This window comes from Vreelandella lionensis (assembly GCF_002087295.1).
Taxonomy (GTDB): Bacteria; Pseudomonadota; Gammaproteobacteria; order Pseudomonadales; family Halomonadaceae; genus Vreelandella; species Vreelandella lionensis.
In genome coordinates this window covers 1-49,285 of the sequence record NZ_MWVI01000087.1, presented here as the reverse complement: position 1 = coordinate 49,285, position 49,285 = coordinate 1, and the positions used below count along the sequence as shown (strand labels likewise).

Sequence of the window (49,285 nt, the reverse complement as noted above, 5' to 3'; positions counted from 1 at the left end):
CGGCGCCGGCTTCACGGATTCAGGAGTGAGATAATTTCCATTTCTCGGTTGGTTAAACCACAGGCAGGACGGAAAGCATTACTTTGATATTTACGATAAAAGAGGATTAGTCGGGCCATTAAATCCCGGGACATCCATAGTTCGCCTTCCAGCAATGCATGTATGCCTTTACATATAACTTCCAAGCTTTCATTCCGATAAAACACTCCTTTTAACTGAGCGCAGGAGAGAGCTTCTAAAGCATGGTCCATATCTCGGATGTTAAAGGCGGCAAGGGGGGTTTTTGTAATGGTTCGGGAAGCTTGTCTTGCCACTCGGGCAGAGCATCAATCCCGATGTGATCGCTATCAATCAAGATCAGGAGTTTGTCTGAGGTGGCAGTGGGTAAGGTACCACGGGGTGGGTGAATGCTAACCGCACATCCCGTGTGCTGATGTAAGTAGTCAGCAAACAGCTGCGATTGAGGGCTTTTTTCGGTGGACGATGTACACCAAGCCTTGAAGTTTTTCTTGTGACATTAGGTAGACCTCATGGAAATAAAGCGTGAGCAGGTGACTACTAGAGTGTTGCCCATAAGCCACATTTCGTAAAGTTTTGTTATCAAAATAATGGCAAAAGTAATTTTTATATAGTTATTCTATTTTGTAATATTTGATTATCGTTTTGTTTTTTAAAGATATTTTTTCTTATTCCTGATTTTTTGGCGCCAGTTTTTTAAGATACACTGAGTTACATTTTGTCTCCTTTAGCTGCGTTTCGGATAGGCGTAAACTGAGAACCTTCTGTGAGGAGGTAGCCCCAATGAATGCATCGAACACGCTTGTTTTAGCCAGCGGAAATGCCGGTAAATTAAGAGAATTCAATCAGTTGCTGTCGCCGCTAGGGTTGGACGTACGGCCTCAAGCAGAATTTGGTGTGCACGATGTGGAGGAGACAGGCCTCACGTTTGTCGAAAACGCTTTGTTAAAAGCGCGTGAAGCCAGCCGAGTAAGTGGGTTACCTGCGCTAGCAGATGACTCTGGGTTAGAAGTAGATGCGCTGCATGGGGCGCCAGGCATCTATTCCGCTCGCTATGCGGGTGAGCCTAAAAGTGACGAACGTAACAACGAGAAACTGTTGGCGGCGCTCAGTGAGTGCGCGGAAGGTCAGCGCACGGGCCGTTATTGGTGCGTTTTGGTCTATTTACGCCATGCAGAAGACCCGGTGCCCGTGATTGTGCAGCGTAGCTGGGAGGGAGAAATCCTTGCCCATCCTCGCGGCGAGGGTGGTTTTGGTTACGACCCGCTTTTTTGGTTACCCGACCAGGGCATGAGCGTCGCCGAACTACAAAGCGAGACCAAAAACCGCTTAAGCCATCGAGGGCGTGCGCTTCACGCCCTAGTAGATATTTTGAAGGTGGCGCATGGCTGATCAGCTGCCGCCACTATCGCTTTATATTCATACGCCTTGGTGTGTACGCAAGTGCCCCTATTGCGACTTTAACTCCCATGAACCTGATTCTAGCGAGCTACCCGAAGCGGCGTACTTGGCCGCTTTACTTAGCGACTTGGACGGTGATGTATCGTTGGCTTCTGGCCGAACCATTCAAACTATTTTTATTGGTGGTGGTACGCCTAGTCTTCTTTCTCCTGGCTTTTATCAACAGTTGTTTGAAGGTATCCGCCAGCGGCTGCCTTTTTCACCCACAATTGAAATCACGCTGGAAGCGAATCCAGGAACGACCGAGCAGCAGCGGTTTATCGGTTACCGGGAAGCAGGTATTAATCGGTTGTCTCTAGGCGTACAGAGTTTCCGCCCAACTCAGCTCAGCGCTCTAGGGCGAATTCACAGTGGCAACGAAGCGGTGACGGCGATTAGCGAGGCCAAGGCGGCGGGATTTGATAACCTCAATATTGATCTGATGCATGGGCTACCCCAGCAAACACCCGAGCAAGCCATGGAAGATATTGACCAGGCGCTTGCCCTCAATCCTGAACATCTTTCTTGGTATCAGTTAACCCTGGAGCCTAATACGGCGTTTTTCTCGCATCCGCCACCACTGCCAGAAGAGGAAGCGCTGTGGGATATTCAGGAAGCGGGGCACCAACGCTTGGAGCAGGCTGGATTAAACCGGTATGAGATCTCAGCCTATGCCCGCCCAGGATGTCAGAGCCGGCATAACCTGAACTACTGGCGATTTGGCGACTATTTGGGGATTGGCGCAGGCGCTCATGGAAAACTCACCCACATCGATTCCCAGGGGGAGTGGCAGATTGAGCGGCGCTGGAAAACCCGCCAACCCGATGCGTACTTACGTCGCGCTAACGACCCGCGTGGTTTTGTGGCAGGACAGCAGCTTATCGAACCCCAGGAACTGCCCCTTGAGTTTGCCATGAACGCGCTGCGTTTAACGGAAGGCGTGACGTTAGCGGATTGGTTTGCCCATACTGGCCAGCCAAACGCTCTGTTACTTAACCGTTTACAAAGCGCACAGGAAAAAGGACTTTTAATGGAAATGCCCGAAAAGCTGCGTGCATCGCCTCAAGGTCTATTATTCTTGAACGAGTTGCTGGCCTTAATCAGCGAAGAGTGATCAGTACAAGTGACCAGCGATCTATAAGGCAATAACCCAATCATAAGCAAGGAGTGAGTGATGCGTATTTCTCGACTACTGACCCCGTTAGCAGCGGCTATTTTATTGGCTGGCTGTGCGACTTCCGACCCTTACGGCGGTCAAACGCAGCGCTCTAGCACCGCGATGGGCACCGGCATTGGCGCGGCGATTGGCGCGGCTGCCGGCGCGCTTTCGGGCGATGGCAGCACCAGCCGCCGTGACCGTGCGCTAATTGGTGCCGCAGTAGGCGCGGCGGCCGGTGCTGGTGTGGGTGTGTACATGGACCGCCAAGAGCAGCAGTTGCGTGACAATCTGCAAGGCTCGCGTATTGAAATTGACCGCCGTGGCGATGATATTGTGCTTAACATGCCTAGCAGCGTCACGTTCGGGTTTGATTCGGCTGAGCTTACCGCCGACGCGCGCAGCGCCCTCAATGAAGTGGCCAACGTACTCACCGAATACACCGACACCCGCGTTAACATCGCAGGCCACACGGATAGCACCGGCGATGCCAGCTACAACCAGCGTCTCTCTGAGCGTCGTGCTCAGTCGGTTGGTAGCTACCTGAGCCAGAACGGTGTTTCCTCTATGCGCTTAAACACCATGGGTTACGGTGCCAATCAGCCGGTCGCTAGTAACGATAATGAACAGGGGCGTGCTCAAAACCGTCGGGTAGAAATTACTCTTACCCCTACCGGTAACGGCCAGTAACGTAATGCGTTAATCTCAGCATTGCTGTCTAGAGCCCGCTATGCTCACATAGCGGGCTTTTTTTGTTCAACTGCAAGCGAGCTGCCATGCTGTCGTATCAACACGCCTATCACGCCGGAAACTTTGCCGATGTCCAGAAGCATTTAACGCTTTATGCGGTGGCTGACTATTTATTACGTAAAAAATCAGCAATTACATATGTGGATAGTCATGCAGGGAGAGGCCTCTATCCGCTAGCCACCAAAGAGACCCAGCGGCTTCAAGAGTACCGGGAAGGCATCGCTCCGCTCTGGCAGGCCCGACAGCAGCTGAGCGACCCGTTGCTCAGTCGTTGGCTTACCTCTTTGAATTCAGCACAACCCAACGCTGATGCGCTATCTCACTACCCGGGTTCACCCTGGTGGCTTGCTCAGGCGCTACGTGACCATGACCAACTGCGTCTATTTGAGCTGCACCCGGGTGAGCATGAACATTTGAGTGGCCAGGCGCTGCCAAAGCAGGCACGTCGCGTATACGGCGATGGGTTGCAGGGGCTGAAACAGTTGGTGCCGGTGTCGACGCCACGAATGTGCGTGTTGGTAGACCCTAGCTACGAGCGCAAAGCGGAGTATCAAGAGGTTGTCGACGCGGTTGCTTATACCCTGGAAAAAGTGCGCCACGCCGTGGTGATGATTTGGTACCCGCTGCTGCCTGCTGGGCATCACGAAACGTTGCTCAGCGGCCTTGCAGCGAGTGGCATTCGCAAGATTTGGCACAGCGAGCTGCTGCTACGAGCCGCGGGGGAGAGTGCGCACGGGATGTACGGTAGCGGCATGGTGGTCATCAATCCGCCCTGGGGGCTGGATGAGCAGCTTGCTGCAGCGATGTCGCAGGTGACACCGCTGCTGGGGAGCGACAGCCACTACCGCGCCAAATGGCTGGTGGGCGAGTAGTGACGGATAGTCGTGGTGGATGATGTGTTACGAGTGGCTCGGTTACTTGCCAATACAGAAGCTGCCAAAAATTTCGCCAAGCAGATCATCGGCGCTAAATTCGCCGGTGATCTCTCCCAGCGCCTGCTGCGCATCCCTCAGGTCTTCGGCAAGCAGCTCACCTGCACCGTAGCGATCTAGCTGTGCTCGCCCTGTATCAAGTGCCGCCATGGCGCGGTCAAGGGCATCCAAATGGCGGCGGCGGGCGGAGAAGCGGCCCTCTGTCGTTGCAGAGAAGCCCATCACCTCTTTCAAATGCGTTTTCAAACTATCCACACCCTCTCCAGTTTTCGCTGATAGCCGAATAATCGGAGTGGCTGTGGATAATTCAATGCCCGGCGCTTCAGCACTGGCATCGATTTTATTACGCACCAGGGTAAGCCTGCTTTGATCGGGGAGGCGCTCCACGAACTCAGGCCAGATGCTCATCGGGTCGGTAGCCGCTGTGGTAGATGCATCCACCATAAGCAGTACGCGGTCGGCCTTTTCTATCTCTTCCCATGCCCGGGCAACACCGATTTTCTCTACTGCATCGGGCGTATCACGCAGCCCGGCAGTATCGATAATATGCAGCGGCATGCCGTCTAGGTGAATGTACTCCCGCAGTACGTCACGAGTGGTGCCCGCGATGTCTGTCACAATAGCCGTATCCTGCTCGGTCAGCGCGTTCAGTAGGCTCGATTTACCTGCATTGGGGCGTCCTGCAATCACCACGCTCATGCCCTCGCGTAGCAGAGCGCCTTGCCCAGCGGCCTTACGAACAGCAACCAGCGCCTGCTGAACACTCTCTAAGTGCGTGGCGACATGGCCATCGGCGAGAAAGTCGATTTCTTCCTCCGGAAAATCGATGGCAGCTTCAACGTAAACGCGCAGCTCAATCAGCCGTTGGACCAGCGCAGCAACCCGCTGTGAGAACTCGCCCTGAAGCGAGCGCACGGCGTTCTCAGCGGCGGAGCGGGAGGTGGCATCAATAAGGTCGGCAATTGCTTCCGCCTGTGCCAGATCCAGCTTGTCGTTAAGAAACGCCCGTTCAGAGAACTCTCCGGGCCGGGCCAGGCGAGCGCCTAGCTGCAGGCAGCGCTCAAGCAGCATATCCATAATGATGGGGCCGCCGTGGCCTTGCAGCTCCAGCACGTCTTCACCGGTGAAGGAGTGGGGGCCGTTAAACAGTAGCGCTATGCCTTCGTCAATGATGCCTTTAGCGCCTTGAAACGGGCCGTAGTGAGCGTAACGAGGAGCAGGGCAATCACCCAGTATTTCAGTGGCTATCGCGCGGCAAGCGGGGCCTGACACGCGAATAATACCAACGCCGCCACGGCCGGGTGGGGTTGCCAAGGCGGTAATGGTGTCTTGGGTATAGAGTCGATCGGCCATGACGCTTCCTAGTGGCTAATGAGATGAGTGTATCGTGATGGCGCTCATGATGAGCAGGTTAGGCCTAAAACGCCAGACCCCCGCAAAGGCGGGGGTCTGGGAGTAGCAGAGGGGAGCGATTACCTTGGTTCGCATCCCTTTGCCGACGCTTGGGTCATTCTCAATACTGCGCGTAATAAAGTACTGCTGCGCCACCGAGATGATGTTGTTGACTACCCAGTAGATGACCAAACCTGCCGGGAACCACAGGAAGAAGAAGGTGAAGATAATCGGCAGCATCTTCATGATCTTCGCCTGCATGGGGTCTGGCGGTGTCGTGTTCAGCATCTGCTGAACAAACATCGAGATACCCATCAGAATCGGTAGGATGAAGTAGGGGTCTTTCACCGAGAGATCCTGGATCCAGAACATGAACGGCGCGTGGCGCAGCTCAACGGATTCCAGCAGCATCCAGTACAGGGCGATAAATACCGGCATCTGTACCAGAATCGGCAAACAGCCACCTAGCGGATTGATCTTCTCTTTCTGGTAGAACTTCATCATCTCTTGAGACATTTTCTGGCGGTCGTCGCCATACATCTCTTTGAGACGCTGCATCTCTGGGCCCAGTTTGCGCATACGCGCCATGGACTTGTAGGCCTTGGCAGACAGCCGGGAAGAGCACCAGCTTCACCAGCACGGTAAGCAAAACGACCGACCAGCCCCAGTTACCGACGATGTCGTGGATCTTATCCAGCAGCCAGAACAGCGGGTTGGCAATGAACCAAAGCCAGCCGTAATCCACGGTGAGCTTAAGGTTCGGTGCGACTTGCTCAAGGTAGTCCTGAACCTTCGGACCCATGTAGAGCGTAGCACTCAGCGTAGCTTCGCCATCGGCGGCGACGCTGCTGGTGGGGCCAGCAAAGGCCACTACGTTACGATCACGAGAATCGGTCGTTACGTAGTAGAGGTTTTGCTGGTTTTGTGGCGGTGCCCAAGCGGAGAGGAAGTAGGGCTGGATCATCGCAACCCAACCACCCTGCCCTTCGCGGTTCTCGAAGCTACGGCTTTGAATAGTTTCAAAGTCGATCTTCTCGTAACGCGCTTCCGGCGTGGAATAGGCGGGCCCCAGGTAGGAGTTCATCCCCATGGCCACACCGCTAGACGGGTCCGGGCTATTGTCGCGAGCCAGCTGACCAATAAAGCGAGCACTCACCGGCGCATCGGTGTTATTGGCTAGATAGTAGCTCACGTTAACCGCATAGCTGCCGCGATCAAATGTCAGGCGCTTGATGACCTCAACACCGTTCACGTCGGCGGTAAGGTCAACGCTTAGCTGCTCTTCTTCGTCACCCAAGCGGTACTCGTTACGCTCAGGAGTGAAGGCAATGCGGCTTGCTTGGCCATCTAGCTGTAGCCCTGAGCGGGCCACGTAGCTACGCGTGGCGTTATCCGATAGCAGCACGTAATTGCGGTCGGAATCCAGCGTCAGCTTATGCTGCGGCAGGGCAGCGTAGACAATATCGCCACCAAAGGGGTCGATGCGTACGTCAAGTACGTCGGTGGGGACGGCAATAAAGTCGCGGCTGGCGGTGTCGCTTTCAGCATCACCGACGCATTCGCTGATGGCGTTTTGAGGAGCGGAAGTGCTAGGTACAGAGAGATCATCGCTACCGTTCTCGCTCGCAGGAGCCCCGTTTCCTGCTTTGGGTTATCTCAGGCGTTGAGTCGTAGGTGGTCTGCCCGTAATCCTGATTCCACTGTACAACCAAAAGGTAGGCAAGCACTGCCAGTGGAATCAGTAATAAAAGTCGTTTTACGTCCATGAGGGTTCTGCCCGATGGGTGGTGAACATGCTAATGGCGCAGTGTCATTTACTCGACCCATGACACACGAAAGCCTGCCAAGCGGCAGGCCGAGGTCGAGCGGCGAGGTATGTCGTCAAGCGTCACGTGTTACGCCATGAGGCGGGGGAGGTGCAGACACCGCCTGTGCGTCGCGATGAAGTCGTTTCCACATGCCGTGTAGCTGGCGAGTAAGCGTTTCGTTATCGATATCCTGCACGCCGCGCTTCGCCAATATCACGATATCCACAGAGGGTAAGTGATCCTGACGTAGACGAACGGATTCCCGGACGAGTCGCTTGAAGCGGTTACGATCAACAGCGAGCTTCACATTTTTTTTGCCTGACCACCAGTCCAATACGGGGATGCCCCCGGGTACTCATGCGCGCTAGCGCCATCATACCTTTGCCATGAACTTTCAGGTCGGCCTGTTCAAACACGTGACTAAAATCCCCGGCATTTAGCAAACGTAAGCACCGGGGAAAGCCTTGTTGCGACACACGCAATCCGAGATCAGGCGCTCAGACGCTTGCGGCCTTTGGCGCGGCGGCGTGCGATAACGGCACGGCCGTTTTTGGTTGGCATACGAGCACGGAAGCCATGCGCGCGCTTGCGCTTGAGAACGCTGGGTTGAAAAGTGCGTTTCATAACTCGTTATTCCCACGTGGTTTAGGACGGAAAGTGAATTCCAAAAGACCCGGTCCAGTGAGGAACTAGCCGGGGAGTTTCAATTCAAGACCGGAAATTGTAGAGACTTCCCGCGCCGGGTGCAATTTTTCCTTGCATAAAAAGAGTGAAAAAGGCAATAGCGCTGCCGCTTCCATCAGGTTTTGATTCAACCAAGGCCACACTACTATTACTAATGAAGTTATTTAAAACCTACTGTTATTAATAGTGGGGATACTATTTGTGGATAAGTGGTTTTAGCATAATTTTATCAACAGGTTAAAATAATAAAAAATCTGTGTATAAGTATCAAATAACCGGCCAATAAACTGTGAATTAGATGTGTTCAACGTAAGACAACTTACTCAAAAATACCCTTGTACCCATTTCATTACCGGGTTTTCCTTAGCCCTCACGCACAGTTGTCCACAGGCAAAACAGAGCCGCTAGCGCGAGTGGATAACCGCTTCGTTGGGCGCTACAATGGTCGGCCGTTTTCAACCGATGGTGAGATGAGTGTCGCTCGCGCTTTGGCAACAGTGCCTGGACTACCTGCAGGACGAACTGAATTCACAGCAGTTCAACACCTGGCTACGTCCGCTGCAGGCAGAAGAAGGAGACACCAATGAGCTACGCTTATTGGCGCCGAATCGCTTTGTGCGCGACTGGGTGAGTGATACGTCCGCTAAGCGTATTAGTGAGCTAATGCGTGAGCTCGCCCCTTCTAAACCTCCCAAGGTCAGCTTAACCGTCGGCAGCCGGCGGGCTGCAGCGGCTGCGCCGCAACCCAGAGAGGTGGGTAATCCGGTCTCGGCCGCACCAGCACAGCCGTCATCCCCCGCCGTTCATACTCCGCCGCGTGGTGATATTGGCGATGAGCGTGAGATTGACCAACTGCGTGAAGAGAATGCCCCTAGCCGTCGTGGCAATGAGCGCCAGGTTCAAGTCGACGGCAGCTTGAAGCACAGCAGTGGCTTAAACCCTAATTTCACCTTCGATACCTTTGTAGAAGGTAAATCGAACCAACTTGCCCGTGCAGCTTCCCGCCAGGTGTCGGAAAATCCTGGTGGCGCTTATAACCCGCTGTTTTTATACGGTGGTGTTGGCTTGGGCAAAACGCACTTGATGCATGCTGTGGGCAATGCATTGGCAGGCCGTCGTGAAAATGCACGCGTGGTCTACCTGCACTCCGAGCGTTTTGTTGCTGATATGGTGAAGGCGCTGCAGCTTAATGCGATTAACGACTTTAAGCGTTTCTATCGCAGCGTCGATGCCCTGCTGATTGACGATATTCAATTTTTTGCCGGTAAAGAGCGTTCTCAGGAAGAGTTTTTCCACACGTTCAACGCGCTGTTAGAGGGTGGTCAGCAGATGATTCTCACCTCTGACCGCTACCCTAAAGAGATTAGTGGCGTTGAAGAGCGTCTTAAGTCGCGCTTTGGCTGGGGGCTTACCGTGGCGATCGAGCCGCCGGAGCTTGAGACACGAGTGGCGATTTTGATGAAAAAAGCCGATCAAGCAAAAGTGGATTTGCCCCACGATGCGGCTTTCTTTATCGCTCAGAAGATTCGCTCAAACGTGCGTGAGCTGGAAGGCGCGCTGAAAAAAGTCATTGCCGACTCGCACTTTATGGGCAAAACCATTACTCAAGACTGTATCCGCGAGTCGCTGAAAGACCTACTGGCGCTGCAGGATAAGCAGGTGGGGGTGGATAATATTCAGCGCACGGTGGCTGAATATTACAAAATCAAGGTGGCGGATCTGCTCTCTAAGCGGCGCTCCCGTTCGGTAGCGCGCCCGCGACAGGTCGCTATGGCGCTGGCGAAAGAACTAACCAGCCATAGCCTGCCTGAGATTGGCGATGCATTTGGTGGCCGCGATCACACCACCGTGCTGCACGCCTGCCGAAAAGTAAAAGCACTGCAGGAAGAGAATGCGGATATCCGTGAGGATTACAAAAACCTCCTTCGTCTGCTAACCAGTTAACCTTTTTCGTTTACGCCTGCCATGGGCAGGCCTTTCAGGATAGAAAACCGGAGTTTCGATGAAATTTACCATGTCCCGAGAGGCGCTGCTTCGCCCGCTGACTCTGGTGGCGGGCGTAGTAGAACGGCGCCAAACGCTGCCTGTGCTCTCTAACGTACTGATTCAAGTTGAAGGCGTTCAGGTGTCCCTGAACGGTACGGATCTTGAAGTTGAGCTAGTAGGCCGCACGGGCGCCAGCCAAGTGGACCAAGCGGGCGCTGCTACGGTGCCGGCTAGAAAGCTGATGGATATTTGTAAATCGCTGCCCGATCAGTCCGACATTCAGTTAGCAGTTGAAGAGGGGCGCGCGGTATTACGTAGTGGTCGTTCGCGCTTTACACTTTCTACACTTCCTGTACCAGAATTTCCTAATATTGAAGATGCCGATGGCAGTCAGGAACTCAGCGTTCCGCGTGGCACGCTTAAGCATTTGATTGAGTCCACCTCCTTTGCCATGGCGCAGCAGGATGTGCGTTATTACCTAAACGGTATGCTGCTGGAAATTCAGAGCCATTTGCTGCGTACGGTCGCGACCGATGGACACCGTTTGGCGATGTGCTCGCGTCCCATTGACGTTGCAGTAAGCCAGTCTCAAAAGCTGATTGTGCCCCGCGTAAAGGTATCCTAGAGCTCTCTCGCCTGTTGGATGACAGCGATGAACCTGTCAGCCTTACCTTGGGATCAACGCATGTTCGTGCGCATACAGGTGACTTCACGTTTACCTCTAAGCTTATTGACGGCAAAGTCCCCGATTATGAGCGCGTAGTGCCGCGCAATGGCGATAAGGTGCTGATTGCTGAGCGTGCAGAGCTGCGTCAGGTGCTGTCGCGCACTGCGATTCTTTCAAATGAGAAGTACCGTGGTGTTCGGCTGTATCTTGAGGAAAATAACCTCAAAGTAATGGCCAACAACCGGGAGCAGGAAGAAGCGGAAGAGAACATTGCCGTGGAGTACAGCGGTAGCGCCATGGAAGTGGGCTTTAACGTTGGCTATCTGGTGGATGTGCTCTCTGTGCTTGATGAAGAGCGCGTACAAATTACCCTAGCCGACCCGAACAGCATCGCCCTGCTGGAAGAGCCTGGCGGTGGTGATGCGCTGTATGTTGTTATGCCGATGCGCTTATAACCGCATTGGCACTGAATGAAAACGGCGCTTCTACATTGTCAGAAGCGCCGTTTTCGCATTTGGCAACGGATAGCGCGTTTCATGGTCTTACTAGGTGGCATTCGCGGATGAGCGTGACACAACTCACTTTTCACGGACTGCGTAACTTGGCTCCGGTTACGATTCATCCGTCACCACGTATCAATGTTATCTATGGCGTGAACGGTAGCGGTAAGACCAGTCTTCTGGAAGGTATTCATATTCTGGGCATGGGACGCTCTTTTCGTACTCGTCAGCTGAAAAATGCCATTCAGTCAGAGGCGCCGTATATGACGCTGTACGGCCGCTTAGCAGGAGACCCTGAGGTGACGCTGGGGGTAAGGCGAATGCGGGCTCAGCGTGAGCTGGAGCTGCGTTTGCGTGGCGAAAAGGGTGTCCGATTGGCTGAGCTGGTCGAAGCTATGCCGCTCCAGCTTATTAATCCTGATGCTTTTCGTTTGCTGGAAGGGTCACCGCTGGTCGCCGTGAGTTCTTAGACTGGGGCGCGTTTCACGTGAAACATCACTTCCTAGACGCGTGGCAGCGGACTCGCCGGGCGGTGAAACATCGGAATGCACTCCTTAGGCGTGGTAGAATAGCGGCCAGTGAAATAGCGGTGTGGGAGCAGGAGCTCGCCCATTGGGGAGAGCAGATGGATAGGCTACGCCAAGCATGGTTTAGTGAGTTCTTGCCCGTATTTGATGAAACACTGAAAAAATTGCTGCCGCTGCCCGGGTTAACACTCCGCTATGCCAGAGGCTGGGATAAACAACGCTCGCTGGCAGATGTACTGCACGATAGTCGAGAAACCGACCAGCAGATGGGGTTTACGCAGCAGGGCCCACAGCGCGCCGATTTGCGTATTCGGTTGAACAAGCAGCCCGCAATTGAGGTGCTTTCCAGAGGCCAGCAGAAGCTGGTAGTGAGTGCATTAAAGCTCGCCCAAGGAAGGCTTCTGGAAAGTACCGCACAGCGGCACTGCATTTATTTGATAGATGATTTACCGGCAGAGCTGGACGAGCATCACCGCCGCCAGTTCTGCGCTTTGCTTGAAGAGATGCAGTGCCAAGCATTTATTACCAGCGTCGAGCCCACCGCGCTAAGCGATGTCTGGCAGCCCACTACTGCCGTTGAGTTGTTTCACGTGAAACACTCCGAGCAAGGGTTTAGCCAGTGCCAGCCAGATGGGTAGACGACACGGAACGAGACAGACTTCACGACGGAGTGGTCAATGAGCGAGCAGGCTTACGATTCATCAAGCATCAAGGTGCTCAAAGGGCTAGACGCAGTACGTAAGCGTCCAGGCATGTACATCGGTGATACCGACGACGGCACCGGGCTGCACCACATGGTTTTCGAGTTGGTGGATAACTCCATCGATGAAGCCTTGGCAGGCCACTGTAGCGAAATTCGAGTGGTCATCCACGCGGATGAATCGGTAACCGTGAGCGATAATGGCCGGGGTATTCCGACCGAGCTACACGAAGGCGAGGGCGTCTCTGCTGCCGAAGTTATTATGACGGTGCTCCACGCGGGCGGTAAGTTTGACGATAACTCTTATAAAGTATCGGGCGGCTTGCACGGCGTGGGTGTGTCGGTGGTGAACGCGCTCTCAGAAGAGCTGCGCCTGACGATTTGGCGTCAAGGCGAAGTGTTCGAACAAATGTACCACCATGGCGTGCCGCAAGCGCCGCTAGGCGTGGTAGGTAAAACGGAAAAGAGCGGTACCCGCGTTCACTTTCGTCCGTCACCGGCCACGTTTGCCAATATCGAATTCCACTACGATATTCTGGCGAAACGCCTGCGCGAGCTCTCTTTCCTCAACTCTGGTGTTGCCATTCGCCTGATGGATGAGCGCAGCGGCAAAGAGGAGCTGTTCCATTATGAAGGCGGTCTTAAAGCATTCGTCGACCACCTGAATAAGAACAAGACCGTCCTCAATCCGGTGTTTCACTTTAATGCGGTGCGTGAAGACGGTGTAGAGGTCGAAGTGGCGATGCAGTGGAGCGATGCCTTCACTGAGAACATTTTCTGCTACACCAACAACATTCCTCAGCGGGATGGTGGTACCCACTTAGCAGGTTTCCGCGCTGCGCTGACGCGTACGCTGAATCACTATATTGAAGCCCAGGGCCTGCTGAAAAAAGCCAAAGTGAATACCTCTGGTGATGATGCTCGGGAAGGCTTAACCGCCATTATTTCCGTGAAGGTTCCGGATCCCAAGTTCTCGTCGCAGACCAAAGATAAGCTTGTCTCTTCTGAAGTTAAAACGGCAGTAGAGCAGGAAATGGGTCGTCTGTTTGCAGACTACCTGATAGAAAAGCCCAACGAAGCCAAGTCCATCGTCAATAAGATGCTGGACGCCGCGCGTGCCCGTGAAGCAGCCCGTAAAGCGCGGGATATGACACGCCGTAAAGGGGCGCTGGATATTGGCAGGCCTGCCGGGCAAGCTTGCCGACTGCCAAGAGAAAGACCCAAGCCAATCAGAGCTTTACCTGGTGGAGGGCGACTCGGCGGGTGGTAGTGCCAAGCAAGGGCGTGACCGTCGTACCCAGGCCATTTTGCCGCTAAAAGGTAAAATCCTGAACGTCGAAAAAGCGCGCTTCGATAAAATGCTCTCCTCCGCTGAAGTGGGTACGCTGATCACGGCGCTGGGCTGTGGCATTGGTCGGGAAGAGTTTAATCCCGATAAGCTGCGCTACCACTCGGTCATTATCATGACCGACGCCGACGTAGACGGTTCGCACATTCGTACGCTGCTACTGACGTTTTTCTTCCGTCAAATGCCAGAGCTGATTGAGCGTGGGCATATCTTTATTGCCCAGCCGCCGCTTTATAAAATCAAACGTGGTAAGCAAGAGCTCTATCTGAAAGATGAGCAGGCCATGATTGATTACCTGACCACCACCGCGCTGGATGGGGCAGGGCTGCACGTTAATGCGGATGCGCCTGGCATTGCTGGCTCACAGTTGGAAGCGCTGGTGAATCAGTATCGCAACGTGATGAAGCGAATTGACCGTTTGGCGCGGGTTTACCCCATCGAAGTATTGAAGCAGGTAGTACATGCTACCGCGCTACAGGGTGAGCCAAGCTTGAAAGACCGCGTCACCATGGAGAACTGGATTGCCGAGCTGCAGAAAGCCATGGATGACATGGTGGCCTATGAGGGTGGCCCGCGCTATCAGTTCTACCTGCAAGAAGACACCGAGCGTGGCCTGCATCTACCGGCAGTTTCCTTGATCGCCCACGGCGTGACGACGGAGTATGTGTGGGGCCTAGACTTCTTTGAAAGCGCTGATTACCGCGCCATTGCCGGCTTAGGGGAAACCCTCAACGGCTTGCTGGATGAGGGTGCCTACATCGCCCGTGGTGAGCGTCAGAAGCCCGTTGCACATTTCTCCGAAGTGCTAACATGGCTGATGCAAGAAGGGCAGCGTGGCCTCTCTGTGCAGCGCTATAAAGGTCTAGGTGAGATGAACCCAGACCAGCTGTGGGAAACCACCATGGATCCGGATAGCCGTCGTATGCTGCGGGTTACTATTGAAGATGCGGTAGCGGCGGATATGATGTTCAACACCCTGATGGGTGATGAAGTTGAGCCGCGTCGCGACTTCATCGAGACCAACGCGCTCGTTGCTAACCTCGATATCTAAAAAGCCTCTTCAATGTGTTTCACGTGAAACATTGAAAAGCAAAAAACCGTAGGCGAAAACGCCTGCGGTTTTTTTATGGATGGTGGTGTTCAAGGCCAGCATGAAAATTGTGGAAAGGTTAGTCCAAGGCACCTGCGATTAAGTCGTCAACAAAGGCAGCTAAATCAGCGTAGACCAAGGCATGCTCTAGCCCGTCCCCTTTTGCGAGGGTCTTTTCCCCTTTACCCGTTTTCACGAGAACGCTACGGCACCCCACCGATTCACCCGCTTGCAGATCGCGTAGGCTATCGCCCACCATCCAACTGCCTTTCAGACTGGAAAGCGTTAGTTTGTCCTGTATCTCGGTAAATAACCCAGGAAGCGGTTTACGGCAGCCGCACTGATCATCGGGGCCGTGAGGGCAGTAAGCGATATGGGCAATTTGGCCGCCTTCCGCTTCCACCAGCCTATGTAAGCGCTCATTCATAGTGTTCAGCGCGGTTTCATCGTAGAAGCCACGGGCGATGCCGGATTGATTAGTAGCCACTGCCACGGTAAAGCCTGCCTGGGTAAGGCGGGCAATCGCGCTAATGGCAGAAGGGTAGGGGATCCATTCGGCAAGGGATTTGATATAAGCATCCGAGTCTTGATTAATCACGCCATCGCGATCCAGTATTACAAGCTGCTGAGCGGTAATCATGGGGCTCCTCTTATTGCGGTGGGCAAAAACGTCAACATTAGCGTAAGCCCTGAAGTGCGAATGAGCGAGTGTTTCACGTGAAACATTCGTGCGCTCAATAAAAAGCCCGGCTTATCAAAAGCCGGGCTATCGGTTGCGCCTTCAGAGCAGACGATCCTCTATAACACTCAACGTGTCACTGGGGTAGCTGAGAGATATCGGCCACTTCCAGGAACAGCGCCTGCAGGCTGGCAAGCAGGTCGAGGCGGTTACGGCGAATGGCATCGTCATCCGCCATGACCATTACTTGATCAAAGAAGGCATCGACCGGCTTGAGTAGCGTGGCGAGCGCGTCTAGCGCTTGCTGGTAATCACCTGCTGCGAACAGCGTGGCCACCTGCTGCTGGCTAGCCGTGACCGCTTCAAACAGGGCTTTTTCCGCCCCTTCTTGAAGAAGCGAGGCCTCTACCTGAATGCTGCCATCATGCTCCTGCTTGCTCAGGATGTTGGAAACACGCTTGTTGGCAGCGGCCAGGGCTGCGGCTTCTTCACGCTGGGCGAAAGCTTTGACGGCACGTAAGCGCCGCGCGAAATCCAGCGGCTTGGTGACCGGGCGGGGCGCACCGCGGGGTACATCTCTGCAGAGATACCCTCTTCCTGGCCCCAGGCGCGGAAGCGGTCGAGCATATACGTCAGTACGTCTTCTCCCCGACCGTCGGCTTTCGGCAGGTTCTGGTGCTGATCAGCCGCCACTTGCAGCAGTTCACGCAAGTCGAGGTTCAGCTCGCCTTTCACCAGAATGTTCAGCACGCCAATGGAGGCGCGGCGAAGGGCGAAGGGGTCTTTTGCGCCCGTGGGGCGTTGGCCTATACCGAAGATGCCCGCCAGGGTATCCAAGCGATCAGCTAGTGCTAGCGCTTGGCCGGTCAGGCTTTGCGGAATCGCATCGCTGGCAAAGCGGGGCAGATATTGCTCTTCTAACGCCTGGGCGCCTTCCGCAGGCTCGCCATCCTGCTCGGCGTAGTAACGACCCATGATGCCCTGCAGCTCAGGGAATTCGAGCACCATCTCGGTGACGAGGTCACATTTTGCCAGTGCCACGGCACGCTGCGCGTGGGCCACATCGCCGTGAAGACGCTCGGCGATAAAGGTGGCAATGGCCGTGCTACGGCGGGCTTTATCCGCCAGCGTGCCCAGCTGCTGCTGGAAGACCACGCTTTCTAATTGCGGAATGCGCGAGGCCAGCGTGTGCTTGCGGTCGGTGTCGTAGAAGAAGGCCGCATCCGCCAAGCGCGGACGAATAACCTTTTCATTGCCGGAGATCACCTGATCAGGGTCTTGGCTCTCGATGTTCGAGATAGTGATGAACAGCGGCTTCAGCTTGCCCTGGTCATCCAGCAGGTGGAAGTACTTCTGGTTGGCCTTCATGGAGGAGATCAGACACTCCGCGGGCACTTCCAAAAAGCGCTCGTCGAAGCTGCCGGTCAGTGCGACGGGCCACTCCACCAAACCGCTGACCTCTACCAGCAGGTCCTCGTCGATGACGGCGTTGGCTTCCTGAACTTCGGCCTCGGCGAGCACCTGTTCACGAATACGCTCCCGGCGACGCTGGCGGTCTGCCAATACGTAGGCGTTTTCCAGTGCTGCCAGATAGTCGTCGGCATGCTCAAGTTGAATTGCATCCGGCGCGTGGAAACGATGGCCGTAGGTGGTACGGCTGGCTTGAAGGCCAAGGGCTTCGGCGGCAACAACTTGGCTACCGTACAGTGCTACCAACCAGTGAACCGGGCGGGAGAACTCAACGCGGGACGCACCCCAGCGCATGTTCTTGGGTACCGGCAGCGACTGTAGTGTTTTACGTACCATCTCAGGCAGTAGCGCTTGAACGCTGTCACCCTGCTGCTGTTCGCGGTAGCCAAGCCAGGTGCCCTTATCGGTTTCCAGATGGATCAGATCATCCACGCTGACACCGCAGGAGCGGGCAAAGCCTTCTGCTGCTTTGGTGGGGGTGCCGTCTTTAAACGCGGCGGCCAGGGCGGGGCCACGGCGCTCTACTTCACGGTCTGGCTGCTTGTCGGAAAGCCCGGTGACTTGTACGGCTAAGCGGCGCGGCGTGGCGTAGGCGGTCACCGCTTGGAAGGGAATTTCGGCTTCCTGTAGGCCTTTTTCAATGCCGGCAGCAAACGCGTCTGAAAGCGCGTCCAGCGCGGTGGGTGGAAGCTCTTCTGCGCCCAGTTCTAATAAAAGCGTATCAACGGCCATTATGCGTCTCCCTGCTCAGCGAGCTCTTCTTGTAACAGTTCACGGCGTAATGCTTCCGGTGCCATGGGGAAGCCTGCTGCTTTACGAGACTCGAAGTAGGCGGTAGCGACATCACGCGCCATGGTGCGTACACGCAGGATGAAGCGCTGACGTGCCGTGACGGAGATCGCGTGGCGGGCATCCAGCAGGTTGAACGTATGGGAAGCTTTAAGCACCTGCTCGTAAGCGGGCAGCGGCAGGCTTGCGGCTAAGAGTTTGCTGCACTCTTTTTCCTGGTGATCAAACGCCGCGAAGAGCTGATCCACATCTGCGTGCTCAAAGTTATACGCTGACTGCTCACGCTCGTTTTGCAGGTAGACATCGCCGTAACTCACTTTGCTGCCGTCCGGCGCGATGGCCCATACTAGGTCGTAAACGCTATCGCCGTACTGCAGGTACATGGCGATACGCTCAAGCCCGTAGGTCAGCTCGCCGGTGACGGGGTAGCACTCGATGCCGCCCGCCTGCTGGAAATAAGTAAATTGGGTCACTTCCATGCCGTTGAGCCCTACTTCCCAGCCAAGGCCCCAGGCACCTAAGGTGGGGGATTCCCAGTTGTCTTCCACGAAGCGCACGTCGTGAATCAGCGGGTCGAGCCCTAAACGCTTCAACGAACCTAGGTAAAGATCCTGTAGGTTGCTGGGGGAGGGCTTCATCACCACCTGGAACTGGTAGTAGTGCTGCAGGCGGTTAGGGTTTTCGCCGTAGCGGCCGTCGGTTGGGCGGCGGGAAGGCTGAACGTAGGCAGCGTTCCAGGTTTCTGGGGCAAACGCCCGCAGGAAGGTGGCAGGTTGGAAGGGGCCCGCGCCGACTTCCATAGCGAGGGGCTGGAGGATGACGCAGCCCTGTTCTGCCCAGTACTGTTGCAGAGCAAGGATCAAGCCTTGAAAGGTCGACACATCGGGTGTCGATTGGTTTGTCGAAACACTCATCGCGGAAAGCACCGTTGGCCATGAATTCATAAGCCGTCAAGTATACAATCACAGGCAGATGGGTTATAGGCACGTTAGCCAAAGAGCCGCTTTTGGTAAGGAGAACGAGATGATCGTTGTAACAGGCGGTGCCGGGTTTATCGGAGCCAATATTGTCAAAGCGCTAAATGCTCGTGGCCGTGATGATGTAATGGTGGTCGACGACCTGCGTGATGGTACTAAGTTTGTCAATTTGGCGGACTGCACTCTCGCCGATTACCTGGATAAAGATGATTTTATTGCCCGCGTAAAAGCAGCGCTGCGCGGTGAAGCGGTGGATTTACCCACCATCGATGCGATTTTCCATGAAGGTGCTTGCTCGGATACGACCGAGTGGGATGGGCACTACATGATGGAAAATAACTTCGAGTACTCCAAAGTGCTGCTCAACTACTGTGAAAAACTGGGCATCCCTTTTCTGTACGCGTCGTCGGCGGCGACCTATGGCGGCAGTGAGGTGTTTAAGGAAGCGCCGGAGTATGAAAAGCCGCTCAACGTGTACGGCTACTCCAAGCTGCTGTTTGATCAGCACGTGCGCTCGCGCTGGAACGAGCTGACCACGCAGGTGGTGGGCTTCCGCTACTTCAACGTTTACGGGCCGCGAGAGCAGCATAAAGGCAAGATGGCCAGCGTGGCGTACCACAACCACCTGCAGATCCGTAACGGCGAAACGCTGAAGCTGTTCGGTGCTTACGGCGGCTATGAGGCGGGCATGCAGAGCCGCGATTTTGTCTACGTAGGCGATGTGGGCGATGTAAATCTCTGGGTCCTGGACAACCCCAGCGCCTCGGGCATCTTCAATTTGGGCACTGGGCGTGCGGAGCCGTTCAAGGCGATTGGCGAAGCGGTCATCGTCTTCTATGGCCAGGGCGAAATCGACTACATTCCCTTCCCCCTAGAGTTGAAAGGGCGCTACCAAAGCTACACGCGTGCCGATATTAGCCAACTGCGTGCGGCAGGTTGTGACGTGGAATTCAAAACTGTCGCCCAGGGCGTTAATGCGTACTTGGAGTGGCTAAATGGCTAACTCTGGCAAGCGACTGCTGGTAGTAGGCCCCTCCTGGGTAGGCGATATGGTCATGGCACAGAGCCTGTTTATGACCTTAAAAGCGCGCTACCCGGGTGCCACCCTTGGGGTGGTCGCCCCCGCTTGGTCTCAGCCGATTCTTGAGCGTATGCCAGAAGTAGATGAGTTGTTGCCATTGGCGGTGGGCCACGGTGTTTGGGCTGGCCAGCCGCCGCGAGCTGGCGGCCAGATTACGCGGCCGCTTTGACCGCGCCATCGTGCTGCCGCGCTCCTGGAAAGCAGCGCTGGTGCCCTTTATGGCGCGCATTCCCGAGCGGGTGGGTTTTTTAGGTGAGCACCGCTACGGGCTGTTAAAAGAGCGCCGCAAGCTAGACAAGCAGGTGCTGGACCAAACCGTTAAACGCTTTGTGTCACTAGGGCTGCCTTTGGAGGAGGCGCAAACCGGTCAGTTTGCGATCCCCAAACCACGGCTCCCATTGCTCGGGATAATTTGGTGAACCTGCGTCTTACCCACGCACTGTCATCACGCCCCGCCATAGGCATGATGCCGGGCGCAGAGTATGGCCCGGCCAAACAGTGGCCGCTTGAGTGCTTCCACCAGCTGGCAGCAAGGCTGATCAAAGAGGGCTTTGAAGTTCGGGTGCTGGGTGGAGCGAAGGATCATGCGGCGGGGCAGGCCATCGTGAAGGGCTGCCGCATGCGCATAATTTATGCGGAAAAACTAAGTTGGCCGATGCCGTGGATTTGCTAGCCGACTGCCGCCAAGTGGTCACTAACGATTCGGGCCTGATGCAGGTGGCAGCCGCCGTTGGCGTGCGTATCCATGCGCTTTACGGCTCCTCATCACCTGTCTACACGCCTCCGCTGACCAATAATGCGGCCATTCATTATCTCGGGCTCTCCTGTTCGCCGTGTTTTCAGCGAACCTGTCCTCCAGGTCACACGAACTGTTTAAATGAGTTAGATGTTGAGCGGGTCTATCAGGCGATGCGTGTTGATCGACACGACGCTAACGGCGTCATCGTCAGCGCATAATAGCCACCTCTGTGGCCTGATCAGCGGGTGTCTCGGTGACCTGCTCTGTGATGCTCTCTGCTGGTTCACGTCGTTGAGGTGCAAGCCCTTCCCAGAGGCGGTTCTGTAGAACGGTCTCTTCCCGCAGCCGCCCGCTCAGTGGCTCAAGCCCGTGGATCTCCACTAGGGTGGGCTGGCTACTGAGCAGTGATGCGCCTAACCCGGCGCGGTTATCATTCAGTGGCAGGCCCATGGCATCCAGAATCGTGGGAAACACATCTAGCATGGTGGCGCCTCTACGCACCCGCTGTGGTCGAATGCCATCACCTAGCATGATGAGCGTATTGTCGCGATCCAGCGCGGTGAGTTGATCCCATACCGATACGCGCATGGTGAGATGATCACTTAACACTACGACCAGCGTATGCGCCAGCAGCCCCTCTTGCTCTAACTGTTCGATAAAATCACGCGCTTGGCGCGCAGAGCACGCCACCGAGTAGAGAATATTCTGACCATCGAATTCGCCCTGGCGGTCCTGGCAGGTCTGTGAAGGGAATCCACTGGGGGCGTGACCTGCAATGTTGAGGTTCACTACGGCCCAAGGGCCGTTATCTTCTTCGTTCAGGCGGCGTATTTCGTCAGCAGTAAAGTCGTATAGCGTATCGTCATACAGCCCCCAGCTATTCACATACTCTGGGTCATCGAGTTCAGGCAGCAGCTCCTCTTTGCCTTTCACGGTATTGAACTGGTGGCCGCGATAGAAAAGCCCCTTCCCGGCAAACTGCGTGCTGGCACCGCCCAAAAAGCTAAGCCGATAGCCTTGTTCAGCCAGCACATCTCCCAAGCAGTCAACGCCAGGTACTACCTTGGAAAGCGGTTCAAACTGGCTATCGTGTAGAAGTCCCGCAGGCATAAGCGGCACGCCGCACTGGCTGGCGATCATCCCAGCCATTGTCCAGCCGGTATTCTCCATCTGGTGAATGCCCTCAAACACCAGCCCGCGTTCGCCTAGCGCGGTTAAGTCCGCATACGCATCACCAAACAGCTCATTGCTGTAGGTGCGCTCTATGCTCTCTAAATACATCAGCAGTAGGTGGGGGGCATCGGGCTGGTCGCCGGTAGGCGGTGGCACAGAGCGGCGGTCTAACCACGCGCCGTCGTCAGTCACAATGGCGGCACGGCGCTGGCCAATGCCATAGAGCAGCGGGATAGCCGCCAGCAGCGCAATGGCAAAGAAGCGCTCGGTTAAGCGCCAACGCTGGTCATGGCGTGACAGCCAGGTCACGGATGCTAGTACCGCTAGTACGATTATGGTGTAGGTGAGCGCCAGCAGCATGTTTCCGGCTCCACCGTGCTCTGCCATGCCCGCCTGAAGGTGGAAAAACACCGCGCCTAGGTCAACATTGCCAAAGCTATCAGCTAAGTAGACATAAATACTAAATAGGCTAAGCGGAATAAGCGACCAAGGCCACACTGGCCGGTAGCGCGCATTCAGCGGGGCTCCCCAGCGTAGTTTTACCGCTATCCCGATCCACACCGCCGCCGTCAAAAAGAGTGTCCACCAGGGCAAGCGCGTCAGCACGGTGACCGCATAGCCAAGGCTAAGACCAATCACGACCAGAGGCAGCCAGGGGGTAAGTTTGAGTGACCTTAAGGGGGGCATCCTGTATCCCTTTTCAGAACGTGCTAAATGAGTGGTTCAGCTTATCAAAAGTCGGGCGCCGTGGCCGTGTTAGCATGCAACTAAACGAGCTATGGTAATGAGCACCATGCGTCTTAAACCGAGTGGGCAAAGGTGAACCGTGTCTATTTCCGCTGTGTTAATTGTCAAAAACGAAGCGCACCATTTACGTGAGTGCCTGGAAACGCTGACCTGGGCCGACGAAATCGTGGTGCTGGATGCGGGTAGCCAGGATGAGACGTGTGCGATTGCGCGATAGTTAACCCAGAATGTGAGCGTCAACGCCGACTGGCAAGGCTTTGGTATTCAGCGCCAGCGGGCGGAAGCCCTGGCAAACGGCGAGTGGATTTTAATGGTCGATGCCGATGAGCGCGTAACGCCTGAACTGCGCGCCAGCATTCAGGCCGCCATTCAGCAGCCGCCCGCTGCCTACAGCGTGAGCCGCCTGTCGTGGTGCTTTGGCCGCTTTATTCGCCACTCTGGCTGGTACCCAGACCGCGTGCTGCGCCTCTACCCGAAACACCAGGCGGGCTATAACGCTGCGCTGGTGCATGAAAAGCTGGTGGTAGAAGCCGGGCTGGCTGAAAAGCCGTTATCCGGCGACCTGCTTCACTACACCTACCGCGACCTGCGCCACTATCTTGAAGAATCTGCGCATTACGCCCAGGCCTGGGCAGAGCAGCGCGCCGCACAGGGGAAAACGGCCACGCTGTGGCAGGGCAGTAGCCACGGGCTGGCCTGCTTTCTCACAATGTATGTGCTTAAGGCGGGGTTTAAAGATGGCAAGCAGGGGCTGTTGTTAGCCCTGCTGTCCGCTCACTCAACCTTCGCTAAGTACGCGGATCTCTGGGTTCGTACGCAGACCTCCGAGAAGCAGCGCTGAGATCTGGTGGGCTGCCGCGTCGAGATCGATGGCAGTCATGTCCTGTGTGTCAGCGCCTGAAGGCGGGCTAAACGCCAGGCGCTTTTCCGCCCGGTTGCAGGCTTGCCAGCGCAGCGGCGTGGCTGAGCGCTTGGCGGGATAAAACCCCGCCGTGGCAATGTCCAGGCAGCCTGCGATATTCAGCGGCCCGGTTGAGCCGGCAATCAGCATATCCGCTCCGCCAAGCTGTAGGGCAAAGGCGTCGACACCTGCGGTGTCGGGGAAGTGGTCTGCTACAACACCATTTGTGGCAAGCTGCTCCCTCAACTCTTGTGCCTGGGGCTGCTCACTGGGGCCAGCGCTGATCAGCCAGCGTAGTGGTAGGTGCTGGCACTGCTGGTGCACTTGAGTGATCAGCGCGGCGTACTGCGCTACCGATAGATTCACAGCCGAGCCGCCGCTGCCAGGATGAACCACCACCACGTGCTCTGAAGCGTCGTTGACCAACGTTTGGCGCTGTGCTTGACGTTGCGCGCCATCCAGCGGCCAGAAGGGGGGCGAGGGCAGGGTGGAAAGCGTTAGCGAAAGGCGTGCCAGCAGTTCACAAGCCAAATCAACGTGGTACTGGTACTCCGGCTTTGCTGATTGCGAGCGGCGCTGGCGTACCCGTACGTTATAGAACACCTGCGCCCACTTGGTCGCCGGGGCAACGCGCAGCGGAATGCCTGCTTTCATGCCTAGCCAACCAATGCGCGGTGTCGAGAACAGCGTTAGCAGTGCATCGAATTTCGATTGTTTCACGTGAAACAATAGCGCCTGCTGCGCCGCTTTATCGGCCTGGCTGCCAGGGTCGATAATGACCTCATCTACCCATGGGCACGCCTTGGCTAACGGGGCCGTATAAGCGGGCACCAGCACCGTGACGTGGGGCGCAGGCGATGCCTGTTTCAAACACGCCAAGGCTGGCCACGCCAACATAAAATCGCCGATTTTGTCGTTACGCACGACAAGCAGTCTCTGCGCCATGATTTAGGCCCCGTTAATAGCAGCCTGTATACTACAAGAGATTGTAAGGATTGTTTAACAGTGGGCGGCTAGGTAGGGCAAGCGATGGCGAAGAAGGTACTGCAACTGTGTCTTTCCGATGGTAAAGGCGGAATGGAGCTATACGTAGACCGGGTGATAGAAGACCTGCTGGCGGAAGGTTGGGACGTCATCGGCATCTGCCTGAAAGACAGCAAGGTAGAAACTTACATGCAGCGCAACGGAGTGCCGTATAAGGCCTTTGCGAGCAACGGGCAGGCGCTGGTCAACCTGCTGTCGATACGCCGCTGGTTGAAGGAGGAAAATATCTCCGTAATTCACTGCCATAAATCGAGTGATCTACGCCTCACTACGCTGTTAAAAGCGCTGCCAACCGACGCTAAGAATAATTTATACAGATCACGTGGGCGGGCAGCGCCCTAAAAAAAGCCCCTATCACCGCGTTGCCTATGGCAGCGTTGATCGTGTGCTGTCTATTAGCCAAGCAACGTATCAGCGTAATATCCGCAATTTACCGCTTCCTCAGGAGCGGGTGGTTTGCTTGCCCCACGGAGTCGATATCGATAAGTACCAGCCCAATCGTGACCCTGCCGCTATTACGGCTAAGCGTGAAGCGCTGGGTGTGCCGGCAGACGCGGTGCTCATCGGGCTTCCGGGCCGAGTGACGCCTGGCAAAGGGCAGGATGTCTGGGTAAACGCACTGCTAGCGCTTGACCCCACGCTTTACTTTTATGCACTCTCTATCGGTGGCACTGACTATGCGTCAGGTGGCGTGGAAGCGTTCTATGCCGAGCTGCAGCGCACCATCGCGGGCACGCCGCTGGCGGATAAAATCACCTTTCTAAGGCATCGCAGTGACCTGACGGATATTTTGCCCGTGCTGGATGTGGTGTGCATTCCTTCGGAAAACGAAGCGTTCGGCCTGACCATCATCGAATCCATGGCCGGTGGGATGCCGATCATTGGCTCGAATACCGGGTCGTTGCCGGAGCTAGTGGATGCTGATTCCGGCGTGTTGGTAGGCCCGTTTGACGTGCCCGCCTGGCGCGATGCCATGGACACGCTCCTTCGTGATGCGGCCACACGTCAAGCCATGGGGCGTGCCGCGCGGCGGCGCGTCGAGGAGCACTTCAGTAACAAGCAGCACGTGAAGCGCTTAATGGAGATTTACACGGCGTCTGCATAGCCTGCGTAAAGCGGTGCCATCAGGTTTTCCACTTGGCCATGGGCAAACTTCACCACCGAGCGCTCCAGCCGCTGCAGGTTGCTTGCCTGCCACTTGCCCTGCGGGCGCAGGCGGCAGCGGTCGAGATCGATCAGCCAGGGCTTGCCAGCCTCATCCACCAGAATGTTGCGGGCGTTGAGGTCCACGTGGTCCAGGCCTTCTTGGTGAAAACGCTTGATCATTGCGCCAACGCGCTTTAATAGCGCCTCATCAGCCTCGCCATTGGTGAGCAGTGAGGCCAGTGCCCGAGAGCCGGAAATGCGCACGGTCAGCAGTGCCGCCTCATAGGTCAGCCCAAAGCGTGTGACACAGCAGGCCACTGGGCGAGGCACGGGAAGCCCTTGCTCATACAGCGCGGCGGTCAAGCGCACTTCACGAAACGCTCGTGTGCGCTCTGCCCCCAGCCAGACATAGCGTTGCTTGCTGACCTTGGCGATGAGCCCGCCGCGCTGGTAAGGGCGCAGCACCCACTGCTCGTGGTCGCGTGCTTGCAGGAACAGGCTGCTGCCCCCGGCCAGGTGCTTCGCCGACTACCAGGCCTTGCGCTTGCCAGTAATCTGACTCGAACAGCGCCGTGCTCAGTGGGTGAGTCGGGGAGGACAGTTGGTGTGATGCGCAGCGTCACTTAAACTGTCTGCATCATGTAAAATCAGCCCATTTTTCTGCTGGAGTGCCGCTAAGCGCATGAAGCCCTCTCTGCCTGCTCAACCAAACCATATTGCCATTTTGCGCCTCTCCGCATTGGGAGACGTATGCAATCTCGTGCCCACGGTGCGAGCGTTGCAGCGCCAGTGGCCGAACGCGCGCATTACCTGGATTATCGGCAAGGGGGAGCACAGTTTACTGGCCGGGCTTTCCGGGGTCGAGTTCGTCGTGTACGACAAATCGACGGGGCTCTCCGGCATGCGCGCTATCTGGCGCGAACTGGCCGATACCCGCTTCGATGTGCTGCTGCATATGCAGCAGGCCATTCGCGCCAGCGTGCTCTCGCTCGGGCTTAAAGCCAATGTGCGCGTCGGCTATGACAAAGCCCGTGCCAAGGACGCCCAGCACTGGTTTACCCAACACCAGCTAGCCCCCCATGCCAACGCCCATGTGCTGGAGTCGTTCATGGATTTTGCGCGTCTGCTGGGCGTCGAAGACGACCGCCTAGAGTGGAATCTCGCGGTGCCCGCAGTGGCCTATGAGGAAGCCCGCGCTATTAGTGGCGATGCGCCTTATTTGGTGATTAACCCTTGTAGCAACGCGCGGTTGCGCAACTTCCGCAACTGGTCGGTGGAAGGCTACGCCAGCGTGATTGAACACGCGTGGGTGCAGCACGGTCTGAAGAGCGTACTCACCGGTGGCGGCAGCCCGCTTGAGCGGGAAATGGGTGACCATATCGAAGCGCTCTGCCAGTCAGGTAGCGTGATCAACGCCATTGGCAGCACCTCGTTGAAAGGCGTATTGGCGCTGATCGATAACGCCCGCGCGGTGATTGCGCCGGATACTGGCCCGGCTCATATGGGCAACGCCATGGGCACGCCAACGCTTGGCCTTTACGCCACCACCAACCCTCAGCGGGCCGCCCCCTACTTGTGGCGCGATTTTGCCGTCAATGCCTACCCCGATGCGGTACGCACCTACCTGCATAAATCGGTGGACGAGGTGAGCTGGGGGCAGCGAGTACGCCATGCCGATGCCATGGACTTGATCAAGGCTGACGATGTGATTGCCAAGCTAGACGCGCTGCTGGCGCATACCGCAGCGCAGACCACAACAGGACCCTCGGATGAAAGTTGATTTAACCGCCCTGGAACATGCCCGCGTACTGGTGGTAGGCGGCGTCATGCTCGACCGCTACTGGCACGGCGGCACCTCGCGGATCTCCCCAGAAGCGCCGGTGCCCGTGGTACGCGTGGAAGATGCCGACGACCGCCCCGGTGGCGCAGCCAACGTAGCGCTCAACGTGGCGTCATTAGGCGGCATGCGGCACTGGCGGGCGTGGTGGGCGAGGATGAGAATGCCGAGCTGCTCACCAAACGCCTGGCTGCATCTGATGTAAGCACTCACTTTCAGCGCAGTGCCGAGATTCCCACGATCACCAAGCTGCGAGGGATGAGCCGTAACCAACAGCTGCTACGCTTGGACTTTGAGCAGCGCCTCGACAGTGTGGATACCAGCGGCCTGCTGACACAGGTTGAGCAAGCCCTGCCTGAGTGTGACGTGGTGATTTTATCGGACTACGGCAAGGGCACGCTCAACCAAGTGGAGCGGCTGATCGAGATGGCTCGCCACCACGGCAAGCGAGTGCTGATCGACCCCAAGGGCCAAGACTTCACCAAGTACCGGGGGGCCAGCTTGATTACCCCCAACTTAACCGAGTTTGAAGCCGTGGCAGGCCCTTGCGCCACCGACGCCATACTGGCCGAGCGAGGCGAAGCGCTGCGTGCTGAACTTGAGTTAGAAGCGCTGCTGATTACCCGCAGTGAGAAGGGCATGACGCTGATTCGTGAAGGCCAAGCACCGCTGCACCTGCCCACCCGTGCCCAGGAAGTGTTTGATGTCACGGGGGCCGGCGATACCGTGATTGGCTTGATGGGCCTGGCCCTGGCCGCTAACCATGCGCTGCCGGAAGCCATGATGCTGGCCAACTTGGGCGCGGGCCTGGTGGTGGCCAAGCCGGGTACCGCCACGCTCTCCATTGCCGAGCTTTACACCGCGCTGCATGGCGACAAGCTGGCCGAGTTCGGCGTGATCGAGCCAGCGTCTCTGGTCGATGCCGTTCGCGCTGCGCAGCTGCGCGGTGAGCGGGTGGTGATGACCAATGGCTGCTTCGATATTCTCCACGCAGGCCATGTGGCCTACCTGGAGCAGGCCAAGCGCCTGGGTGACCGGCTGGTCGTGGCGGTGAACGATGATGCGTCCATTGGCCGGTTGAAAGGGCCGAAGCGCCCCCTCAACCCCTTGAACCGAGGATGCAAGTGCTGGCCGGGCTCGGTGCGGTGGGTTGGGGGGTGCCGTTCAGTGACGACACGCCCGCCGCCCCGCTTGAGCAAGTACTGCCGGATACCCTGGTTAAAGGCGGCGACTACCGCCCCGAGGATATCGCTGGCGGCAGCGCCGTGATTGCCAACGGTGGCGAGGTGAAAGTGCTGGGCTTTGAAGATGGCGTTTCCACCACGGCGATGATCAGCTCCATTCTGGACCGCGAAAGTTAATGGCAGCCCCCCGCTGGCCACGGCTGGCCTACTCAGCGGCGCTGTATGGCTTAGCGCCGCTGATTGGCTGGCGCATCTGGCGTGAGCAAGTGCCCACTTACTCACGGCTCCAGCGGCTGGGGTTGTGCCTCGAACCGCTGCCGCCCCCACCGCGCATTTGGTTGCACTGTGCCTCGGTAGGCGAGGTACGCGCTGCCCGCCCGCTGATCGAAGGGCTGCTGGCGCGCTTTCCCCACTATAGCCTGCTGTTGACCACCATGACCGCCACCGGTGCCCAGCAGGCGTTGGCGCTGATAGCAGAACAGGGCGCTCCCGATCAGCCTCGTCTTGCCCACCGTTTGCTTCCGCTGGATTTCCCCGGCTCGGCCAAGCGCTTTGTGGCCCGCGTACAGCCTGAGCTTGCCATCCTGTTTGAAACCGAGCTGTGGCCCAATCTGCTTCACGCCTGCCACCGGCAGGCGGTGCCTGTTGCAGTGGTCAACGGCCGACTATCGCCCCGCGCGTTTGCCCGCTACCAGCGTCTTCGCCCGCTGATGCAGAGCGCGTTAGCCAACGTGACGTGGCTTGCCGCCAAATCGTCAGAGGACGCTGAGCGCTTTCAAGCACTGGGGTGTGCGGCTGAATCCACCACCGTGGTGGGGTCGCTGAAGTTTGAACAGGTACTGCCTGAAGAGGCGTTGGCGGAAAGTGAGCACTTACTTCAAGCTTGGGGAGAGCGACCCGTCTGGGTCGCGGGCTCGACCCGCGATGGGGAAGAAGCGCTGCTGCTTACGGCCCACCGGCAGTTGCTCAAACGCTTTCCAGACGCACTGCTGGTGCTGGTGCCTCGCCACCCTCAGCGCTTTGACGAGGTGGCGGCACTGTGCGAGCGCGAGGGCTGGAAGGTCAGTCGCCGTAGCCAGCAGCAACCCGTTACACCCGCCACCCAGATTTACCTGGGCGATACGCTGGGCGAGCTGTCAGCGCTGTACGGTGCGGGGAGCGTGGCCTACGTGGGCGGCAGCCTGGTACCGCTGGGTGGGCACAACGTGTTAGAGCCTGCCGCACTGGGTAAGCCCGTGCTGTGTGGGCCGTCGCTGGAGAACTTTAGCGATGTTGCCGAGCCGCTGCTGGCGGCCAAGGCGCTGACCGTGGTTGATTCCGTAGCAGCGCTTGCAAGCGCCTTGGCAGAGTATATCGCTTGCCCTCAGCGTGCTCGGCAGGCGGGTGAGGCAGGGCAGGCGGTGATCGAAGCCCATCGCGGGGCGCTGTCGCGCACCCTGGATGGGCTTGGCCGCTACTTATAGCGCCGTGCGCTCTACGCCATCAGTCTTGCCCAGCAGCAGTATGTCGGCGCCGCGTGCGGCAAACAGGCCGTTGGTAACCACGCCGACAATGGCATTAATGCGCGCTTCCATGGCGACCGGGTCATCAATCATAAAATTAAAGCAGTCGATGATATGGTTACCGTTATCGGTCAGCGCCACCTTGGCGATACACGGGCTCGGCTCCCAGCTTGACCAACTCCCGCGCCACGTAGGAGCGCGCCATGGGAATCACCTCCACCGGCAGCGGAAAGCGGCCTAGCTGTGCCACGTATTTGGAACCATCGGCGATACAGATGAAGCGTTTGGCGCAAGCGGCCACAATCTTTTCTCGGGTCAGCGCTGCGCCGCCGCCTTTGATCATATGTAAGTGAGCATTTACTTCGTCCGCACCATCGATGTAGAAAGGTACGTCGCCCACATGGTTCAGTTCAAATACTTCAATACCCAAGGCCTTAAGGCGCTGGGCACTGGCTTCTGAGCTGGCAACCGCTCCCTTGAACCGATCGCGCAGAGGGCCTAAACGGTCAATAAACAGATTGGCTGTCGAGCCAGTGCCAATGCCCAGCACCGTGTCTTTATCCAGGTGAGGCTCTATTTCGCTAATGGCGGCATCCGCCACGGCGGCTTTTAGTTCATCTTGTGTCATGATGGTTCCAGTATCAGGAGAGGCAGTCGCCCTTAGTATAACGACCTAATCGCTGGCTGCCGATGGAAACGCCGCTAGACGTTGCTAGGCGTAATCTGCTACCAATAAAGGTTTTGTTCGCACCCGTCAGGGTCACGTCATTTTTCTGGGATGTCAGCATGCTCGAAGCAACCGTCAAAAAGATCCTCCAAGCCCGCGTTTATGAAGCCGCTTGTGAGACGCCTATTTCTCCCGCTCCCTTTTTGTCGCGTCGTTTCAACAACCAGATTTTGATTAAACGCGAAGATTTACAGCCGGTGTTCTCGTTCAAAATTCGCGGGGCCTACAACAAAATGGCTCAGCTAACAGAAGAGCAGAAAGCCAAAGGCGTTATCGCTGCCTCGGCGGGCAACCACGCCCAGGGTCTGGCCATGGCGGCTAAGCTGATGGGCGTGAAAGCGGTCATCGTTATGCCGCGCATCACCCCAGACATCAAGGTTCAGGCGGTGCGTGCCCGTGGGGGCGAAAGTGGTGCTAAAAGGCGATGCCTTTGCCGCCGCCGCCGAGCATGCCCAGGAGCTGATCAAAGAGCACGGCTACACCTATATTCCTCCGTTTGACGATATCGACGTAGTGGCAGGCCAAGGCACCATTGGCGTTGAGATTCTGCGCCAGCACAGTGGCCGGTTAGATGCGATTTTTATCCCCGTAGGCGGCGGCGGGCTGATTGCCGGGGTGGCTGCCTATGTGAAGTACCTTCGCCCGGATATCAAAATCATCGGTGTGGAAGCGGAGGATAGCGCCTGCTTGAAAGCTGCGCTGGAAGCCGGTGAGCGCGTGGTGCTGGATCAGGTAGGCGTCTTTGCCGAGGGTGTGGCGGTGGCGCAAATTGGCGAGGTCCCGTTCTCGCTGGTGCGTGACCTTGTTGACGATGTGATCACTGTTAACACCGATGAGATGTGTGCCGCGGTGAAAGATATTTTTGAAGATACCCGCGCCGTCGCTGAAACTTCCGGCGCGCTCTCGTTAGCGGGCCTTAAAAAGTACGTGCAGCAAACCGGGTGCAGAAGGCGAGACGCTGCTGTGTATTAACTCTGGCGCCAACACCAACTTCGACCGCTTGCAGCATATTGCCGAGCGCACCGAGTTGGGTGAGCAGCGCGAAGCCATTCTGGCCGTCACCATTGCAGAAAAACCCGGCAGCTTTAAGAAATTCTGCCGCACGCTGGGCAAGCGTATGGTCACCGAATTTAGCTACCGCTACGCCGATGATAGCGAAGCGCATATCTTTGTGGGTGTGCAGGTCAAGCCAGGTGGGGAAGATCGCCAAGCAGTAATTGATAAACTGCGTGAGGGCGGTTATCAGGTAGAAGACTTAACCGATAACGAGTTGGCGAAACTGCATATTCGTCACTTAAGCGGTGGCCGCCCCAGCGAACGTTTTGAAGAGGAGCTTTATCGCTTCGAGTTTCCTGAACGTCCTGGCGCATTGATGAACTTCTTAACTCAGCTGCCACACGACTGGAACATTTCGCTGTTTCACTATCGTAACCACGGGGCTGCCTATGGCCGCGTTCTGGTGGGCATGCAGGTGCCCAGTGAAGATCGTACCCATGTTGCGGAGTATTTAGACGCGATTGGCTACCGCTACTGGCAAGAGAGTGATAACCCCGCTTACCGGCTCTTTATGGCGTAACACTATGTAAGTGCTTACTAACGGTGCATGCCAGAGCTGCTAGGTAGAGAGGTGTTGTTGAAACGTTTAATTAAGGGGTTAAAATAGTGCTATTAGCAGTTGTCATTGAGCCCCTTATGGCCCTATAGTCGTGAGCGGAAATTAGTGAAGTGGGTCATCTTCTCAAAATGAAAAACTTGGTGACGCACTAAGGGCATTTGGCAACTGTTAAACACGTTGGAGAAGAGGCATGCGGCGTAGAAAGCCTGATATGGTGATGGCGTTAACAGTGGTGTTTTTACTCGGCGTATTAGCCACTGGATATGCGCAAGCGCTGTCAGGGAGTTAACCAACGGTTAACAACAGCGCTAACGGTATCGACGCTGCACCTGCTGGGTGAATCAATAAAACGGGCTGATCGCTATGATCAGCCCGTTTTTGTTGGTCCTTCATTGGTTGGCCGTACAACAGCAGTATCGCTGACTACCGCGTTGAGCGGGATATCCCAGGGTTCGATTGGCAGGGCATCCACCTGTTGGCAGGCATGGGCCACGCCAATCAGCGAGGGCGCAGGCCCAGGGCGACGCATAAAGGCCAAGCTGCGGTCATAGAAGCCGCCCCCCATGCCCATCCGGTTAGCGTATTGATCAAACCCTACCAGCGGCACAATCAGCGTATCCAGCGCCCAGGCAGGCAGCCGATTGTGCCGGTGAGCAGCAAAGCGCGGGGCAAGGTTCAGCAATGCCAAAGCGGTTTTTGACCATGGGCGTGGTATCGCGATAGGCAACAAACCAAAGGCTATTGGCGCTAAAGGGGCGCAGCACAGGCAAATAGATAGCAATACGACGCTGGCGCAGCCAGGGGATTAACGGTGTAGGGTCAATTTCACTATTCACCGGCAGGTAAAGGCTGATCCGTTTGGCACGACGAATTTCTGGAAGCCGTTTTAGGCGTTGGCACAGGGCCAGAGCCGCCTGCTTTTGCTGTTCGGCGGTGAGAGTGCGGCGTCGGCGTTTTAATTCTCGACGTAGTGCAGGCTTATCGCTAGGCGTGGTGTGGGTCATAAGGCGGTAGGCCATTAAAAGAGTGTTCCCCAGAATGCCGCTGTCGTTCTGGCCCTGAACCTACTGGTTCAGGTGGGTGGCCGCAGCCAAACCGTCAGGCTTTCCGACGCACGGACATGCACACGGGTCTGGCTAGCATTTGGCCCCCTGGGTACTGCGCATAGGCTCGAGGGACTATAACGACTGGCGTACACCCCAGAGAACACCGCTATCCTAACAGAGCCGCCGCTAATGCCAAAGTATCGGTTGAAGATGTTCGCTGGTTTAAGGCTTTTTGCACGGCCGGGTGCCTGCCAGTGCTCGCTCAAGCCGATCATTTAAACGGCTGAGACTGGCTTCCCCCGCGCGGTGCTCATCCAGCGCTTCCAGCAGTTCGTGGGTAATATTCAGCGCCGCCATAATCGCGATGCTCTCGCTGCCCAGCACGCTGCTCTGGGCATGAATACCGTGCATGGCGCGGTCCAAATAGCGAGCAGCGCGTTCAAGCTGGACTTCTTCGCCCGTGTCGCAGGCAATCATATAACTGCGACCCAGTAGGGTGATCTCTTTCGTTGGCCGCTTTGCGTTACTCATCAATGGCTCCAGCACGGGCCAGCAAGGGGCCCGATGCGTTAACATCACTACATAGGAAGGATAGACGGGGTTCACTATAAGAGAGCCGCTTGTGCGGGGTCAACGCGCAGGCTCGCCCGCCTATCCTCGTGGTTTTATCTTCACACTGTATAAAGCGAGCATGAATCATGTCATTGATTGACGAGCGCCAGGACTTTTCTGACGTAGCGGATGTATTTTTGTTGCACGGTAGCATGCAGTCTCCCGCGTTTTTGGATGGACGGCTGTGCGGCTTATTGGCACTGCGTGACGTGACCGCGGAAGCGTGGCTGGAAGAAGTGTGTCTCAGTTTGGGGGTAGAGCACCCCCGTGACCCGGCCAGTGCCGAGCGGCGGCTAGGCTGGCGTCGTCAAACCCTAGAAGCGCTGAGTGCCAGCGACCTGAACTACGCGCCATTTCTTCCCGATGAGCTGTTCTCTTTGGCAGAACAGGCCCAAGGGCTGAAAGAGTGGACGCTTGGCTTTATGGAAGTGGTGGATGAAGTAGCCGATGACACCCTTCGGGAGCGTTGGTCGCAAACGCTGAAAGAAGCGATTGATGATCTGGAGGGCCTTGGCCAGATGGAGACCGACATCGACGATAGCACGGAAAACGAGAACGACCTGTTTGCTTTAACCGAGCATGCCCGAATGGCGGCCATGTTGCTGTACACCGAACAGCACCCCGGCAAGCCTCAGGTTGAGCAAACCGACGCCCCCGTTCATTAATTTCCGCCCATCACGTCTGCATAGGAGCCGTTATGCCAACGCTATTGCCTCGCCCCGCTGCTGTTCATCCAAAAGATTAGCGTCAGCGCCGGGAGGCGCTCATGGCGCAGCTGCCGAGCAATGCCGCGCTGCTGGTGCCAGGGGCGTCGCTAGTGACTCGCTCCCACGACAGCGAATACCCCTTCCGCCAGCAGAGCGACTTCTACTACTTAACCGGCATTCAAGAGCCTGATGCGCTGCTAGTTCTGTTGCCAGGCCGCGCAGAGGGACAAAGCGTGGTGTTCTGCCAAGACCGCGACCCCACCATGGAGTCCTGGACCGGACGAAGGCTGGGCGCGCAGGGCGTTGTCAGCGTGCATGGTATCGACCAAGCATTCGAGAACGCTGAGCGCGACGACCTGCTGGCAGAGCTGCTGGATGGCCGTGAGCTGCTCTATGCGCCGCTGGATAACCCCGACGCGGTTAGCATCGCTGAAGAGGCGCTTGCCCATGCCCAAGCGGGCATGCGCCGGGGCAAGCCCGCACTGAAAGGCTGGCTGGATAGCCGCCCCTTGATTCACGAGATGCGCCTAATCAAAAGCCCCGCTGAAATTGCTTTGTGCCGTCACGCAGCGGCCATTTCAGCCCAGGCCCACGTACGCGCTATGCACACCTGCCAAGCCGGGCTAAGTGAATACCAGCTTCAGGCCGAGCTGGAGCACACTTTTGTGTGGCAAGGCGCTAGCGGGCCTGCCTACAGCACGATTGTGGGCGGCGGCGCCAATGCCTGTGTGCTGCACTATATTGAGAACAGTGATGTGCTGGAGGAGGACACGCTGGTACTAATTGACGCCGGTGCAGAGTTTGATCTCTACGCAGGCGACATCACGCGTACTTTCCCGGTGAGCGGGCGCTTTAATAATGCTCAACGGGCGCTTTACCAAGTAGTGTTAGATGCCCAGGTGCGTGCGGTGGATGCCATTGCGCCTGGCGCTACGCTAGCGGATATCCATCAGGGCGTGGTGCATGACCTAACGGCCGGCCTGATTGAGCTGGGGCTTTTAGAGGGAGACGTTCAGGCGCGCATTGATGACGAAAGCTATCGGCGCTTTTACCTCCATTCCACTTCTCACTGGTTAGGGTTGGATGTACACGATGTGGGCACCTACCGCTTGGATGAAGCGACGCCTCGCCTGCTTGCCCCAGGCATGGTGCTTACCGTGGAACCTGGTCTCTATATCCCTGATGAAGACGGTATTCCCGCTGCCTATCGCGGTATCGGCATTCGTATTGAAGATAACGTTGTGGTCACCGATCAGGGGCATGACATTCTCACTGATGGCGTGCCGAAACAGGTAGACGAAATAGAGCAGTTAATGGTTAAAAAATAACCAGCAAAAACGGTCTGTTTTTTTGTTTATGTAAACTACGTTACGAAATTACGCTTAGCCAAGGTGCTTGTCGTGTAAGTGCGTTATATAAGCGCGTATGAAGAGGAGAAGCCAATGCATGGGGCAGAACAGGTAACGCCTGCACAGCAGCAGTCGCCCACCCATGACATCGTGATTGTGGGCGGTGGGCTGGTAGGTGCCAGCTTGGGCTGTGCATTGGCACCGCTGATTGAGCGCTATGGCTGGCGAGTCGCCATCATTGAGGCCAATGCGCTACCGCAGAGCGCCGAGGAAACGACGTGGCAGCCGAGCTTTGATGCCCGCGCCAGCGCCATTGCCGAGGGTTCTGCTCAGCGCTTTCGTCAGCTAGGCGTGTGGGACGCGATGCAGGTCGAGGCCACACCGATACATCGTATTCATATCAGCGAGCGGGGCCGTTTGGGCGCGACGCGTCTTAATGCACAAGAGCTAGGCGTCGCTGCCTTGGGTCACGTGATACCCAACGCTTGGATGGGGCGCGTGTTGCATCAGAAGCTGCAGCAATTACCCATCGAGTGGCACTGCCCCGCCACGGTGGCACAGATGACTCCCACGGCCATCGGGCATCACTTGCAGCTTTCTGATGGCAGCGAGCTAACGGCCGCGCTGACCATTTTAGCTGATGGCGGGCGCTCGGGGCTGAAGGAGCAGCTAGGGATTGCTAGCCGCCGTCACTCCTATGAGCAAACGGCGATCATTGCCCATGTGGGCATTAGCCAGTCTCATCAAGGTATTGCTTACGAGCGCTTTACCTCCGAGGGGCCTATCGCGCTGCTGCCACTGCCGGGGCAGGCTATGGAGCTGGTCTGGACCCATGCCAGCGGTAGCGAGCAGGCACGATTATCGCTACCAGATCATGCTTTCTTGAGCCAGCTTCAGCAGGCGTTGGGCGACCGAGTCGGGCGCTTTACCCTCGTTGGCCAGCGGTTTAGCTATCCGCTTTCGCTGGTGACTGCAGAAGAACCCGTGCGCCCCGGCTTAGGCGTGCTGGGCAATGCGGCCCATGCGTTGCATCCGGTGGCTGGCCAGGGCTTCAATTTAGCGCTGCGCTCGGTGATGGATTTGGTTGAAGCGCTCTCCCAAGGTGCTCAGCAGCAGCGCTCCTTGGGAGATATGAACACGTTGCAGGCGTTTGAGCGCCGCCGCGCCCAAGACCGCGCCAATGTGATCCGCTTTAGTGACGGCTTAGTACGGCTGTTTGGTTACTCTTTGCCGCTGCTGCCCCACGCCCGTGGCGCTGGGTTGATCGGCCTTAATTTGATTGGCCCGCTGCGCCGTGGCTTGGCACGCCGCGCGATGGGCCTGGAGCGCTAACGCTCTTATCCAACGCCCTCAATGACCCAAGCCAAGGAGTGTTATGACAACGCAATCACAAGCAGCTAAGCCGCCCGTCACGTGTTTCGATGCGGTAATTGTTGGCGCGGGTATGGTGGGCGCTGCGCTGGCCGGGCTACTGGCAGAAGCGGGAATGCAGGTGGCGCTGGTGGAAGCCAAGGCATCGCCGCTGCGCCTGGATGACGTCGCTGGCGAGATTCCCGCCCCCCGCGTTAGTGCGCTGACCCCGGTGTCCCAACGGCTGCTCACGCATTTGGGCGTATGGCCTGCCATGGCGGCGGCCAGGGTAACGCCTTACCGTTATATGCAGGTGTGGGATGCTGAGGGCAGTGGGCATATTCACTTCTCGGCGGACGAAGCGGGCACCGCCGTGCTAGGCCATATTGTAGAAAACGATGTCACGCAGGCCGCGCTGAATCAGCAAGTTGCCAAGCAGCCGACCCTGACACGCTTCGATGGCGTCAGCGTGTCGGCACTGCAAACCACGGCAGCGGCCGCTGGCTGGTACTGGAGGACGGTAGGCAGCTACAAACGCCGCTGGTGATCGCTGCCGACGGCGCGCGCTCTGCCTTGCGAGCGCTAGTAGGCATCTCGGTGGCGGAGGAGTCCATGGAGCAAGAGGCGGTCGTCACCACGGTGCGCTGCGAACAGTCCCACGGCGCTACCGCTCGCCAAGCCTTTATCGGTGGTCGTCCGCTGGCTTTCTTACCGCTCACTGTCAATGGAGATGACCGCTTCTGTTCCATTGTGTGGTCCACAACGCCTGAGCATGCCAGTGAACTCACCGCTTACTCTGCTGAGGCACTGGGGCAGGCGCTTGGCGAGGCTTTCGACCATCGCCTGGGCGATGTCATGCCCGTAGATAGCGCTTATCGGTTTCCGCTGGTGCAGCGCCACGCCCAGCATTATGTGCAGCCTAACTTTGCTCTAGTAGGCGATGCCGCCCATAGCATTCATCCGCTGGCCGGGCAGGGCGTTAATTTGGGATTAATGGACGCGGCGGTATTAGCCGAAGAGGTGGTGGCGGCATGGCACCGGGGTGCCCCTTGGGGTAGCTTGGCCACGCTGAGTCGCTATGAGCGCCGTCGGCGCTTGGGTAACACGGCCATGCTGGGCTTAATGAAGGGCTTTAAGGTGCTGTTTGGCAGCCATCAGCCGGTGTTTACGCTGGCGCGCAACTTGGGGATGAGTGGCATGAACCAGCTCGTGCCGCTTAAGCGTGTGGTGATGCGGCAGGCGACCGGAGAGCGGGGTCGCCTGCCAGCGTCGTGCCGCTAGCTAGCCGCGGCGGCGATCCACTACGTTCAGCGCTTTCAGCAGGTTAAGGGCTTCGCTGAGCTGGTAGTCGTCGCGCAGCCGCTGAGACATGGCGGCGCGTTCCGGGGGCATATCGTCTTGGCTGCTTAAGTGGCCGTCTAGATCTGCTTCGCGAATTTCACGACGCCCTTCCGCGACTTCCAGGCGGCCGCGCACCACCTCGACATCCGGCTCGATGCCTTGCGCCTGAATCGAGCGGCCATTCGGGGTGTAGTAAAGGGCGGTAGTGAGCTTCAAACCTTCGCCATTGCCCAACGGCATGATCTGCTGTACCGAGCCCTTACCAAAGCTTTCAGTGCCCATGATGACGCCCCGGCGCTGGTCTTGCAGAGCGCCTGCGACAATTTCAGCCGCTGATGCGCTGCCGCTGTTGATTAGCACCACGAGCGGTATGTCGCCCGCTGGCGTATCCGGAGAGGCAGAAAACGACATTTCAGTATCCGAGAGTCGCCCTTCGGTATACACAATCAGCCCTTCATCCAGGAAGAGATCCGTCACTCCGACCGCCGCCTGAAGAACGCCACCGGGGTTATTACGCAGATCCACAGAATTAAACCTTCCAGCGGCTGATCGCGCATCATGCGCTCAATGGCTTGGCGCGCCTGCTCGGGGGTACGTGACTGAAACTGGCTGATACGCAGGTAGCCGTAGCCTGGCTCCAGCGTTTCATGTTTGACACTCTCACTGCGGATCACTTCGCGGGTGAGCGTGAACTCGCGGGGCGACTCTTCACCTGCGCGCAAAATAGTTAAACGCAGTGGCGTGCCGGGTTCGCCGCGCATTAAGTTGACGGCTTCCTGCAGCGACAGGCTGTCGGTGGGGGTGCCGTCGATGGCGACGATAATATCCTGAGACAGCAGGCCCGCCCGTGAAGCGGGCGTGTCATCAATGGGCGTGACGACCATCAGTTGGCCATTCTGGGTGCCTACTTCAATGCCGATACCGCCAAACTCGCCTTGGGTAGACTCTCGCAGGCTCTGATACTCCTCCTCGTCTAAATAGGCCGAGTGAGGGTCTAGCTCGCTGAGCATGCCGCGCATGGCATTGCGCAGTAAGGTGCGGTCATCCACTTCTTCTACATAGCCGCGTTTGATGCGCTCGAATACTTCCGCGAACGTTTGTATCTCTTCTAGTGGCAGGTCGTCGGCAACGCTGTTCGCCGGTTGGGCTGCCAAGGGTAGCGGGGCAGCCAGCAGCGCGAGCGGAAGCAGGGTAGCCAAGAAGCGCTTGGCAGGGGCCGATACCTCGGTAACAGATAGCGTCATGCGGACTCCGCTAGGCGAAAGGCAGCGCCAGCCGCGCTGCTCAGGTTGAGACGTTCATAATAAAGACATTACCACCAGCTTATCCCGTCAACGACGTGCAATCCAACGTTGCGGATTAATTGGTTCGCCACTGCGGCGCACCTCAAAGTAAAGCGAGGGGCTGGCTTGGCCGCCGCTACTGCCTACACGGCCAATTTCATCGCCACGGCTCACTTGCTGCCCCGGGCGGGCGCTGAACTGCTGCAAGTGGGCGTAGAGCGTCATGATCTGGTCACCGTGGTCGATGATCAGCAGGTTGCCAAAGCCACGCATCCAGTCAGCAAACACTACACGGCCTGTATGAACCGCTTTGACGGCACTGCCTGCTCCCGCTTGAATCACAATGCCGTTGTAGTGAACGCCGTCCCGTCGCTGAAAGCTGGCGGTAATGGCGCCCTGCACCGGCCAGGGCAAATCGCCTTGGGCGCGGGTAATGTTCGTAGTGGGGGTGGGTTCAGCCAAGCGCGCCAGTTCTGCTTGAATAGCTCTTAGCTGCTGCTCAGCCTGTTCGCGGCTTTGGTTAAGATCTGCCAAGCGGTCAGCTTCACTGCCGTAGCGGTCGTCTAGCGTCGTCACCACGCCTCGGCGCTCTTCGGTACGCTCGGCGAGCTGCGCGCTTTGGGTTTCCAGCTCGTCGGCTAGTGTATCCAGGCGAGTTTGGCGCTCGGAGAGCGCCAGTTCGGTATCCGCGAGCGCGGTATCCGGCCGTGCAATATCGTTCAAGCGCTGCTGGCGCGCCTGTGTTAGCCGGTTTAAGTAGGCCTGCATGCGGTCAAGTTCAGCGGGATCGCTTTGGTTGAGCAGCAGCGTCAGCTGGGGCGTTGGCCCCACAGCCGGTAAAGCGCGGCAAGCTGCTGACCTAGCGAGTCGTACTGGGCTGCGTGTTCACCCTCTAAGCGTTCGCGGTGCTGGCGTAGCAGGGTGGTTTCATCAGCGAGCTGGCGTCGCTCGGCCTGTAGCTGGTCCAGCCGCTGGTGGGTCTGGGCCAGCTCTGTTTCCACTTCCCTTAGCTCTTGCTGGGCGCTGTTCCGCGCTTGGTCCGTGGCGCTTAGCCGCTCGGCCATGGCGTCAATTTCTTGGCCGAGGGCATCAAGCTGCTCTCTGGCAGCCTGTTCGTCCTGCTTTGCCATCGCCGTCGACGAATAGCCCAGCATTAGCAAGGCCGTCGTTAATAAGGCCGTTCGAGCTAGCCGTTGCCACATGGGCATTACTCGAAGCGCAGCAGCGGAGTTCCGGTCATCGCCTCAGGCTGTGGCTGATTCATCATGGTCAGCAGCGTGGGGGCAAGGTCGCACAGGCGGCCATCTTCGAGCTGGGCGGCGCGCTCACCAACGTACACTAGCGGCACCACAAAGGTGGTGTGGGCGGTTTGCGGTGCGCCGGTTTCCGGGTGAACCATCTGCTCGGCATTGCCGTGGTCGGCGGTGATCAGGCAGGCACCGCCCGCGCGCTCAATCGCTTCCACCACGCGGCCAACGCAAATATCGACGGTCTCAATCGCTTTCACGGCGGCGTCGAAATCCCCAGTGTGGCCTACCATGTCGCCATTGGCATAGTTGCACACCATGAGGTCGAAGCGGCCGCTATCAATGGCTTCTACGAGCTTGTCGGTAATCTCATAAGCGCTCATTTCCGGCTTTTCGTCGTAGGTTTTAACGTCACGGGGGGAGGGCACCAGGATGCGCTCTTCACCTTCGTACTCAGCTTCGTTACCGCCGGAGAAGAAGAACGTCACGTGGGGGTACTTCTCTGTTTCGGCAATCCGCAGTTGGGTGAGGCCGCGCTTAGCGACCACTTCCCCTAGGGTGTCGGTTAAGTCGGTGGGCGGAAACGCGGCTGGCGCGGCGATGTCCGCTGCGTAACGCGTCATCATGACCAAGCCATCACCGGCAAGCGTTGGGCGCGCACGGCGCTCAAAGCCGGTGAACTCTGCATCGGGGAAGGCGCGGGTCAGCTCACGAGCGCGGTCGGAGCGGAAGTTTAGGAATATCGCTGCGTCGCCATCTTGTAATGTGATGGTGTTACCGTTAACCGGCACGCTCGTCGCCGCCACAAATTCGTCGGTTTCACCGCGCTGGTAGGCGTCGCGTAGTCCGCTTTCCGCGCTGGTGGCGGTGTAATCGGCGTGGCCGTCGGTGAGCAGGCGGTAGGCTTGCTCAACGCGCTCCCAGCGGTTGTCGCGGTCCATGGCGAAGAAGCGGCCAATGATGGAAGCCACAAAACCGTTATCGGCACCGACCAGCTCGGAAAGGCGGGCGTTGGCGCGCTCGATAGACGCCAATGCGCTTTGCGGCGGCATATCCCGGCCCTCTAGAAAAGCGTGCCCGTAGATGCGCTGGGCACCGCGCCGCGCTGCCAGCTCGGCCATGGCGATAAAGTGATCTTCGTGGCTGTGAACGCCGCCTGGAGAGAGCAGGCCCAGCAGATGCACGGCACGGCCATTGGCGACTGCTGCGTCGATGGGCTTGGTGAGCACCTCGTTGGTATCCAGGTCGCCATCTTCAATGGCTTTGGTGATGCGCGTGAAGTCATGGTAAACGATATGCCCGGCACCCAGGCTCATATGGCCGACTTCGGAGTTGCCCATCTGGCCGTCGGGTAGCCCCACATGACGGCCATCGGTATGCACGAAGGCGTGGGGGCGGTTAGCCCACAGTGCGTCCATCACAGGGGTGTTGGCTGCAGCGACAGCGTTGTGGGCGTTGTCGGGGTTGTGGCCGTAGCCGTCTAGGATAATCAGCGCAACGGGGCGCGGTGCAGATGTTGTCATTGAAAATTCCCTCGTTTGTGAGTCAGCCAAGCGACGTGAGGTGCAGTTTGAAACGATGGTGAGGGCGGCTCAGCCAGTTTTCAGACAACACCTGATAATCGGGGTCGCGACAGGCGCGCGCTTGGGGCATCATAACGCAGGCAGCCGTCGGGCGTCATGGCCTGCGCGGTATGCCCTGTGACGTGTATACTTGTCGCGTTTCTGAGGGCGGTTAGGCCGCTTTTTTCTGCATAGACCAAGAGATTGTGTTCGCGATGATCGATCAGCTGTTCGAATTCGTAATGAACCACCCCCACCTCGTGGGGGCATTTTTGCTGGTGCTCATAGCGTGGATTGTTTATGAAACGCGTAGTGCCGCCTCGAATGCGGTGTCCTCTCCCCAGGCCACTCAGCTCATCAACCGCGAAGACGCGGTGGTGCTGGACATTCGTGAGAGCAAAGACTTCAAAGCCGGGCATATCGCAGGCGCTCGCAATATTCCCCAAAGCAGCCTTGAGAGCCGCATGAACGAGCTGGATAAAGTGAAAGCCCAGCCAATCATTGTGGTTTGCAAGCATGGCCAGAGCTCTGGCGCTGCCCAGGTAAAGCTGGAAAAAGCGGGCTGTGAACGGGCGATGAAGCTGCGCGGCGGCATGATGCAGTGGCAGTCGGATGGCGTTCCGGTGGTTAAGAAGTAAACGAGAGCATAGGTAGCTGCGCAGCTGCGCATATTTTTATTGGATGAACAATTAGGAGTATCCCATGGCGGAAGATAACAACACCCCGCAGGCAGGCGCCGCAGAAGGCGAAAAGCCCCAGCTGAAATTCTCGTTACAGCGTATTTACGTGAAAGACATTTCCTTTGAAGCGCCGAACTCTCCTTCTGTGTTCAAGCAGGCGTTCCAGCCGAAGGTAAATCTGGACCTCAACACCACCAGCCAGAAAGTGGCCGATGACCAGTACGAAGTGGTCGTCAAAGTGACCGCGCAGGTCAACGACAGCGAAACCGGCACCACCTCGTTTTTGGCGGAAGTCGAGCAGGCGGGCCCTGTTCCGTATTTCAGGCATTGAAGGTGCACAGCTTGAGCAAACGCGGGGGCGTTCTGCCCTAACCTGCTGTTCCCGTACGCCCGTGAGTGCGTTGATAACCTGGTCAACCGTGGCGGTTTCCCGCCGCTGATGCTGGCGCCCGTTGAATTCGAAGCCATGTACGCCCAGCGCAAGCAGCGCGAAGCGCAGCAGGCAAGCCAAGCGGCTGAGAACACGCACTAAGCCATGTCCGATTCGCCAAACGCGGCTGATTGGGTGGCGCGGCACGGCAAAATGCCGCGCCTCTATGTGCCTGCTGAGTTTTCAGCGGGCACTACCGTAACGCTACCCGAAGGCCCTGCTAAGCACGTTACTCGCGTGCTGCGCATGGGCGAAGGGGCACCGCTGATCTTGTTTGATGGCGCAGGCCAAGAAGCAGGCGTTCAGCTGGCGGAGGTGGGGCGTAAGCACACCACTGTTACTGTTGAGGCGGTGTGGTCAGGCAGCGGCGAGTCGCCGCTGGCGGTGCATCTTGGGCCAAGCGATTTCCAAGGGCGACCGCATGGATTACGCCATTCAAAAAGCCGTTGAGCTAGGTGTAGCGGCGATTACCCCGCTGTATACCGAGCGGGGCGATGTGCGTTTGAAAGGCGACCGCGAAGAGAAAAAGCTGGCGCACTGGCAGGCCGTGGCGGCCAGTGCCTGTGAGCAGAGCGGTCGGGCGGTGGTGCCGCCTGTTCACCCCCCGCAGGCGTTAGGTGAGTGGCTGGCCGAGCGCCAAGAACCGCTGCGCTTGATGCTGCACTTAGCGACGGGTAACGGCTTTGCTCAGGCAGAGCGGCCCGCGTCCGCCGCGCTGTTGATTGGCCCAGAGGGTGGCTTAAGCGATACGGATATTCAGGCCGCTATCGCTAGCCACTTTACGCCCCTGACGCTGGGGCCACGGGTGCTACGCACCGAAACGGCTCCTGTTGTCGCGCTCACGCTGCTGCAGCACCACTACGGCGATTTGTAAGCGCTTACTATCAAACCGCTGCCGTGTTTGTTGCGGCAGCGGTTTTTTTGTACCCAGCGCTGGCGTCATTCGACGCCGCTTTGCCTTGCCTAGGCAAGGTACCATAATGAAGATCTACTTCTTGTAAGGACGGCACCCATGGTCCGTGAGTCACACTCCACCCCCCGAACCGCCAGCGATGCATCTGCCCAACTGGGCGATGTGGCCTATTTAACCGTGACGGCGGTGAACAGTACCGGAGCCTTTCTGCGTTGGGGGCAGCCCAAAGACGTGCTGCTGCCCTATAGCGAGCAGCGCTTTCGCCCCGACCCCGGTAAGCGGGTGCTGGTGATGTTTTATAGCGACGACCAGGGGCGGTCGGTCGCTACCATGCGTCTTGACCGTTTTTTAACGGACGACGCATGGGCGCTAGAGAAAGGCGACGAAGTCGATGTGGTGGTGGCCGATCGCACGGACTTAGGCATGAAGGTAGTGGTCAATCACCGCTACTGGGGGCTGATCTACGAGGACGATATTACTCAGCCACTGCGCCGTGGGCAGTCGCTGAAAGGCTTTGTGAAACAGCGCCGCGAGGATGGCCGCGTGGATATCTCACTGCTACCGCCCGGCGCGGCCCGCCTGGATGTGGTGGGTGATAAAGTGCTGAAAGCGCTGCGTGAGAGCGGCGGCTATCTGCCGCTGGGTGATAAAAGCTCGGCGCACGATATCAAAACCCGCTTGGGGGTTAGCAAGAACGCTTTTAAGCAGGCGATTGGCCGGCTCTACAAGCAGCAGCTAATCACTCTGGCGCCAGATGCGATTCGCCTAGTGCCCGGTGCGCTCTCCGACCCGGCGGATAAATAGCCGCAGTTGGAGCCGTGCCAGCAGTGCGGCATACTGATGACCTATTGATCCTCCATGGACTGTATTTCGATGAGCCAATCAACGTTGCATCTCGGTGTGGTGATGGATCCCATCAGCGACATCGCGTACAAGAAAGACACCACCTTAGCCATGCTGCGGGCCGCTCAAGAGCGCGGCTATACGCTGCACTACATGGAGCAGGACGACCTGTTCTTACAAGCGGGCAAAGCCTACGCGCGGATGCGCCCACTCACCGTGCACCGTAACCCAGAGCACTGGTACGACCTGGGCGAGGCGACTCAGCGCCCGCTGGCCGCGGGGGATGGGGTGCTGATGCGGAAAGACCCGCCGGTGGATGCGGAGTTTATTAACGCGGTGCATCTGCTGGGCTTTGCCGAGCGCGAGGGCGTGTTGGTGGTTAACCCCACTGCTGCGCTATTGCAGTGTAATGAGAAGCTCTTTGCCCAGCAGTTTCCCCAGTGCTGCGCGCCGACGGTCGTCGCGAGCCGCGATGATGTGCTACGCGCCTTTCATGCCGAGCATGGCGATGTGATTTTCAAGCCGCTCGACGGCATGGGTGGCACGGGCATTTTTCATATCGGCCCCGATGGCCGCAATATTGGTGCGGTGATTGAGCAACTGACGCTGCGTGGTCAGCGCCAAATTATGGCTCAGCGCTACCTGCCGGAAATCAAAGATGGCGATACGCGGATTCTCTTGGTCGATGGTGATCCGGTGCCGTTTGGCCTAGCGCGAATCCCTTCGGCGGGCGAAACCCGCGGCAATCTGGCCGCAGGCGGTCGCGGTGTGAGCCGTGAACTGACCGAGCGGGACCACTGGCTGATTCAACAAGTGCAGCCGATGATTCGCGAGAAAGGCCTGATGTTTGTCGGCCTGGACGTGATTGGCGACTACATCACGGAAATCAACGTGACGAGCCCCACCTGTGTCCGTGAGATCGACGATCAGCGCGGCACCGATATTTCCGGAATGCTGTTAGACGCTATCGAACGTCGCTTGGCCTAATCGGTGAACGTTCTATTCGCCAAATGACGTAAGGCTTGCCGAGCCATCGGCAAGCCGTAGGAGACGCATGCAAAGCTTAAAACACCACTTTTTGATGGCCCTGCCCCACATGGAAGACCCTAATTTCACGGGCAGCCTGATTTATTTATGTGACCATGACCACAATGGCTGTATGGGCGTGATTCCAACCGCCCGCTGGAAATTACCCTGGATGCGCTGTTTGAGCAGCTCTCACTCGGCGGTGACGACAGCCCCCACCGCAACGCGCCGGTCTACTACGGCGGCCCCATGCATAAAGATCGCGGCTTTATTCTTCACGTTGGCGACAGCCAAGCGTGGGACTCCAGTGTACAGGTGGAAGATGGCATTGCGCTCACTACCGCCATGGATATTCTCCAAGCGCTGGCGGATGGCACTGGCCCCGAGCACTTTCTGGTGTGCTTAGGCTGCGCAGGCTGGGAAGTGGGCCAGTTAGAGGACGAGCTGAAAGAGAACGCCTGGCTAACGGTAGAGGGCCAAAGCAACGTGCTGTTTGATACGCCCCCAGCTGAGCGCCTTACGGCCGCTGCCGGTATTCTCGGGGTTGATTTAAACCTAATGACGCGCAACGCAGGGCATGCATAAGCGTGGGTTTGGATGAGGCGTAAGTGGTATGGCGGATAACGGGCAGCGCCTGATATTGGCGTTTGATTTTGGAACGCGGCGCATTGGCGTTGCCGTGGGTAACGAGCTGCTGCACAGTGCGCGGGAGCTGACGCCGCTGCCCGCGCGTGACGGCATTCCTGACTGGAACGTGGTCACACGCCTTATTGAAGAGTGGCAGCCAGACCTGTTCGTCGTCGGTTTGGCGCTCAATATGGACGGAACCGAATCGCTCATGAGTACCCGGGCGCGTAAGTTCGGCAATCGCCTGCATGGACGCTACGGCAAACCCTGTGAGATGGTCGATGAGCGTGGCTCGACTCAAGAAGCCAAGCAGATCGCCCATGCGGCGGGCCACCGAGGCAGCTACCGAGAAGAGAGCGTGGATGGCATTGCCGCTGTGCTGATTTTGGAAGGTTGGTTCGCCCACCAGGAAGGCCTTCCCGGCGGGCGGAGCGCCTACTAATCCACTGCTGTATTAACGGTCTAGGGTGCCAGTTTGGGAAGGCACGAACCAGCGGACCGGGCGCAGGTCTTTCTCAATCAGGTCATCCACTTTTAGCAGCGTGGCAAAAATCGCCATCCGCATGGGAATGCCATTATCGGTTTGGCGGAAAATCGCCAGCCGCGGGTCGCCGTTCAAATCGACGTTCAAATCATTAGCGCCTGGGCGGCTATCGCGGGGAAGCGGGTGCATCACGATCGTGCTTTAGCTACAGCGCTGGTCAAGAAAATCACGGTTGACCATAAAGTCGTCGGAAAGCCCCTGGAAACTCTCGTTCATTTCATCCGTAAAGCGCTCTTTCTGAATGCGGGTGCTGTACACCACATCCAAATCGGCAAAGTCACTGGCCAATGAGTCGCGCTGCGCAATGCGATGCCCGCGAGAAGCCACCAGATCAATTAAGTAAGAAGGCATCTCCAGTCCTGGTGGCGACACCAGCGTAATACGCAGCGGGTCATAGAGTGATAGCAGCTTAATCAGCGAATGCACTGTGCGGCCGTATTTCAAATCACCGGTCAGCAGAATATGCGCACCGCTTAAGCGTTTGCCTAATCGCAGAAACTCTTTATCAATCGTATAAAGGTCCAGCAGGGCTTGACTTGGGTGCTCGCCTGGGCCATCGCCACCATTAATGACGGGCACATGGGTGGCGGCGGCGAATTCGGCTACCGAACCTTGGTCTGGGTGACGCATCACAATCGCATCGCAGTAGCCGCTCATTACACGGCTGGTGTCGTTAAGCGACTCGCCCTTGGCCATGGAAGAGAAGGTAAAGCCTGTGGTGTCGCACACGCTGCCCCCCAGTCGGCAGAACGCGGCATTAAAGCTCACCCGTGTGCGAGTGCTCGCTTCAAAAAACAGGTTGCCCAACACTGCACCTTCCAACACCCGTGTGACTTGGCGGCGGCTAGCAATCGGCTCCAGGCGTGCCGCCACGCGTAACAAGTGATCAACGCTCTCGCGGCTTAATGAATCGACAGTTAATAGGTGCTGGCTCATCATGGACCTCATCTTTGGTGGGCGTGGGTTGAAGGTGGCAGCTATATAGAGTGCTAAGTGTAACCGCCAAACTAGATGTGCCGAAGCGGTTTCCATTGCTCTATAGAAGAGGGCAGATAAGGAGGCAGAGACTTTTTTCGACTATTTGATAATTAGCTCTTGCCAACCCGGCCGCGAATC

27 protein-coding genes, 1 other RNA gene and 19 pseudogenes are annotated in these 49,285 nt (G+C 57.4%); 28 read left to right on the top strand and 19 right to left on the bottom strand.

The genetic code is table 11. The annotated features are described in order from the left end of the window. The first annotated feature begins 801 nt into the window (after positions 1 to 801). The 4 genes from rdgB (at position 802) to B4967_RS13165 (ending at position 4,236) form a co-directional block, all read left to right on the top strand. Positions 802 to 1,410, top strand: coding sequence for an RdgB/HAM1 family non-canonical purine NTP pyrophosphatase (rdgB, locus tag B4967_RS13180; RefSeq protein ID WP_083025684.1), 609 nt, complete (start codon positions 802 to 804; stop codon positions 1,408 to 1,410). After that, a complete protein-coding gene (hemW, locus tag B4967_RS13175; RefSeq protein ID WP_083025683.1) occupies positions 1,403 to 2,572 on the top strand; it encodes a radical SAM family heme chaperone HemW in 1,170 nt (389 codons plus the stop codon). The genes rdgB and hemW overlap by 8 nt, the downstream gene beginning before the upstream one ends. Before the next feature lie 60 nt (positions 2,573 to 2,632). Beyond that, on the top strand, positions 2,633 to 3,304 hold the full coding sequence (locus B4967_RS13170; protein ID WP_083025681.1) for a YiaD family glycine zipper/OmpA-like lipoprotein: 672 nt from the start codon (positions 2,633 to 2,635) through the stop codon (positions 3,302 to 3,304). Between the two features lie 86 nt (positions 3,305 to 3,390). Beyond that, on the top strand, positions 3,391 to 4,236 hold the full coding sequence (locus B4967_RS13165; RefSeq protein WP_083025679.1) for a 23S rRNA (adenine(2030)-N(6))-methyltransferase RlmJ: 846 nt from the start codon (positions 3,391 to 3,393) through the stop codon (positions 4,234 to 4,236). Between the two features lie 42 nt (positions 4,237 to 4,278). Here the strand turns inward: B4967_RS13165 and mnmE are convergent, their stop codons facing one another. The 5 genes and pseudogenes from mnmE to rpmH all read right to left on the bottom strand — a co-directional run bounded on the left by mnmE (position 4,279) and on the right by rpmH (position 8,120). Continuing rightward, positions 4,279 to 5,649: a tRNA uridine-5-carboxymethylaminomethyl(34) synthesis GTPase MnmE gene (mnmE, locus tag B4967_RS13160; protein WP_083025678.1), complete on the bottom strand. Its 1,371-nt coding sequence runs from the start codon at positions 5,647 to 5,649 to the stop codon at positions 4,279 to 4,281. Between the two features lie 123 nt (positions 5,650 to 5,772). Next, positions 5,773 to 7,454 (bottom strand): annotated as a pseudogene (gene yidC, locus B4967_RS13155) (membrane protein insertase YidC); the annotation flags it as partial. Positions 7,455 to 7,569: 115 nt separating this feature from the next. Further along, a complete protein-coding gene (gene rnpA, locus B4967_RS21050) occupies positions 7,570 to 7,803 on the bottom strand; it encodes a ribonuclease P protein component (RefSeq protein WP_340638774.1) in 234 nt (77 codons plus the stop codon). Next, positions 7,787 to 7,912 carry a hypothetical protein gene (locus tag B4967_RS21045; protein ID WP_340638773.1) on the bottom strand — a complete coding sequence of 42 codons (126 nt, stop codon included), beginning with the start codon at positions 7,910 to 7,912 and terminating at the stop codon, positions 7,787 to 7,789. The genes rnpA and B4967_RS21045 overlap by 17 nt, the downstream gene beginning before the upstream one ends. A 73-nt stretch (positions 7,913 to 7,985) precedes the next feature. Continuing rightward, positions 7,986 to 8,120 carry a 50S ribosomal protein L34 gene (rpmH, locus tag B4967_RS13145; RefSeq protein WP_083025676.1) on the bottom strand — a complete coding sequence of 45 codons (135 nt, stop codon included), beginning with the start codon at positions 8,118 to 8,120 and terminating at the stop codon, positions 7,986 to 7,988. A 534-nt stretch (positions 8,121 to 8,654) separates the two neighbouring features. On the opposite strand from rpmH, the gene dnaA reads away from it, so the two are divergent. From dnaA to gyrB, 4 genes and pseudogenes are all read left to right on the top strand, one after another. Next, the gene (gene dnaA, locus B4967_RS13140; RefSeq protein ID WP_083025674.1) at positions 8,655 to 10,124 is read left to right on the top strand and encodes a chromosomal replication initiator protein DnaA; all 1,470 of its coding nucleotides are present in this window, start codon (positions 8,655 to 8,657) and stop codon (positions 10,122 to 10,124) included. 58 nt (positions 10,125 to 10,182) lie between these two features. Next, a pseudogene (dnaN, locus tag B4967_RS13135) lies at positions 10,183 to 11,288 on the top strand (DNA polymerase III subunit beta). A gap of 107 nt (positions 11,289 to 11,395) precedes the next feature. Further along, positions 11,396 to 12,498 (top strand): annotated as a pseudogene (gene recF / locus B4967_RS13130) (DNA replication/repair protein RecF). A 39-nt stretch (positions 12,499 to 12,537) separates the two neighbouring features. Further along, positions 12,538 to 14,959: pseudogene (gene gyrB, locus B4967_RS20480) on the top strand (DNA topoisomerase (ATP-hydrolyzing) subunit B). A gap of 118 nt (positions 14,960 to 15,077) precedes the next feature. Here gyrB and gmhB read toward each other — a convergent pair. From gmhB to glyQ, 3 genes and pseudogenes are all read right to left on the bottom strand, one after another. Further along, on the bottom strand, positions 15,078 to 15,638 hold the full coding sequence (gmhB, locus tag B4967_RS13120) for a D-glycero-beta-D-manno-heptose 1,7-bisphosphate 7-phosphatase (protein WP_083025672.1): 561 nt from the start codon (positions 15,636 to 15,638) through the stop codon (positions 15,078 to 15,080). A 175-nt stretch (positions 15,639 to 15,813) separates the two neighbouring features. Continuing rightward, positions 15,814 to 17,879, bottom strand: a pseudogene (gene glyS / locus B4967_RS13115) (glycine--tRNA ligase subunit beta). Further along, positions 17,879 to 18,850 (bottom strand): glycine--tRNA ligase subunit alpha, encoded by a 972-nt coding sequence (gene glyQ, locus B4967_RS13110; RefSeq protein ID WP_083025670.1) that lies wholly within the window; start codon positions 18,848 to 18,850, stop codon positions 17,879 to 17,881. The pseudogene glyS and the gene glyQ overlap by 1 nt, the downstream one beginning before the upstream one ends. 109 nt (positions 18,851 to 18,959) lie before the next feature. On the opposite strand from glyQ, the gene rfaD reads away from it, so the two are divergent. Together rfaD and waaF are read left to right on the top strand one after the other, a co-directional pair. Further along, complete coding sequence (gene rfaD, locus B4967_RS13105; RefSeq protein WP_083025668.1) at positions 18,960 to 19,916, top strand: ADP-glyceromanno-heptose 6-epimerase; 957 nt, start codon at positions 18,960 to 18,962, stop codon at positions 19,914 to 19,916. Next, a pseudogene (gene waaF, locus B4967_RS13100) lies at positions 19,909 to 20,951 on the top strand (lipopolysaccharide heptosyltransferase II). Before rfaD ends, waaF begins: the two are co-directional and overlap by 8 nt. Here waaF and B4967_RS13095 read toward each other — a convergent pair. Further along, on the bottom strand, positions 20,941 to 22,593 hold the full coding sequence (locus tag B4967_RS13095) for a sulfatase-like hydrolase/transferase (RefSeq protein WP_083025667.1): 1,653 nt from the start codon (positions 22,591 to 22,593) through the stop codon (positions 20,941 to 20,943). The pseudogene waaF and the gene B4967_RS13095 overlap by 11 nt on opposite strands. Before the next feature lie 139 nt (positions 22,594 to 22,732). On the opposite strand from B4967_RS13095, the pseudogene B4967_RS13090 reads away from it, so the two are divergent. Beyond that, positions 22,733 to 23,494: pseudogene (locus tag B4967_RS13090) on the top strand (glycosyltransferase family 2 protein). On the opposite strand, the gene B4967_RS13085 reads toward B4967_RS13090, so the two are convergent. Then, positions 23,432 to 24,499: a glycosyltransferase family 9 protein gene (locus B4967_RS13085; protein ID WP_083025665.1), complete on the bottom strand. Its 1,068-nt coding sequence runs from the start codon at positions 24,497 to 24,499 to the stop codon at positions 23,432 to 23,434. The pseudogene B4967_RS13090 and the gene B4967_RS13085 overlap by 63 nt on opposite strands. An 84-nt stretch (positions 24,500 to 24,583) precedes the next feature. On the opposite strand from B4967_RS13085, the gene B4967_RS19635 reads away from it, so the two are divergent. Together B4967_RS19635 and B4967_RS13080 are read left to right on the top strand one after the other, a co-directional pair. Beyond that, positions 24,584 to 24,940 carry a glycosyltransferase family 4 protein gene (locus tag B4967_RS19635; RefSeq protein WP_243470578.1) on the top strand — a complete coding sequence of 119 codons (357 nt, stop codon included), beginning with the start codon at positions 24,584 to 24,586 and terminating at the stop codon, positions 24,938 to 24,940. Continuing rightward, positions 24,921 to 25,703 (top strand): glycosyltransferase family 4 protein, encoded by a 783-nt coding sequence (locus B4967_RS13080; RefSeq protein ID WP_243470577.1) that lies wholly within the window; start codon positions 24,921 to 24,923, stop codon positions 25,701 to 25,703. The genes B4967_RS19635 and B4967_RS13080 overlap by 20 nt, the downstream gene beginning before the upstream one ends. Here B4967_RS13080 and B4967_RS13075 read toward each other — a convergent pair. Beyond that, positions 25,685 to 26,209 (bottom strand): 3-deoxy-D-manno-octulosonic acid kinase, encoded by a 525-nt coding sequence (locus tag B4967_RS13075; RefSeq protein WP_422821858.1) that lies wholly within the window; start codon positions 26,207 to 26,209, stop codon positions 25,685 to 25,687. The genes B4967_RS13080 and B4967_RS13075 overlap by 19 nt on opposite strands. 217 nt (positions 26,210 to 26,426) lie before the next feature. On the opposite strand from B4967_RS13075, the gene B4967_RS13070 reads away from it, so the two are divergent. The 3 genes and pseudogenes from B4967_RS13070 to waaA all read left to right on the top strand — a co-directional run bounded on the left by B4967_RS13070 (position 26,427) and on the right by waaA (position 30,228). Then, a complete protein-coding gene (locus B4967_RS13070; RefSeq protein WP_083025663.1) occupies positions 26,427 to 27,524 on the top strand; it encodes a glycosyltransferase family 9 protein in 1,098 nt (365 codons plus the stop codon). Continuing rightward, positions 27,514 to 28,942 (top strand): annotated as a pseudogene (gene hldE / locus B4967_RS13065) (bifunctional D-glycero-beta-D-manno-heptose-7-phosphate kinase/D-glycero-beta-D-manno-heptose 1-phosphate adenylyltransferase HldE). Before B4967_RS13070 ends, hldE begins: the two are co-directional and overlap by 11 nt. After that, the gene (gene waaA, locus B4967_RS13060; protein WP_083025662.1) at positions 28,942 to 30,228 is read left to right on the top strand and encodes a lipid IV(A) 3-deoxy-D-manno-octulosonic acid transferase; all 1,287 of its coding nucleotides are present in this window, start codon (positions 28,942 to 28,944) and stop codon (positions 30,226 to 30,228) included. The pseudogene hldE and the gene waaA overlap by 1 nt, the downstream one beginning before the upstream one ends. Here the strand turns inward: waaA and rpiA are convergent. Further along, a pseudogene (gene rpiA / locus B4967_RS13055) lies at positions 30,223 to 30,895 on the bottom strand (ribose-5-phosphate isomerase RpiA). The gene waaA and the pseudogene rpiA sit on opposite strands and share 6 nt — an antisense overlap. 158 nt (positions 30,896 to 31,053) lie before the next feature. Between rpiA and ilvA the strand changes: the two are divergent. After that, positions 31,054 to 32,570: pseudogene (ilvA, locus tag B4967_RS13050) on the top strand (threonine ammonia-lyase, biosynthetic). A 406-nt stretch (positions 32,571 to 32,976) separates the two neighbouring features. Here the strand turns inward: ilvA and B4967_RS13045 are convergent. The 3 genes and pseudogenes from B4967_RS13045 to B4967_RS13035 form a co-directional block, all read right to left on the bottom strand. Continuing rightward, positions 32,977 to 33,613, bottom strand: a pseudogene (locus B4967_RS13045) (5-formyltetrahydrofolate cyclo-ligase). Positions 33,614 to 33,635: 22 nt separating this feature from the next. Further along, positions 33,636 to 33,818: non-coding RNA, 6S RNA (gene ssrS, locus B4967_RS13040), on the bottom strand. A gap of 59 nt (positions 33,819 to 33,877) precedes the next feature. Then, positions 33,878 to 34,186 carry a cell division protein ZapA gene (locus tag B4967_RS13035; RefSeq protein WP_083025660.1) on the bottom strand — a complete coding sequence of 103 codons (309 nt, stop codon included), beginning with the start codon at positions 34,184 to 34,186 and terminating at the stop codon, positions 33,878 to 33,880. 167 nt (positions 34,187 to 34,353) lie between these two features. On the opposite strand from B4967_RS13035, the gene B4967_RS13030 reads away from it, so the two are divergent. The 4 genes and pseudogenes from B4967_RS13030 to B4967_RS13015 all read left to right on the top strand — a co-directional run bounded on the left by B4967_RS13030 (position 34,354) and on the right by B4967_RS13015 (position 38,954). Continuing rightward, positions 34,354 to 34,932 carry a UPF0149 family protein gene (locus B4967_RS13030; protein ID WP_083025659.1) on the top strand — a complete coding sequence of 193 codons (579 nt, stop codon included), beginning with the start codon at positions 34,354 to 34,356 and terminating at the stop codon, positions 34,930 to 34,932. A gap of 32 nt (positions 34,933 to 34,964) precedes the next feature. Then, positions 34,965 to 36,302 (top strand): annotated as a pseudogene (gene pepP, locus B4967_RS13025) (Xaa-Pro aminopeptidase). Between the two features lie 114 nt (positions 36,303 to 36,416). After that, positions 36,417 to 37,655, top strand: coding sequence for a 2-octaprenyl-6-methoxyphenyl hydroxylase (ubiH, locus tag B4967_RS13020; RefSeq protein ID WP_083025657.1), 1,239 nt, complete (start codon positions 36,417 to 36,419; stop codon positions 37,653 to 37,655). A 43-nt stretch (positions 37,656 to 37,698) separates the two neighbouring features. Further along, positions 37,699 to 38,954, top strand: a pseudogene (locus B4967_RS13015) (UbiH/UbiF/VisC/COQ6 family ubiquinone biosynthesis hydroxylase). On the opposite strand, the pseudogene B4967_RS13010 reads toward B4967_RS13015, so the two are convergent. From B4967_RS13010 to gpmI, 3 genes and pseudogenes are all read right to left on the bottom strand, one after another. Beyond that, positions 38,955 to 40,258: pseudogene (locus B4967_RS13010) on the bottom strand (S41 family peptidase). It abuts the pseudogene before it with no gap. Between the two features lie 87 nt (positions 40,259 to 40,345). Continuing rightward, positions 40,346 to 41,505 (bottom strand): annotated as a pseudogene (locus B4967_RS13005) (murein hydrolase activator EnvC family protein). Further along, complete coding sequence (gene gpmI / locus B4967_RS13000) at positions 41,505 to 43,067, bottom strand: 2,3-bisphosphoglycerate-independent phosphoglycerate mutase (RefSeq protein WP_083025656.1); 1,563 nt, start codon at positions 43,065 to 43,067, stop codon at positions 41,505 to 41,507. The pseudogene B4967_RS13005 and the gene gpmI overlap by 1 nt, the downstream one beginning before the upstream one ends. 254 nt (positions 43,068 to 43,321) lie before the next feature. Here gpmI and B4967_RS12995 point away from each other — a divergent pair, with 254 nt between their 5' ends. The 7 genes and pseudogenes from B4967_RS12995 (at position 43,322) to ruvX (ending at position 48,067) form a co-directional block, all read left to right on the top strand. Next, a complete protein-coding gene (locus B4967_RS12995) occupies positions 43,322 to 43,744 on the top strand; it encodes a rhodanese-like domain-containing protein (RefSeq protein ID WP_083025654.1) in 423 nt (140 codons plus the stop codon). Between the two features lie 64 nt (positions 43,745 to 43,808). Next, positions 43,809 to 44,318 (top strand): annotated as a pseudogene (gene secB / locus B4967_RS12990) (protein-export chaperone SecB). A gap of 3 nt (positions 44,319 to 44,321) precedes the next feature. Further along, positions 44,322 to 45,090 (top strand): annotated as a pseudogene (locus B4967_RS12985) (16S rRNA (uracil(1498)-N(3))-methyltransferase). A gap of 138 nt (positions 45,091 to 45,228) precedes the next feature. Beyond that, on the top strand, positions 45,229 to 45,933 hold the full coding sequence (locus B4967_RS12980; RefSeq protein WP_083025653.1) for a CvfB family protein: 705 nt from the start codon (positions 45,229 to 45,231) through the stop codon (positions 45,931 to 45,933). Positions 45,934 to 46,002: 69 nt separating this feature from the next. After that, positions 46,003 to 46,959 (top strand): glutathione synthase, encoded by a 957-nt coding sequence (gene gshB, locus B4967_RS12975; RefSeq protein WP_083025651.1) that lies wholly within the window; start codon positions 46,003 to 46,005, stop codon positions 46,957 to 46,959. A gap of 67 nt (positions 46,960 to 47,026) precedes the next feature. Further along, a pseudogene (locus tag B4967_RS12970) lies at positions 47,027 to 47,583 on the top strand (YqgE/AlgH family protein). Positions 47,584 to 47,611: 28 nt separating this feature from the next. Next, positions 47,612 to 48,067, top strand: coding sequence for a Holliday junction resolvase RuvX (gene ruvX / locus B4967_RS12965; RefSeq protein WP_083025649.1), 456 nt, complete (start codon positions 47,612 to 47,614; stop codon positions 48,065 to 48,067). Positions 48,068 to 48,079: 12 nt separating this feature from the next. On the opposite strand, the pseudogene pyrB reads toward ruvX, so the two are convergent. Beyond that, positions 48,080 to 49,105, bottom strand: a pseudogene (pyrB, locus tag B4967_RS12960) (aspartate carbamoyltransferase). Positions 49,106 to 49,285 lie beyond the last annotated feature (180 nt).

What these genes read in the sequence shown, in the direction of transcription:
- rdgB (WP_083025684.1), top strand. Translation starts at nt 802, where the DNA reads ATGAATGCATCGAACACGCTTGTTTTAGCCAGCGGAAATGCCGGTAAA.
- hemW (WP_083025683.1), top strand. Translation starts at nt 1,403, where the DNA reads ATGGCTGATCAGCTGCCGCCACTATCGCTTTATATTCATACGCCTTGG.
- B4967_RS13170 (WP_083025681.1), top strand. Translation starts at nt 2,633, where the DNA reads ATGCGTATTTCTCGACTACTGACCCCGTTAGCAGCGGCTATTTTATTG.
- B4967_RS13165 (WP_083025679.1), top strand. Translation starts at nt 3,391, where the DNA reads ATGCTGTCGTATCAACACGCCTATCACGCCGGAAACTTTGCCGATGTC.
- mnmE (WP_083025678.1), bottom strand. Translation starts at nt 5,649, where the DNA reads ATGGCCGATCGACTCTATACCCAAGACACCATTACCGCCTTGGCAACC.
- rpmH (WP_083025676.1), bottom strand. Translation starts at nt 8,120, where the DNA reads ATGAAACGCACTTTTCAACCCAGCGTTCTCAAGCGCAAGCGCGCGCAT.
- gmhB (WP_083025672.1), bottom strand. Translation starts at nt 15,638, where the DNA reads ATGATTACCGCTCAGCAGCTTGTAATACTGGATCGCGATGGCGTGATT.
- glyQ (WP_083025670.1), bottom strand. Translation starts at nt 18,850, where the DNA reads ATGAGTGTTTCGACAAACCAATCGACACCCGATGTGTCGACCTTTCAA.
- rfaD (WP_083025668.1), top strand. Translation starts at nt 18,960, where the DNA reads ATGATCGTTGTAACAGGCGGTGCCGGGTTTATCGGAGCCAATATTGTC.
- B4967_RS13095 (WP_083025667.1), bottom strand. Translation starts at nt 22,593, where the DNA reads ATGCCCCCCTTAAGGTCACTCAAACTTACCCCCTGGCTGCCTCTGGTC.
- B4967_RS13085 (WP_083025665.1), bottom strand. Translation starts at nt 24,499, where the DNA reads ATGGCGCAGAGACTGCTTGTCGTGCGTAACGACAAAATCGGCGATTTT.
- B4967_RS19635 (WP_243470578.1), top strand. Translation starts at nt 24,584, where the DNA reads ATGGCGAAGAAGGTACTGCAACTGTGTCTTTCCGATGGTAAAGGCGGA.
- B4967_RS13070 (WP_083025663.1), top strand. Translation starts at nt 26,427, where the DNA reads ATGAAGCCCTCTCTGCCTGCTCAACCAAACCATATTGCCATTTTGCGC.
- waaA (WP_083025662.1), top strand. Translation starts at nt 28,942, where the DNA reads ATGGCAGCCCCCCGCTGGCCACGGCTGGCCTACTCAGCGGCGCTGTAT.
- B4967_RS13035 (WP_083025660.1), bottom strand. Translation starts at nt 34,186, where the DNA reads ATGAGTAACGCAAAGCGGCCAACGAAAGAGATCACCCTACTGGGTCGC.
- B4967_RS13030 (WP_083025659.1), top strand. Translation starts at nt 34,354, where the DNA reads ATGTCATTGATTGACGAGCGCCAGGACTTTTCTGACGTAGCGGATGTA.
- ubiH (WP_083025657.1), top strand. Translation starts at nt 36,417, where the DNA reads ATGCATGGGGCAGAACAGGTAACGCCTGCACAGCAGCAGTCGCCCACC.
- gpmI (WP_083025656.1), bottom strand. Translation starts at nt 43,067, where the DNA reads ATGACAACATCTGCACCGCGCCCCGTTGCGCTGATTATCCTAGACGGC.
- B4967_RS12995 (WP_083025654.1), top strand. Translation starts at nt 43,322, where the DNA reads ATGATCGATCAGCTGTTCGAATTCGTAATGAACCACCCCCACCTCGTG.
- B4967_RS12980 (WP_083025653.1), top strand. Translation starts at nt 45,229, where the DNA reads ATGGTCCGTGAGTCACACTCCACCCCCCGAACCGCCAGCGATGCATCT.
- gshB (WP_083025651.1), top strand. Translation starts at nt 46,003, where the DNA reads ATGAGCCAATCAACGTTGCATCTCGGTGTGGTGATGGATCCCATCAGC.
- ruvX (WP_083025649.1), top strand. Translation starts at nt 47,612, where the DNA reads ATGGCGGATAACGGGCAGCGCCTGATATTGGCGTTTGATTTTGGAACG.